Genomic DNA, 57,671 nt, shown 5'->3' on the forward strand with positions numbered 1-57,671 from the left:
GCATTACTGACAACCTATTATTTTTTCAAAAAAAATATAAATAGTACTAATATTTTGTTAAAAAAAAATTATATTGCGGTCTATTTAAAATCAAACCAAAAATAAAACACAACTTATTATGAAAAAAATCGCATTATTATTAATCCTCTTAAACGTCTCGTTTGTATTTGCGCAAAAGCAAATATCAGGTGTAGTTAAAGACAATTCTGGGAATTCGTTACCAGGAGTTAACATCGTAGAAAAAGGAACAAAGAATGGAGTTTCTACTGACAGTGATGGTTCTTACAAAATTAAAGTAAATGAAGGAGCTACATTAGTTTTTAGTTATATTGGATTCAACAAAGTAGAAAGAGCAGCAACAGAGACTGTAATCAATGTAGTTTTATCTGAAGAAGGTGGACAAGCATTAGATGAAATTGTAATTGTAGGATCTAGAACTGCACCTAGAACTAATACGACATCAGCATTGCCTATTGATGTATTATCATCAAAAGACTTAGCTGCTACAGGTCAAGCTACTTTTGATAAGGCTTTGCAATATAAAATCCCATCATTTAATACGGTACAAACGCCAGTAAATGATGCGACTTCTTTACTAGACCCTTACGAAATTAGAAACATGGGACCTAGTAGAACTTTGATTCTTATTAACGGGAAACGTAAAAACATGAGTTCATTAGTGTACACGCAAACCTCTCCTGGACGTGGAGAAACAGGTGCAGACATCTCAGCAATACCTACTGATGCAATTGAAAGAGTTGAAATTCTTCGTGACGGTGCATCTGCACAATACGGATCTGATGCGATTGCTGGTGTAATGAACATCATCTTGAAAAAAAATACTAACGGAGGATCTGTAACTTTACGTACTGGAATAACTGGAAAAGGTGATGGAGAAATGTATGGTATTAGCGTAAATAATGGAACAACCGTAGGTGAGAAAGGATTTTTGAACTACACAGTAGATTTCTCTAAAACAGCATTAGCCAACAGACCGGGTATTTTGAGTGCTGAGGACGAAGCTAGTTACTGGGGTGTACCTTTAGCAACTACGCAAGCATTCTTAAAATTAAAACCAGATGGCGGAAACGTTAATGGTGCACCAGAAACTGCTGCAGCTAAGTTCGAAATCAATGGAGGATCACAATTAAGTGACAATACTGAAATGTATTACAATGCCGCTTATATTTTCAAAAAAGTAAATTCTTTTGCAAATTACAGAGCACCATATTGGAGAAAAGCAGCTGATTTCCCATACTTACCATCATTATTTGGTAATGGAACTGCAGCTTCATATGTTGGATATGCTCCAACATTTATTGGAGATTTAAATGACTACAACGCTACTTTAGGATTTAAATCAAGTAAAAATGGTTGGACATCTGATGCATCGGTAACTATTGGTGGTAACTCACAAATTTACACAGTAACAAATTCTCATAATAGATCTAAATTTAAAGATTTAAACCCTGAGCAATTAGCAGCTGTTGGTGGATTAGGAAGCCGTTCACTTAACGATTTCGTATATACTGATGCAAGTCAAACGAGATATACAGGACAAAATAACTTCAAACCAGGTGGAACTAGTTTCAATCATATCGTAGGGAATTTAGATATCACAAAAGAGGTTTCTGATAATGTTTCTGTTGGTTTTGGTTCAGAAATTAGAACTGAAAATTTTGAGATCTTAGCTGGAGATTTTCAATCATATGCTGGTGTAGGAGCAGATTCATTTCAAGGAAACACACCTGGTAATTCTGGGAAATTTAATAGATATAACATTGGTTTCTACGGAGATATTAGTGCTAACATCGTTAAAGGATGGTTAGTAAACGGAACGGCAAGACACGAGAACTATAGTGACTTTGGTGCTGCAAATGTTTGGAAATTGAGCACAAGTGTTAACGCTATCGAAGATAATAAATTAACTTTTAGAGGATCTGTTTCAACAGGATTTAGAGCACCTTCTTTACACCAAATTTATACTGAAAAATCTCAATCAACATTTCAAGGGGGAGCTATTGCTATAACTGGAATCGTAAATAATGTATCTACAACTGCTAGAGAATATGGTGTACCAAAATTAACACCTGAAAAATCAACAAATGTATCTTTTGGTTTTGGAGCAAGGCCAATTAAAAACTTAAACCTAACAGTAGATTATTACAATATTAAAGTAAAAGACAGAATCGTTTTAGGTAACCTAGTGGATTTTGGTACTGGCGGAAATGCATTTTTTGTTAACGGTATTAACTCAATTACTTCTGGTATTGACTATGTAATCGAATATAGAAACCTAATGATTGGAGAAGGTAAATTAGGATTTAATTTGTCTGGTAACTATACAATCCAAAACAAAATAGATGGAGCAGTTAATAACCCTGCAAGTGTTAAAGCCTTAACAGGAGCATTAGCTGGTCAAACCGTATTTAATGCTACACAAGACGCGTTAATGTTTACATCTAGACCAAAATTTAAAAATATTATTGGAGTTAACTATGAAATAGACAATTTTGGTATTTCTTTGAACAATACTACTTTTGGTAAAACTAAATTTAAACAAGCAGATTTTAGTAATCCAGGATTGTTTACTACATTTAAAACAGCTCAAGTTACCGATTTAGGAGTTACTTGGACCGCTTCAAAAGAAATAACAATCTCTTTTAACATGAACAACATTTTTAATGTTGTTCCTAAGTTCACTATTAAATCAGATGGTTCTGCATCAGCAAATGCTATAGTTAACAACCCAGCTTTATTAAAGAACGAATATAACAACATTACGTTCAATGGACGTTACCCAATTACAAGTTATGATGGATCACAATTCAGTCAATTAGGAAGACTTTTCAGTTTATCAATGAACTATAAATTCTAATTTTCAAATATAAATTCATAAAGGACTATCGAAAGATGGTCCTTTTTTTTTGGCAAAAACTCTTACCTACGTACCACATCATAATTAAAACTTATTCGAAATTGTTTCGAAAGAATCATTTTCTTTTTTGATTTTCAAAACATACTATTAACGATTAATAAATTTTCATAAAGGAAAATAGTAGCTAGTGTAAATTATACAATTTATCCTGGAAATTCCATAACAACTTATCTCTGTTGTCATTGTAATTTTACCTCATATTAATATTATAAATAAATAATTATGAAAACGATACTTATTGGTGCTATTGCACTATTATTTTCAGTGAATAGTCAAGCGCAAATCAAAAATGTAAAATCCGAGGTAAAAACAACGGTTACAACAATAAAAGATTCAAAAGGAGAAAAACAATTGGTTAAAACTCAAGAGGTAAAAGAAACTCAAAATATTGAATTGAAAGATGCTGAGTCTAATGCTTTGAATAAAGAAATAAAACAAACTCCTGTACAGGTTACAGCCATTACTGCGGTAACAGCAAATGGAGTTACAAATATTGTAGACGTAGACAGATCTGCTTATTACAACTACAACGGACAAAAATACCAAGTTAGTCTAGCAGAAACAGGTTATAACATGTACCTGCCTAATAAGGAAAAGGCGGCTGTATTAAGAAAAACTTCAAATAATAATTATATTTACAGTACTAAAAGCAAAACCTCTTTTGGATACTTTAATGCTGATGGAAACTTAGTTTTAGAATCTTATGATCCAGCAACAGATAAAATTACATCTGAAATTTTTGAAATGATCAAAGAATAACAAAAATAGTATTGCATAAAAAAACCTGAGATATCTCAGGTTTTTTTTATTTAAAATCAATACTTATTCGTTGTGTAAAAATGCTTGCCTGTTTAGCAATGTTTCATCACTTTCTACATGCGCATCATCTGGAATACAACAATCTACTGGGCATACTGCAGCACATTGCGGTTCGTCATGAAATCCTTTACACTCCGTACATTTACCAGGAACGATATAATACACTTCGTCAGAGATTGGTGTTTGTGCCTCGTCAGAATCTATTTCAGTACCGTCTGGCAAAATTACTTTGCCTTTCAGTTTTGTTCCGTCCTTGTATCTCCAATCATCAGCTCCTTCATATATTGCAGTATTTGGGCACTCAGGTTCACAAGCTCCACAATTGATACATTCGTCTGTTATAATAATTGCCATCTTTTTAATTTAGGAATTAAGTAAATAAGATTTTCGAGTATAAGAATCTATGATCTTTCGTCTTTTAATCTTTTTACTATACTTTTTATAGCTTATTTTTGTGCAAAATTACAATCAAAACTATTCATAAGCAAACATTATGACATTAGAAACAAAAAAAAATGTTTTTGTTGAATTAGGGAAATTTTTAAGCCAATTTTCTGAAAACAATACTATAAAAAGCCCAAATGTTTTGCACAACGAAACATTTTTTGATGCTTTTCAAGAACTTATTATCCTGTCTCAATCACACAATGGCTGGTACACTCCTGAAAATGTATATTTTTCAATACAATCTTGGTCAAACGCATTAACAGCAGAAAACCTTGATCAATGGCTTTCTGCCTACACTCTAGAGAATCAAAATCCAAAAAATATTGCATTAGTACTTGCAGGAAACATTCCTCTAGTTGGGTTTCATGATTTTTTATCGGTTGTAATAACTGGGAACAATGTGATTGTAAAAACATCATCAAACGACCAACATTTACTGCCTTTTTTAGCTAAATATTTGATTGCAGTCGCTCCTCCATTAGCGAATACTATTCGTTTTGTAGAGGGTAAATTAGAAAACTTTGATGCAGTTATCGCCACAGGCAGTAACAATACAGCTAGGTATTTCGAATATTATTTTAAAGACAAACCGTCTATTATTAGAAAGAGTAGAAATTCAGTAGCGGTTTTGACTGGTACTGAAAATAAGGAGGAACTAACTGCTTTGGGAGAAGATATTTTTAGGTATTTTGGTTTAGGATGTCGTAATGTATCTAAACTTTTTGTACCAAAGGGATATAATTTCGACGCCTTTTTTGAAGCCATTTTTGAATATCAAGATGTCATTCATTATGAAAAATACGCCAATAATTACGATTACAACAAAGCGGTTTTCTTGATGAGTAATTTCAAGTTGCTTGACAATGGCTTTTTGACTATAAAAGAAGATCAAAGCCATGCCTCACCTATTTCTAGTGTTTTTTATGAATATTACGAAGACTTACCTGCACTACAAACAAAGTTAGATTCTGAAAATGAACTACTTCAATGTATCGTTTCTGGTGGTTGCATTGAAAATAGTATTTCGTTTGGACAAACTCAAAATCCGCAATTATGGGATTATGCAGATAACATAGATACAATTTCATTTTTACTAAATATAGCCTAAAATAGGGGGCAATTATTCTTGATTAATTAGCTACTTTTAAGCTCCTATTGTCGAAATTTGCATTTTAATTTTTTTTGGAAATAACTACACACATGAAAAAACACAACTACAGCGCAGGACCTTGCATTTTACCCCAAGAAGTTTTTGAAAAATCAGCACAAGCGATATTAAATTTCAATGATTCTGGATTATCTCTTCTAGAAATGTCTCACAGAAGCAAAGATTTTGTGGCCGTTATGGATGAGGCTAGATCACTTGTTCTAGAATTATTAGGCCTTGAAGGCAAAGGCTACCAAGCATTATTTCTTGCAGGTGGTGCTAGTCTAGAATTTTTGATGGTTCCGTACAACTTGATGAAAGAAAATGGAAAAGCCGCTTACCTGGACACAGGAACATGGGCTGCCGCTGCGATAAAAGAGGCACAACTTTTTGGAGAAACTAGCATCATTGGTTCCTCAAAAGAACAAAATTACAATCATATTCCAAAAGGATACAGTATTCCAGAAGATGCTGATTATTTCCACTGCACGAGTAATAATACAATCTTTGGGACCCAAATGAAAGAGTTTCCAGAAACTAGCATACCACTTGTATGCGACATGAGTTCGGATATTTTTTCAAGAGTATTGGATTTTTCAAAATTTGACTTGATTTATGCTGGAGCTCAAAAAAACATGGGACCTGCAGGAACCACATTGATTGTTGTAAAAGAAGAAATTCTAGATAAAACTGGTAGAACTATTCCTAGTATGCTGGATTATACCAAACATATTAAAGCAGAAAGTATGTACAACACACCTCCTGTTTTCCCTGTTTATGCTTCTTTATTGACTTTACAATGGTTGAAAAACTTGGGTGGAATTGCAGCCATTGAAAAAATAAACAATGCTAAAGCGGCTTTATTGTATGCCGAAATTGATAGAAATCCATTATTTAAAGGAGCTGCTGCGGTTGAAGATCGTTCTAATATGAATGCTACGTTCTTGTTGAATGATGAAGCACATGCCGCAACCTTTGACGCTTTGTGGAAAGCTGCAGGAATTTCAGGATTACCAGGTCATCGTTCAGCAGGTGGTTACAGAGCTTCTATGTACAATGCATTACCATTAGAGAGCGTTCAAGTACTGGTGGATGTAATGCAGGCTTTGGAAAAGGCAATTTAAAAATTAAAATATTGAATGATTTAAAGATTTAAAGATTTAAAAAATCAATTTTTAATCAATCACTACAATAAACAATATAGATTGAATCTTTAAATTTTTCAATCCTTAAAAATAAAATAAAAATGAAAGTATTAGCCAACGATGGAATTTCAAAAAGTGGAATTCAAGCTTTAGAAAAAGGTGGTTTTGAAGTTATAACAACAAAAGTAGCACAGGAACAAGTGGCCAATTTTGTTAATGAAAACAATGTAAGTGTCGTTTTAGTAAGAAGCGCTACTAAGGTTCGTAAAGACATTATTGATGCGTGTCCTGGCTTGAAAATTATAGGTCGTGGAGGCGTAGGAATGGATAATATTGATGTGGATTATGCTAAAAGCAAAGGAATTGTAGTAATCAATACGCCTGCTTCATCATCAGAATCTGTGGCAGAGTTGGTTTTTGCACATTTATTTTCGGGTGTTCGTTTTTTGCACGACTCGAATAGAAACATGCCCCTTGAGGGCGATACCAACTTTGACGGGCTTAAAAAAGCATACGCAAATGGTATTGAACTTAGAGGCAAAACGCTAGGAATTGTGGGCATTGGCCGTATCGGTCAGGCTACGGCAAAAATGGCGCTTGGACTAGGAATGAAAGTTATTGCTGCAGATAGTTTTATTCCTCAAGTAGATGTAACAGTATCTTTTTTTGACGGACAATCTATTACCACAACTATTGTTTCACAATCTTTAGAATCAGTTTTTAAAGAGGCTGATTTTATTACGCTACATGTACCTGCACAAAACGGTTACATTATTAGTGATAAAGAAATTGCTAGCATGAAAGATGGTGTGGGAATTGTAAATTGTGCCCGTGGTGGTGTAATTGACGAGGTTGCTTTACTTAAAGGACTGGATAGCGGAAAAATATTGTTTGCAGGATTGGACGTTTTTGAGAGTGAACCAACTCCAGAAATGGCTGTTTTAATGCACCACAAAATCTCACTGACACCGCATATAGGTGCAGCTACAGGTGAGGCTCAAGATAGAATAGGAACTGAACTAGCCCAACAAATTATTAGTATTTTGGGATAAGGTTTAATGTGATGAAATGATTAAAAGGGATTTATTTTAAGCAATAAATCCCTTTTTTTTATTAGATTTGATATCTAAACAAAACAAAAACCTATGTTAGAACAATTAACACAATTAGCACAACAGTTTGGAGTCGAGTCGGTTGTTAAAAACAATGCCATTCCAAACGAACAAAATGAGGCAGTTATTGAAGAAGCTAGTAGTTCCATTTTTTCTGGTTTACAGAAAATTGCTTCAGAAGGCGGTGTAGAACAATTGGCTTCTTTGTTTCAAGGAGATAATGCTCAAAACGCTTCAAATCCTGTAGTTCAAAAGCTTACTGAACAACTTACTGGAAGTCTTGGAGAAAAATTTGGTATCAATGCAGATGCAGCATCAGGTGTTGCAGGAAGTTTGATTCCTCAAATCCTTGGCTCATTGGTAAACAAAGCAAAGGATCCTAATGATAGTAGTTTTCAAATCTCTGATATTATTGCAGCTATATCTGGAGGCGGAGCTCAAGGATCTGGAATTATGGATGCCATTTCAAAATATGGGGGACAATTTGGTTTAGATCAAAATGCTGATGGAAAAGTAGACATTAGCGATGCAATGGCAGCCGTATCTGGAAAAGGTGGTGGTCTAGGCGGAATTCTTGGCAAACTATTTGGAAAATAAAAAACATTAAAAATCACCTCTTTAGGTGATTTTTTTTTTGTTAAATGATTTTAAAAAAGAGAATATAGTTGTAAATTTAAAGTAAAATTTCGATTATGAAACGCTATCTATCTGTTTTAGGAATTCTTGTTATTATAGTTTACGGCTGCGCTACCACATCTCAAGTAAAAAAAGTAAAAGATAATACTACTGCCGCAGCAACTGATACCGTACGTATCGCAAATGATGAGCTCGAGTACGAGGTAATTATAATAGAACCTGGCTTTAATTCTTGGCTCAATGCTACAGCTTTGCCTAGAAATTATTACTCTCAGGCTTTCTTAGAAACTAAAAATAGGTTTTATATAACCGAGTGGAACAACCGTGTTTTGCTACCACAGCGTTTTAACCCCAATTTATATGAAATGACGATAAATTATGACCCCACTATTAATTATGGGTATGAAGTAAATTATTTGATATACAACTACATGATTTTTTTCCAAAACACGTACAAACAAAAACTTTTTGGTTTTGTACCCCTGAGATAATCTCACTATATTTGTATTCATTATAAATAAAAATGAACAAACTCAAACAACGTTGGGGAATTGAAACAAATTTCCAATTCATAATAATTCTAATTGTTTTTGCTATTACGGGATCAGCATCAGCTTGGTTATCTAAACCGTTTTGTACTTGGCTTGGTATAACAAAAGATTCTTTGGGATATTGGATTATTCCTGTACGTTTGATTTTAATATTTCCTATATACCAAGTACTGCTAGTTTGTATTGGTTTTATATTTGGGCAATTCAAATTTTTTTGGGCATTTGAGAAAAAAATGCTGAAAAGATTAGGACTCGGATTTCTTTTTAAATCATAAGTAGTACCATAAAAAAATGCCTCGTTAAGAGGCATTTTTATTTTTTATTAAATACGTGTATATCCACGTTAAGGTAAATGTGGGTATAAAATCAGTAAACGGAATAATTTCTTCAAGAAAAGTTATCACTCCTCCTACTTTACCAATTGTACCCTTGTACATCCAAGTCATTAAAAAACCTGCTAAAGGTGCCCAAACTACATCTGAAAATTCTCCCAAAAGAGGAATGGTAAAAGAAAGCATCCCAATAGCATCAAACAATATTCCCAACAAAAGATTTCTTGTTTTGTTATTTGCTTCATCATTAGCAACAGGTTGTATCATAAGTATTCAATTTATATTTATTGAACAATATACAAATCTAATGCCAATTATTTTTTAAGCTTTCCTTGATACATTTTCTTCAACTTATCAATTTTTGGAGTAATTACATAACTACAATACCCTTGCGTTTTGTTTTGGTTGTAGTAATTTTGATGGTAGTCTTCAGCAACATAAAATTTTGTGGCAGCTGATATTTTAGTCACAATTGGTTTACCAAAAGTATTTTCTTGTGTCATCAAGGCAATGTAATCCTGTGACAACTGTTTTTGATTATCATTGTGATAAAAAATTTCACTACGGTATTGCGTCCCTACATCAGCACCTTGACGGTTAAGCGTTGTAGGATCATGCGTGGCAAAAAATATCTCTAATAACTCTCCAAAACTTATTTTCTTTGGGTCAAAAGTTATTTCAATAGCCTCTGCATGTCCCGTTTCTCCCGTAGAAATGTCATTATAAGTAGGATTTACAGTGTTTCCACCAATGTAGCCTGAAACTACTTTACTCACTCCGTCAAGCTGTAAAAATACTGCCTCGGTACACCAAAAACAACCTCCTGCAAATGTTGCAATTTCTAAATCTCCTTGTTTTTCCATATTTTTTGTTTCTAAACTTTTAGGTACAATTACGTTTTTTTCTTTGGCACAAAATGAAAAGGGCAAAAGGGCGATCAATAATCCAATTATTTTTTTCATATTTCAAATTTTATCCAAAGTTATTTATTATCAAACACCTTAGACATATTGTTAACTAAAGTTTATCGTTTGTCAAACTGAAAAATTAATGACTTCCAATTCATAATCCTTAAAATCTTTGTTTCTTTGTAAAAACAGAATAAAATGATAGAAGTCAAAAATATACATAAATACTACGATAAACTACATGTACTCAAAGGAGTAGATTTGCATATAAAAAAAGGAGAAATTGTATCTATTGTAGGATCATCGGGAGCAGGAAAAACAACACTCTTGCAAATTTTAGGCACCTTGGACAAACCCAATACTATACCCAACACAGATATTCAAAAAACAACTACCTCCTTATTCATCAATGGTCAAGACATTTTGACCATGAATGACAAAGTTTTATCTACTTTCAGAAATTTAAATTTAGGATTCATATTTCAGTTTCACCAACTACTTCCTGAATTTACCGCACTTGAAAATGTTTGCATTCCAGCCTTTATTGCCAACAAACCAAAAGGCGAAACAGAGCAAGAGGCAAAAAAATTATTAGACTATTTGGGCCTTTCACACCGCATAAATCATAAACCAAATGAACTTTCGGGTGGAGAGCAGCAACGCGTAGCCGTGGCACGAGCATTAATCAATAAACCAGCTGTTATTTTTGCAGATGAGCCTTCAGGAAACCTTGACACCACATCGGCAGAGAATTTACATCAGCTTTTCTTCAAACTAAGAGACGAATTCGGACAAACATTTGTGATCGTAACTCATAATGAAGAACTCGCCAATATGGCCGATAGAAAACTAGTCATGGTGGATGGTTTGATTAGTAATTAGGAGCTTTTTCCAGCTATCCACTGTATTCCCGATTATAAAAACTACGGCCAAAAAAGCCTTGTTTTTTAAAATCGGGAGATGCCGTTCCTATCTGGGCTATGAACAGCCGTTACAAACATACTCTTTCTTCTTATACCTTTCCTCCTTTATAATGACTACAACAGAATTAAAAGATTTTCTAGACGACAAAGTTTTACAATACAACACCTTAGATTTCATAGAAAGTGATCCCGTTCAAATTCCGCATCTTTATTCAGAAAAAGAAGATGTTGAAATTGCTGGTTTTCTTAGTGCTACCATTGCCTGGGGGAATCGTAAAATGATCATACAAAATTCGCATCGCATGCTGGACTTAATGGGCAATGCACCTTATGATTTTGTGATGTCACACAAACCAGCTGATTTAGAACGGTTAAATACATTTGTTCATCGTACTTTTAATGGTCAAGACTTCATTGGATTCATCCAATCTTTACAAAACATTTATTCCCATCACGGTGGACTAGAAACGGTTTTTGCCAAAAATCAAGAACCTCATTCGATGCAAAATAGCATTTCCGAATTTAAAAAAATCTTTTTTTCCATCCCTCATCTCGCTCGAACTCAAAAACACGTTTCAGATCCTTTGAACAATTCGGCAGCAAAAAGAATCAACATGTATTTAAGGTGGATGGTTCGAAATGATAAAACTGGCGTTGATCTGGGTATCTGGAAAAACATCTCAACGGCTTCCCTATCTTGCCCGCTTGATGTACACTCTGGTAATGTGGCTAGAAAACTGGGGTTGCTTACTCGAAAACAAAATGATGGAAAAGCTCTAGCAGAATTAGACGCTAAACTTCGCGAATTTGATGCACAAGATCCTGTAAAGTATGATTTTGCCTTGTTTGGATTAGGAGTTTTTGAGGGTTTTTAAAACGTTTACCAAAACGCATGTATACCTTCACCGGTAACAAAAAGACTGTAAATTAGCACATTTGCTTGATTACTTTCAAAAAGACTATCTTTGCAAAAAATTAAAGCAAATGACTACTTTTGAGCAATTCAATCTTCCTAAATCCGTACAGAAAGCGATCGATGATTTAGGATTTACAACACCTACCCCTATTCAAGCAAAAACGTTCTCAGTAATCATGTCTGGTAGAGATATGATGGGAATTGCGCAAACGGGAACTGGTAAAACATTTGCTTACCTACTTCCTTTACTCAAATTATACAAATTTACACCTGGACATACTCCTAAAATAGTAATCCTAGTCCCTACGCGCGAACTTGTAGTGCAAGTGGTGGAAGAGGTTGAGAAATTAACAAAATACATGTCGGTTCGTACTATTGGTATTTTTGGTGGTGTAAACATCAATACACAAAAAACTACCGTTTACCAAGGTTGCGACATATTAGTTGGAACACCCGGCCGAATAATGGACTTAACATTGGATAACGTAATCCGATTTGAGGAAATGCAAAAACTCGTAATTGATGAGTTTGATGAAATGCTAAATCTAGGTTTTAGAACGCAACTGACCGCCATTTTGGCAATGATGCCAAAAAAACGTCAGAACATTCTTTTTTCAGCAACCATGACTGATGAAGTAGATGCTATTTTGAATGATTTCTTTGATTATCCAGAAGAAGTTACACTATCTGCGTCAGGAACTCCTTTAGAAAACATTACACAAATCACGTACAACGTTCCTAATTTCAACACGAAAGTTAATTTATTAAAACACTTATTATCTACCACACCAGATATGAGTCGCGTTCTTGTTTTTGTGAACAACAAGAAAATATCCGATTTACTACACGATCGCATAGAAGAAGATTTTGATGGACAGTTTGGTGTCATTCACTCTAATAAATCACAAAATTATCGTTTGAGCACCATGGCCTCTTTTCAAGAAGGAAACTTAAGAGGTTTGATTACAACAGATATTATGGCTAGAGGTTTAGATATCTCAAATATAACACATGTGGTCAATTTTGAAATACCCGAATTACCAGAATTGTACATGCACCGTATAGGTAGAACTGGTCGTGCAGATGCTACAGGTACTGCAATCAGTTTAATTGCTCCACGCGAAGAGGAGTTCAAAATTGAGATAGAACTCCTGATGGATATGGAGCTTACTATTGAAGAATTCCCAGAAACAGTTGAAGTATCCTCAAAATTAATTGAGCCTGAGAAAGAAAGACAACCCATCAAGTTTTTGATGAAAAAACAAAAACTAGCCGGTGATGGTGCTTTTCAGGAAAAAAGCAAGAAAAATAAAAAGGTAAATCTTGGAGGACCTGGAATTACTAAGAAAAAAACACACGGATCTGTTAATAGAAACATGTTGAAGACCAGAGATAAAAAACGAAAAGATAAAAAATAAATTACTTAAAAAGGGCTGCTACAACAGCCCTTTTTAGTATGATACATTTACTTATTATCTGTAAAAACAAGACAAACAGGCGCACACAATTCTATTTTTTTACCTGTATTGGTTAGCGTTCCCGTTTTTTTATTTCTTTTAAAAATAATTACATCATTTGAATATTGATGTGCAACTAATAAAAAAGCACCTGTAGGATCAATTACAAAATTACGTGGTCCTTTTCCTAATGTTGAAACGTGCTCCACTAATTGGAGTGTCCCATTAGCATTGGCTTTAAAAATTGAAATGGTATTTGCATCGCCACGATTAGTAGCGTATAAAAACTTTCCATCAGGAGAAAAATGAATATCTGCAGCTGTAAAATCTCCTTTAAAACCTGCTGCTAAAATAGTCGTTTCATCTCTTTTAACTAGTTTACCCTCTTTATAACCGTACACTGTAATCATGCCACTAAGCTCTTGCAGAACGTAAACAAATTTGCCGTTTTTACTGAAGGTTAAATGCCGCGGTCCACTTCCTGCCGTTACGGAGATACTATCTTTTAGTTGCAGTACATCCGTTTTTGCCATTGGATCGTAACAATAGGAATAAATCTTGTCATTTCCCATGTCATTCGCCAAAACAAATTTTTTATCCGGTGAAAAAGAGACCATGTGCACGTGAGGCGCCTCTTGGCGTTTGGGATTCAAACCTTTTCCGTAGTGTTGAATGACTTGTTTGGCTTCTTGGAGCGAACCGTCACTATTTTTTTCTAAAACACTGATCGAACCTCCTGAATAATTTGCTACAATGACGTTTTTGTCATCGTTAATAATATAACAAGGATCAGCACCCATAGCACTTTGCTTATTTAAAAACTGAATAGCGCCGCTAGAAGCATTGTAATTAAATGCACTAATTGTACTTTCTTTTCCAAACTCATTCACAGAATACACAAAATTATTTTGACTGGATACGGTTAAAAAACTTGGATTAACTGTCTTATCTGTGGCGTTTTTGTAACTAAAATCTCCATTTGAAGTATCAAATTCATAAACATAAATGCCTTTACTGTCGCAATTTTGAGTGTATGTCCCAATTAATAAATTGAATTTCTTATTCTGCGCTTTGACCGTAACACTAAAAACAAGGAGTATCAAGAAAACTAAAGATTTTTTCATTGTGTAAAAATTTGCAATAAGGCTAAAATAAAGATTAAATGCACGCAAATGTAAAATTATTTATTATTCAAAATTTACCAAACGTGCTGATAAACTGTCAACAAATTTGTATTTTTGATTCCATTATCAACAATGAAATCCATTGGAGTTTTAACACATTCTAGTCAATACCATCACAGTATGCATTTTAAGCACCCTGAAGTTTTATATTTTTTATTCCTTTTAATCATACCTATATTGGTTCATCTTTTTCAGTTGCGAAGGTTTAAAACTGAATTCTTTACTAATGTTCGGTTTTTAAAGGCACTCACCATTCAAACTAGAAAAAGCTCTAAAATAAAAAAATGGCTTCTTTTAACCTGCAGATTGTTACTATTGACATGTATTATTATTGCTTTTGCTCAACCTTTTTTTTCCTCAAAAGACAGTAAAAATAAAAACAATGAACTGTTTATTATTTTAGATAATTCCTATAGCATGCAGGCTAAAGGAAAGAAAGGCGAACTATTAAAAAGAGCTGTTCAAGAACTGCTTGAGGAAACTCCAGAAAATATTACATTTTCATTATTAACAAATTCCGAAAACTTTTGGAACACCGATATAAAATCAGTTCGAAGTAATTTGCAAAATTTAAAATACAGCTCTGAAGCATTCAATCTAGATAATATTTTAGCAAAGGTAAAAGCTCATAAATCGCCGTATAACAAAGATGTTGTGGTCCTTACAGACGGATTATCAATAACCGAAAAACAGGTAAAATCTAGCGATCAAAATATCAATCCTTTATTCATAATTTCTGAAGCGGAACAAAAAAACAATGCATCTGTAGATAGCGTATACATTAGTAAAACGGTCGAAAATTTTTATGAAATCACAGTGCAAGTCACTGGCTATGGCGATAAATTTCCTAGTGTACCCATTTCCATTTTTGATAATAATAAATTAATTGCAAAAACTACTGTAGACCTAGATAGCAAGAAAAAAAACATCACTTTTACCATCCCGAAAAAATCATTTCATGGATATATATCTATTCAAGATAATGGTCTTGCTTATGACAACATCCTTTATTTTAGCATTTCAAAAAATAAAAAAGCAAATGTAATTAGTGTAGGAGATCCATTAAAAAGTAATTTCTTAACCCGAATTTACACTCCTGATGAATTTGTGTATAAAAACTATTCTTTAAGCACACTGGATTACAACAGTATAGATCAGCAAGATGCTATTGTTTTAAATGAATTGAATGAAATACCTCAAGCCTTAGCAACTACTTTAAAATCGTTTGTGTCAAAGGGCGGAAACGTTGTTGTAATTCCGTCGCCAGAAAGTTCAATTGAAACTTACAACACATTTTTCAAAAACTTTGGTTCACTATCATACAGTCCATTAGAAGAAACCGAAAAGCAAATTACTAAAATCAACTTTAATCATCCCATTTTCAATAATGTTTTCGAGTCGAAAATAACCAATTTTCAATATCCGAAGACCAAAATATCCTATCCTTTAAGTAGCACGAGCCCCGCAGCATTATCTTATGAAGACCAGAGTCCATTTCTCACATCCTTAACAAACTCGGTAGCTACAGTAGCCGTATTTGCAGCACCTTTAAATCTTGAAAATTCTAATTTTCAGCAATCGCCGTTGATTGTACCTACTTTTTATAAAATGGTGGTTAACAACCAAAATAACGGAGTTATTGCATATACCATAGGAAGTAATTTATCTCACATTACAGATGCAGCTTTACAAAAAGACGCTATTGTAACCATTAAAGGAACCGAAGAGCAATTTATTCCCATTCAACAAATCTTGAGCACTAAGGTTAAAATGACTTTTAATGATTACCCAAAACAAGCTGGAAATTTTAGTGTTTTCTCCAAAAAAGAATGGATCGAAAATCTCAGTTTCAACTACGCAAGATCAGAGAGTGATTTAATTAGAAACAATGATAACGTACTAGCTGATTTGAACCAAGAATCATCTATTACATCATTCTTTAATGCTTTACAAACAAACCGAACCGATAACCAAATTTGGAAATGGTTTGTTATATTTGCACTACTATTTCTACTCTTAGAAATGGCAATTCTCAAATTTGTCAAATCATAAAAAAAGTTCCTTAAATATGAAGTTAATTATCCGAGATGCAAAAATTATTGACCCAAAAAGTTCATTTCATAACACCATTTCAGATCTTTTAATTGTAGATGGATACATTCAAGAAATAGGAACTAATCTTGAAAATCCAGATCAAGTTCAAGAAATTAAACTAGATAATTTACATCTCTCCCAAGGCTGGTTTGACAGTAGCGTATCTCTTGGAGAACCCGGTTTTGAGGATCGAGAAACCATACTTAACGGACTGCAAGTAGCGGCAAAAAGTGGATTTACAAGCATTGCTTTACAACCTAACTCCTATCCTGTAATTGACAATCAATCCCAAATACATTTTGTAAAAAGCAAAGCAAATCAAACTGCTACTCAACTCTATCCTATAGGCGCTATGACAAAAGAAAGCGCAGGAAAAGATATTGCCGAATTATATGATATGAAAAATGCAGGCGCAATAGCCTTTGGTGATTATAATAAAAGTACCGAAAATGCCAATTTACTAAAAATTGCATTGCAATACGTTCAAGACTTTGATGGATTGATAATTGCTTTTTCACAGGATGAACATATTAAAGGTAATGGAGTTGCAAATGAAGGAATTATATCAACTCAACTTGGGTTAAAAGGAATTCCAAATTTAGCCGAAGAAATTCACACTGCTAGAAATTTATATTTACTAGAGTACACAGGAGGAAAATTACACCTACCTACTTTATCTACTGAAAAATCTATAGCATTAGTTAAAGTCGCTAAATCAAAAGGCCTTCAGGTCAGTTGTAGTGTTGCTGTACACCACCTAGCACTCACTGACGAAAAACTACAAGAATTTGACACTCGATTTAAAGTTTCACCTCCATTACGAACCGAAAGTGACCGTCAAGCTTTGCTCAATGGAGTCCTTGATGGAACAATAGATATGATTACTACTGATCATAATCCGATAGATATTGAACATAAAAAAATGGAATTTGATGGAGCAAAAAATGGTACTATCGGCCTTGAAAGTTGTTTTGGTGCCCTAATGACCGTTTTACCACTTGAAGTAGTTATTGAGAAATTAACTTCTGGTAAAAAAACCTTTGGTATACCCGAAGAAATTATTGCAAATGGTTCTAAGGCTAACCTCACACTTTTCAATCCTGATTTTAAAAGTGTTTTTAGCAAATCATCTATTTTATCAAAATCAAAAAATTCAGCTTTTCTGGGAACTGAACTGAATGGAAAAGTCTACGGAATTATCAATCAAGACCAATTAATTTTAGCTTAAAAAAATGAATTCAAACCAAACCGAATCTGGTAAGACAGCCGCAATTACTAGCTACATTTTAGGAATTGGTGTTTTTATAGCCATGTCCATGAATTCCGAAGATAAAAATGAATTTGCATCATTTCATATCAGGCAAGGATTAGGAATCACACTAACTTTTATTTCACTCGGTTCGATCATCAGTAACTTTGATAGTTTAATGATCTCAGCACCCATGTGGATCTTTACATTTGTATTGTGGTCATACGGAATTACAAGCGCAATAAAAGGAGAAACAAGACCGGTACCTCTACTAGGTAAATATTATCAAAAATGGCTTTCTAATATATCTTAAACACAATGGCATTATCACTTGAATACAAAATAAGAGAACCCAAAATAATTTTAGACGAAAATCCACTTTTGTTACTCCTACATGGTTATGGAAGTAATGAAGCTGATTTATTTTCATTTGCCGATGAACTTCCTGAGCAGTATTATGTGATTTCAGCCAGAGCTCCATACGACATGCAATACGGAAGCTACGCTTGGTACGCTATCAACTTTGATGCTGATGAGAATAAATTTTCAGATCACGATCAAGCTAGAATATCTAGAGATGTTATTGTTCAATTTATAGACGAATTAACCGCAACTTATCCCATTGATGCGCAAAATATTGCCTTAATTGGCTTTAGCCAAGGAGCTATTTTAAGCTATGCTGTTGCCTTATCCTACCCCGAAAAAGTACAGAAAATCGTTGCCATGAGCGGGTATTTTAATGCAGAGATTATTAAAGACGGTTATCAAAAAAACAATTTTGATACTTTGAAAATATTTGCATCACATGGAACCGTTGATCAAGTAATACCTGTAGATTGGGCAAGAAAAACACCATCAGTAATGGAAACTTTAGACATTAACACTACCTACAAAGAATATCCTGTGGGACATGGTGTAGCACCACAAAACTTTTATGATTTCAAGAATTGGTTACTTGAAAATTAAATAAAAAAGTCGCAGTTAAATTTAATTTCAACTGCGACTTTTTTATTATTTCTGATATATGAATGATTGATTTACTTCAAATGAAATACTTTCATCATCATTCACAAAGTATTTCAGCAAAACTTCTCCCCACATTTCTCCATCGCTATAATCAGCAATAATCCATCGGTGATTTAAAATTTTCACTTTGTTAATAATAAACTTATTTGCCCCTATTTGATCTTGACCTGTATAAGGATTCCCTTTTGGGTTGGCATTAAAATCCAAAAGTTTTTCAGTGACAAATGGAATTAATTTTTCATATTGAATCATTTTATCATTCGACCCAGATTCAAAATAATTTTGTGCATTTTCATTTTTTTCTAATGAAAAGTAATTAGCACTTTGCAACTCATTTGACAATAATGCAATGCTATCTCTCAATTTTTTAGTGGTTTTATCGTAACGCTTTTGTTCAAATGCAACCTCTTTGCTCAAGAACATGTACGTAAAAATAGTAGATAAAACTGCGAGAATAGTCAAATACAATAAGAATGATTTTTTCATTTTTAGTTTAATTAAATTATAATTTCCAAATTGTCATAAGCAAGATACACGTTCTCAGGAAGTTGTTTTTCTACCTCTTCATGAAAGCCTAATACATGACTAATATGTGTGAGATATGCTTTTTCTGGTTGCACCAAATTTATGAAATCTAAAGCTTCTTTCAAATTGAAATGTGTATCATGCGGCTCTTCCCGTAAGGCATTGATCACTAAAACCTTTAAATTTTTCAATTTTAAAATCTCCTCGTTACTGATTGTTTTCACATCTGTTAAGTACGCAAAATCATCCATTCGATATCCAAAAACCTGCAAACTACCATGAAGTACATCAATAGGAACAATTCTTTTTTCACCCAGTACAAAGGGCTGATTATTGATGACCTCTATTGTTTTCACAGAAGGTGCTCCTGGGTATTTATTGATGGTTTCAAAAACATACGCAAAACGCTCCTTAAGATTATCAATCACTCGTGTATGAGCATAAATAGGAATCTCTCCTTGTTTAAAATTAAAAGGCCTAATATCATCCAGTCCTGAGGTATGATCTGCATGCTCGTGAGTAAACAAAATAGCATCTACTTTTTGACAATTAGACACTAGCATTTGCTGCCTAAAGTCCGGACCACAATCAATAACGAAAGAATAGTCATCCCACGATATCCAAACTGATACTCGCAACCTTTTGTCTTTAAAATCAGTACTCTTACACACGGGATGATTACTCCCTATAACAGGTATGCCTTGAGAGGTGCCCGTTCCTAAAAAATATACTTTCAATTCAATAGATTTTATTTGCAAAAATAGGGTTAATTATCTTTCTTTAATAACCTATTTCATTAACTTTGTAACATATTAGGAATTAAAAAAAATGGATACAGAGATAAAATTAAAAGGTGATAAAATCATCGAACAAATCCCATCAATAAAAGACAAAGCGCTTCGAATAAATTTGAACGAAAATATTTATGGGACCTTTGCTGAAATTGGAGCTGGACAGGAAACTGTAAGACATTTTTTTAGATCTGGTGGTTCTTCTGGAACAATTGCAAAAGCCATGTCTGCTTATGATAAAGACTTTAGTGATGCCGTTTACGGAGTAGAATCGGATGGTAGATACGTTACAGAGAGTAGGTTAAAAAAAATGCTTTCGCATGAAGTAAACCTTATAGAACAAAGATTGAGCCGCGAAAAACATCCTAATAAAATGTTTTTTAGTTATGCAAACACAGTTGCCACAATAGATTTTGCTAAACAATTTAAAGGCCACGGATGGGTAGGAATAAGCTACCAAATTGAACCTGATGAAGATTACAATGAAATTATACTTCACATTCGTTTTAAAGAAACAGATGTAAGATTACAACAAGAAACCTTAGGAATTTTAGGTGTAAACTTAATTTACGGAGCTTTTTATAAATATAATGATCCTAAAAGACTACTTCGCTATTTATATGATCACTTAGATAAAGACCAACTTGAAATTGATACCATAAATTTCTCTGGACCTCGATTTGCAGATGTAGACAACAGATTGATGAGTTTGCAACTCGTGAAAAATGGCATGACTGATGCCGTGATGTTTAACCCTGATGGTAAAAATATTCTTCCAGCAGCCATTTTATACAAAAAAAACATACTTGCTTTTAGAGGAAGTTTTCGACCTGTAACTAAAGTAAATATGGACATGTATGAAAAGTCTTTAAAAATGTTTTTAAATGAAAACAAAGTAGATAAAGACAATACACTCGTTGTTTTTGAAATCACATTATCTAATTTACGTTCTGATGGGGAGATCAACGAAAGGGATTTCATGGATCGTGCTGAGCTTTTATGTTCACTAGGGCAAACAGTTATGATCTCTAATTTTCAAGAATATTATAAAGTTGTAGAATACTTTGCTAATTATACTAAGGCTCGAATGGGTCTAGCATTAGGTGTAAATAACTTAATCGATATTTTTGACGAAAAATACTATCGCCATTTAAGCGGAGGAATTCTTGAAGCTTTTGGGAAATTATTCTATCGCGATATGAAAGTTTTCTTGTATCCAATGATAGGTGAAAACGGTGAAATTATCAACTCTGACAACTTGAAAGTACATCCACGAATGAAAGAACTCTACAAATTCTTTAAATTCAATGGAAAAGTAGTTGATATTGATGATTATGATCCTACAATCTTAAATGTGTTTTCTCGAGAAGTACTCAATATGATCAACCACGGTAAACCAGGATGGGAAAGTATGTTGCCGTCAGGTATTGCTGAAATCATTAAAGAGCATCAACTGTTTGGTTATGCCCCTCAAAAAGTCTTAAACGAAAGCAATTAACTTTTAGCTATAAATGAAAAATCCAGTACACAAGAATACAATCTTGAATACTGGATTTTTTTATTGATGAATTTTTTGTAAATCCTAAATTGAATTATTTTAAGATTTGTGCGGCATGTACTTTGGTTTTCACATCAGATATAACCTCATCAATAAAACCTTCTTCGTTGATAACAAAAGTAGTTCTGTGGATACCATCGTATTCTTTACCCATAAACTTTTTTGGTCCCCAAACACCAAAAGCCTGAATAACTGATTTATCTTCATCAGCAAGCAAAGGAAAAGGAAATTCATATTTGTCTTTAAACTTGGCTTGAGCCTTTGCACTATCAGCACTCACTCCTAATAATGCGTAATTATTAGCCTGGAAGCGTTCAAAATTATCTCTTAAATCACAAGCTTCAGCTGTACATCCAGGAGTACTTGCTTTTGGATAGAAAAAAACAACTAGTTTTTTACCTGCATAATCTGCTAATTGATGTTTTTTACCGTCTTGATCTAAACCTATAAAATCTGGAGCTTTATCTCCTTTAGTTAATGTTGTCATTGTAATAATATTTAATAGTGAAATGGCTTGTTAGTTGCATTTGAAATTAGAATTGATTTTCTTTACAAATCAAATTTAGGAATAATGACCAAACAGGAACGCGTAACTTTTGTTATAAATACGTTAAAAGAATTGTACCCTACAATTCCCATACCGCTAGATCATAAAGATCCTTATACCTTATTGATAGCTGTGTTATTATCTGCTCAATGCACTGATGTGCGGGTCAATCAAATAACCCCAATACTTTTTGCAAAAGCAGATAATCCGTATGATATGGTAAAAATGACTGTAGAAGAAATAAAAGAAATCATTAGACCCTGCGGCTTATCGCCAGTGAAATCCAAAGGAATTCACGGATTATCACAAATCCTAATTGAAAAACATAACGGCGAAGTTCCGCAAAGTTTTGAATTTCTAGAAGAACTTCCTGCTGTGGGCCATAAAACGGCTAGTGTGGTCATGTCTCAAGCTTTTGGAGTACCCGCATTTCCTGTTGATACGCACATTCATAGGTTAATGTACCGCTGGAATTTAACGAATGGTAAGAATGTTGTTCAAACAGAAAAAGATGCTAAGCGTATTTTTCCAGAAGATATATGGAACGACCTGCACCTTCAAATTATTTGGTACGGAAGAGAATATTCACCAGCGAGAGGTTGGGATTTAGAAAAAGATATTATCACCAAAACTATTGGTAGAAAAAAGGTAATCAACGAATATCAAAAAAAAGTAAAACCACAATAAATTAGTGGTTTTACTTTTTAAAACTTAAATTAAAATTTTAATTAGATACTATTTCATAACATCTATTGTCTATTTTTATTACTGTTAGTGCTTTTGAATAGCTCAATAAAAAGGAAACGATTTCCTTTTTTGGTTTCATTAAAGGTAAGGCACTTGCCCTTTTTGAGTATAATTTTGCCATAAATCCTACGCTTTTATTTTAAATTATAACGTAAGAATTAAAGGTATAGTATTAAGTAGTTAAAACAATTTGATGTTTATCAATAACTTTTCTCAAATTGAGTAACGCATAACGCATTCTTCCAAGAGCAGTATTGATACTCACACCTGTTATCTCAGATATTTCCTTGAAACTCATGTCTTGATACATGCGCATGATTAAAACTTCTTTTTGATCAGCAGGAAGCTCTTCAATAATTTTCTTAATATCTATTTGAACTTGATCTGCAATAATTTTATTTTCAATAGAAAGTGAGTCATCAGACATGATTGAAAAAATAGAAAACTCTTCGGTTTCTCTATACAAAGGCATTTTTTTTGATTTTCTAAAATGGTCTACAATCAAATTGTGAGCAATTCGCATGACCCATGGCAAAAACTTACCCTCCTCATTATAGGAATTAGACTTTAAAGTATTAATTACTTTAATAAAGGTATCTTGAAAAATATCATTAGTGATGTCTCTATCGGGTATTTTAGAGTAAATAAAACCGTAGATTTTAGACTCGTGTCTTTTAATTAACTTTGCTAATGCATCCTCGTTTCCAGACACATATTCTTTTACTAATAACGCATCGTTGAGTTGTATATTAACCATAATAGTACTTTTTTAATTTAATAAATTGGGGTATGATTTCTCAAAAAAGTATTTTTATGGAATAGGCTTTGGATTTCGTGGTTATTATTAGTTCAAATTTAACAAAATATTACTTTGAAATGCAAATAAATAAATAAAAATTACATTCACAGTTTTAGAATGTGATAAAATTGTCATAGGAAATTCAAACTATCAATAAAAAACACTAAAAAGATACAATAAACGTGCTCTTTTTAGTGTTTAGAATTGGAAATCAATCTTCACTTTATTGATACACTTTGATGTAATCAATATAAAATTTTTGAGGAAAAATAGTATCATCCACTTCTGGACCACCAAAATTGCCTCCTATGGCCATGTTTATAATAAAATAAAATGGCTGGTTGTATGGCCAAATTGCTTGGTTTTTTAATTCAGGCTGAAAGGTATACACTAACTTAGCATCTACAAAAAATTCTATTTTATCTGGTGTCCACTCTATGGCATACAGGTGAAAACCCTCCTCAATAGACTCGATTTTTGTTTTTTTAGTGTTTATGGTATTTCCATGACTGTCCTGAGTGTGTAGTGATGTAAAAACCATATTGGGCTCTTTACCCACATATTCAAGGATATCAATTTCTCCACACATGGGCCACCCAACTTGATCAATATTAGAACCCAACATCCAAAAAGCAGGCCAAATCCCCTGCCCTACGGGAAGTTTTGCTCTTGCTTCAAATCTACCGTATTGAAATTCTTTTTTCCCTTTGGTAGTAATTCTAGTAGATGTGTATTTATTGTCTGCTTCTTTTTTTGCAGTAATTACCAAGCAACTTTTTTCAATTTTATGATTATCAGCAGTATATAACTGTCTTTCATTATTGCCCCATCCACAATTTGGGCAACCATCACCCAACTCAACATTCCAAGTTTTTTCATTTAATGATTTTCCATTAAAATGTTCTTCCCAAACTAATTTGCGAGTACCCACTTGTGCGAATGAACAATTGAAAATTAGGAAACAAACCAATATATTTTTCATAAATACTTAGTTTTTAAATTTAAAATCTTTTTCGAACTGCGTTACAGAACTACCTCCAACAAAGACTTTAAAGTCTCCTGCTTCGGCTTCCCACTTTCTATTAGCGGTAAAAAATTCAATCATTTTTTCATCAATCGTAAACATTACTTTCTTAGTTTCATTAGGTTGTAACTCTATTAATTCAAAACCTTTAAGTTCTTTTACAGGGCGAGTAACGCTGGCGATCAAATCTCTAATATACAACTGAACTACCTCTTTACCTATTACATTACTTGTGTTTTTAACATTGACCGATACTTGAATAGATCCACCTTTTGCGAAAGCATTAGAAGACAATTCAAAACCTAAATATTCAAATTTAGAATAACTTAAACCATGTCCGAATGGGAATTGAGGCGTGTTTTTCTCGTCAATATAATGAGACCAAAAAACACTTTCTGGTTCATTCATTATAGGTCTTCCCGTATTTTTATAATTGTAATACAAAGGTAGCTGCCCCACGTTGCGCGGGAAAGACATTGGTAGTTTTCCACTTGGATTGTAGTCTCCATATAGTACTTGCGCTATAGCGTTACCACTTTGTGTGCCTAACTGCCATCCCTCTAAAATTGCAGGGATTTTTTCTGCAGCCCACGGAATAGCTAGAGGCCTACCATTGTTTAAAACTAAAACAATATTAGGATTCACTTTATACACTGCCTCTAGTAATTCTTGCTGTACACCTGGTAAATCTATCTCGGTTCTGCTTCTACCTTCTCCAGATTGCAAACCGTGTTCTCCTAAAACCATTACCACAACATCTGCTTGTTTTGCATTTGCAATAGCTTCATCAAAACCTGTTTTATCTGTGTAGTTGATTTTAGTTTCCCAAATAAATTGAGTCCGTCCCACTGAAACATCAGCACCTTTTGAATACGTAAGCTGATTTCCAGAGTATTTTTGCAATCCTTCTAAAACAGAAACCGCCGTATTGTCTTCGGCTGCAATTCGCCAGCTTCCTAATGGACTTGTTTTATCATTTGCCAAAGCACCAATTAACGCTATTTTTTGACCCGATTTTTTTAGTGGTAAAATATTATTGTCATTTTTTAAAAGCACAATTGATTTTTTTGCCATGTCTAAAACACCTTCATGAAACTCGGGTTTACCTACTGCGGATTGCTCTCTTTGTTCATCACAATATCTATAGGGATTGTCAAAAAGGCCCAATTCAAATTTCACTTTCAATATACGTCTTGCAGCATCATCAATAAAGCTTTCTTTTACTTTACCCTCTTTAACCAATGCCACTAAATGGTCTACATAAGCGCTTGATTCCATATCCATATCTGATCCTGCATTGATGGCAATCTCGGCAGCATGTTTGCTATCTTTGGCATATCCGTGAGCTATCATTTCGTTTATAGAACCCCAATCTGAAACTACAAAACCATCAAAATTCCACTCTTTCTTTAAAATATCCCTCTGTAAATACGCATTACCAGTAGCAGGTATGCCATTCAATTCATTGAAGGAATTCATAAAAGTACGCACGCCAGCATCAACAGCAGCTTTAAAAGGAGGAAAAATGGTGTTTTGCAACGTATTTTCGCTTACATCTACGGTATTATAATCTCTTCCTGATTCAGCAAAACCATAACCAGCAAAATGTTTGGCACAAGCCAAAATAGTATTGGTCGCAGCCAAATCATCTCCTTGAAAACCTTGTACGCGAGCCACCGCAATTTTACTTCCAAGGTACGGATCTTCGCCAGCTCCTTCCATAACACGACCCCAGCGTGCATCACGAGCCACATCAACCATGGGAGCAAAAGTCCAATTTAATCCCTCTGCCGAAGCTTCTTCGGCAGCAATAGCCGCTGATTTTTGTATGGCTTGTAAATCCCAACTTGCGGCTTCGGCAAGTGGAATAGGACTAATTGTTTTATACCCGTGAATTACATCGAAACCAAATATCAAAGGAATCTTTAGTCGGGTTTGTTCCACAGCTATTTTTTGCAAAGCACGCACATCCTTTACCCCTTTTACGTTAAGCATAGAACCTACTAAACCTTTTTTTAAGTCCTCGTATTTTTTTGCGGCTTGACCCTCTTTTGGGGTAGGCCCTGTAATGTCCCAAAAACCATTGTATTGATTGAGTTGTCCAACTTTTTCCTCTAAAGTCATCAATTGAAGAACCGAATCAACCTTTCTATCTAATGCGTTTTTTTGCACCAAAGGAGTTGATGGTTGTGTGATTTTTTTACTACAAGCAACTACAATAAATAGGCTGCTTATTATGAGTAGAAATGAATACTTCATTTGTGGTATGTTTATTAAAGCAAAAGGCAGGCAAAAAACCTACCTTTTACTATTATTGCTATTTCAAATATGCTTATTGATAGACTCTTACATAATCAATTTCCATTGAGGACTGACTAAAGGCTGGGTCAATTGCTCCTCCAAAAGTACCTCCCATTGCAACATTTAAAATCAAAAAGAAATCTTTGTTAAATGGCAACGCACTTGTATTTGCAACAGTGTGAAACAAAACATCATCAACATATATTTTTACTGACTCTGGGCTCCAGATGGTTTTGTAAATATGAAATTCAGAAGCAGCATTAGCTATTGTAGTTGAACTTCCATTACCATTACCTCCTGAATTTCCGGGATAATGTAAGGTGCCATATATAGTAGTAGGTTGACTGCCTTTGAATTCCATGATATCAATTTCTCCGCAAGCAGGCCAAGCATTAGTGGCATAATTCTCGCCTAGCATCCATATTGCTGGCCAAGTACCCGCCCCAGTTGTCAATTTAGCTCTCACCTCAACCCTTCCATAGGTAAATTCAAATTTGTTTTCAGACTTCAATCGAGCAGAAGTATAACCTGAACCTACTTTTTTAGCAGTAATTTTTAAGTTCCCACCGGCTACAACTACATTATCACTAGCACTTGTATAAGACTGAGATTCATTATTACCCCAACCTCCTGCACCTAAGTCATAACCCCATTTAGTAGGATCTGGTGCTCCGTCAGTATTGAATTCATCGCTAAATTTCAATACATTGTAATTTGCAGATGGTGGTGTAACTGCTCCAGCTGGAGGTGTTGTGGTAAAGGTATGATACCATGCTAAAAATGGATTACCTGCTTGAATTACTCTTACTCTCATTCTGTTATCCGTTAAAGAAAGTATTTCATAAGAACTTGAACCAACAAAATACCCCATAAAACCTCCATCAGCAATATTTAAAACAGTTCCCCTAGTTTGAGTGGCAGCTCCTGGATTTTTAGAAACAAAAGATTCTGATTTACTCAATGAAACCAATTTTGAACCTGTAGTAACCAAGTCAAAACATGCATCTTCATTAACGCCCTTGAGAGCAGCGTTATAATACGTTTGTCCTTTGTTATCCAATTCAAATTTCATTTGTTGTCCCACTAACGAGAAGGTCATTACACTTTTATACAAACAAGTTGCAGCTTTTTCATTGGCAGCAGCCCTATAAAAAGAGGGGTAATAATTTTGTGTTCCAAAGGTAGGATCAGACCAAGCCACATTAGGACCTACACCCAAATGTTCTGGTTCACTTTGTGCCCAATACCATTTTTTACTAGATCCGCCAGTTAAAAATTGAACTGCTGCTTCATCTTTAAAGTTACTAAACACAGTAACCTCTATTGTTGTGCTAGAAGTCACTCCTCCGGCACCCGATGCTATGATGGTTACAGTATATGTATTGGTACCAGGCGTAGCGAATGGATATTCAAGAATTCCGCTTGGTTGATTTTTGCTTGTGCCATCACTAAAAACGTATTTGTATGAAATTGCGTTTTCGGCGGTACTTACAAATTTTACTTTTCCTGATCCATCTCCATTGGGAAATGCGGCTGATTTTCCAATAATTTCAGCAGTCACTTTTAGATTTGAGGGAGCTTCAATGGCTCCAAATCCTAGATTATCCTCCTGACAATTCACCATTAAAAGCAGGATAAAAACAGAAACTATTTTGATTAGTATTTTTTTCATTTTATTATTTTTTAATTTTTGGTGTATGTTTACTTTTCAACCTATGTTATCCTTATAAAGGTTAATTGTGAAAATATACGTTGTCTACATAAACAGTTGTATTACCCGAAGGTGCTCCGACATAAATTAATTGTGCAATATGTGCTCTTGTAGTTAAACCTGTAAATTGACTCAATGGAATATCAAGACTCACCCACGATCCTTGGGCTGGAGAATTTACTGTTATTTCATGTTCAACATCATCGCCTCCACTAAAAGCTCCATCCGCACCAAAATCAACTAATTTAATCTTGAATTGTGTAAAATCAGAAGACCAAACATCAGTATGAAAGTGAGTCATAGCCGTTGCATTTATAGGAGTTGAAGTAGCCTCAATACCCACAAAATTTAGGGCGCTATATTTTTTAGTTGCATTTCCGCTTATACTCAAATCCGTTAATGTTGCACTAGACCAAGAAGTTCTCCAAGTATCGACAGCTACATTTGTATATGCATCACTAAACATTGAAATCACATTTGCAGCTGAAACAGTTGGTGCAGGGGCAGCTGTTACAGATGCTGCTTTGTTGTAAAAGAAAACATTGTCTACATAAACCGTATTACTTCCTGCTGGAGCTCCTACTAAAATTAATTGCGCAATGTGCGAACGTGTAGTTAATCCTGTAAAATCACTTAAAGGAATGTCTAAACTGACCCATTCCTCTTTTTTAGGGTTAGCAATGGTTATTTCGTGTTCTCTATCATCACCACCGTCAAAAGTTCCGTTTGCACCAAAGTCAACTAGTTTTACTTTGAATTCGGTTACATCAGATGACCAAATATCTAAATGAAAAAATGTCATAGCCGATGCGTTTATAGGAGAAGAAGTAGCCTCTATACCAACAAAATTTAATGCGCTGTATTTTTTTGTTTTATTACCACTGATATCAATATCCTCTAAAGTTGCTTGTGACCAAGAAGTTCTCCAAGTGTCAACCGCAACATTAGTGTAGCTATCGCTAAACATAGATATAACATTAGCAGAAGGAATTGTAGGCACTGGAGCAGCAAATAAATTTGTAACCGTGACTGGAGTTATTTTTTGAGTAGTTGCTGCACCACCGCTCAATGCTACAACACGTACATTGTAAGTTCCAGGGGTTTTGTAGGTGTGCGTAATTACTTGACCTTGCATGAAATCTACAGGAACTTCGTTAGGGACATCACCAAAATAAACTTGAAAAAAAGTCTCTAATTCTGCTTCTGCAGAAACATTTACGCTTAAATTACTACCAATAGCAACAGTAGTCACTAAGTTTTTAGGTGCTAAAAAAGAAACTGTTACGTCTTGAATGGTTTCGGTTTTTTTACCGTTGAGAGTTATCCCAATGATTTTTGCTTTAAAAACTCCTTCGCGATATTTATGCGTGAACGTTTCACCAGGATTCAAAAAAACAGATTTCGTTGTGGCATCTCCAAAGAAGATTTCAAATTGAGTTACTCCTTCACCTTTTGGCAAAAAAGTAACATTCCCTGAGTTATCTTGTGTAATGGTTGTGAGTGCCGACACGTTTTTTGGCGCACCTATAGTTTCTAGATCTACATCATTATTTTCCTCCGTACACCCAAAAGAAAGGGTCAGAATGAAAATACTTAGAATTAATTGTAACTTTTTCATATCTAAATTATGTTAGTTTTTTAATACCCTTGATTTTGTTTCCAATTCCCATTAGAAAACTGAATTTCCTCGATAGGGACAGGAAATAATTCGTGTTTGTTAGCTGTAAATCCTGGGATTTCTTGTGCAGCTTTACCAGTACGAACTAAATCAAAGAAACGATGTCCTTCTCCTACTAATTCTACCCTTCTTTCTGCCAAAATAAAGTCAGTTAATGCCGCTCCCGATGTTGAAATATCATGATTTAAGTCCCCAAAAGCACGTCTGCGAACTAAATTTAGGTATCCTCTTGCTTTTACATCGTCTATTCCACCACGGTTGAAAGCCTCTGCTGCCATTAATAATACATCAGCATATCGAATAGCGCGGTAGTTGTTAGGATTTGTCAAGTTTAAATCACCTTGAGCAGTTGTGCTTCTTTTTCTAGGAATGTACTTTCTGTTAAAAAACCCAGTATGCTCGTATCCTTTTCCAAAAGTTGCTCCTGTGCTAGTAGCCCAAGCCTCAATATCTAGGATGGCTACTGCTTTACGATTGTCACCAGCCTCAAAAGCGTTTACAATTTTTTGCGTAGGCACATTAAAACTAAATCCAGATGAAAACAAAGTACCACTATAACTGCGTGGTCCACTAAAACCTACCGCTACATTCCCTTCACTACATTGGAGACATCCAAAACCGGCACCTTCAACATCAGTATATTGTACCTCAAAAACAGATTCTGCTCCATTTTCGCCTTCATTTTCAAAAATTGAATTATAATTTGAAACTAATGAATACGTCCCTGACGTTATCAACTTATCAAAAGTTGTAGCAGCTGGTGCAAATTTGTTTTGGTACAAATAGGCTTTTCCTAACAAAGCAAGAGCTGCTCCACGAGTTGCTCTCCCTTTTTGAGTTGTTGTTACAGGTAAATTTTCGGAGGCAAAAATTAGATCGGCTTCTATAGATGCATAAACTTCTGATTTTGAAGAACGAGGGATTTTTTTCTCATCTCCTGGAACAAATCTTGCGTCTCCTTTCATCGGGATACCACCAAACCATTTTACTAATTCAAAATGATAGTAAGCTCTTAGAAATCGAGTTTCGGCAATAATTTGGTTTTTGCCTTGAAAATCTGTTTTATTTTTAAATTCTAAGATATAGTTGGCTCTTTGCACTCCAGCAAACATCCAATCCCAGAGATTTTTTAAATTGCTATTCACAGGAGTGTGAATCATATCATCAATTTGCTGAAAACCTGGAGTGTCTGATTGACTTTCGCCACCAGCCAATGTATTATCTGAAGCAATTTCTCCTAAAAGTGAATTAAGATACGTGGTTTGCAACAAATCATAAGCAGCAATCAAGGCATTATCATAGTCCTCTTTTGAGTTGAAATAATTTTCAGAATCAATAGAATATTCCACCGGTCTATCCACAAATTCATCACTACATGAAATGATAGTCATGGCTATAGCTGCTATCATTACGGTTCTAAAAAGATATTTTTTCATTTTAATTCAGATTAAAAATTAATGTTCAAACCTAACAAGTAAGTTCTTGGAATAGGGTAAAAACCATTGTCAATACCTCCACCCAATGGAGCTCCACTTGATGCTCCGGGATCAAAACCTTTGTATTTTGTAAAGGTGTATAAGTTATTTACACCTGCATACAACCTAACTTTTGAAAGACCTGCTTTTTCTATAAAATTAGTGTCAATAGCATATCCTAATTGAATGTTTTGAATTCTTGCATACGAAGCATCTTCAACAAAAAAACTTGAAAAGTTTGAATTTCCTGTTGCTCCTGTAGTAACTCTAGGAGTGCTATTTGTACTTCCTTCACCTGTCCAACGTTCTAATACATAATTAAATCTGTTAACATCTGTTAGATTTCGTTCATAATTTCGAACCATATCATTGCCTACAGAGGCAAAAGTATACATGGCAAAATCAAAGTTTTTGTAGTTCATTTGAACATTGAAACCCATTGTAGCTGCTGGAATTGGATCACCAATATTAGTTCTATCACTGGCATTTAAAACACCATCACCATTTACATCAACAAATCTTAAATCACCTGGACTTGCCTCTGCTCCTAATGATAATTGAGATGGATGCGCACTTACTTCGGCTTGATTCTGAAAAATTCCATCTGTTTTATAGCCGTAGAAATAACCAATTGGTCTACCTACTTCCATTCTTGATGGTGGTTGTTGACCAACTCCAAAGGATCCACCCTCAAGATACCCAATACCATTGTTCACCTCTAGCACTTCGTTTTTCAAGAAAGTAACATTGTATCCTACACTTAATGAAAATGAATCTGAAAATTTATTTTTATAATCTAAAGCTAGCTCTAAACCGGTATTTCTAACCGTACCAGCATTAATTGTAGGTGCATTAGATCCTGGTGCAGCAGCACCATTAATTCCAGAAACAGGAATAAATGGAATTAACAAATCAGCTCTTGTATCAATAAAATAATCTGCAACAAATGATATTTTGTTTTGAAGAAATCTTAAATCCAATCCTACATCAAACTTGCGGGCTTCTTCCCATTTTAAATTAGAATTTGGAATTTGACCTACAGCAAAACCATTTACTAACACATCATTAAAAACGTAAGTAGCCTCTCCATTTAATTGAGAAATATATCCATTGTTAGGGATTTGATCGTTTCCTAAAGTTCCGTAACTTCCTCTAAATTTCATGAAATTAACAAACTTATCTTGACCAAAGAAACTCTCATCAGATACTACCCAACCAGCTGTAAATGAAGGGAAGTATCCCACTTTGTTTCCTGGTCCAAATTTTGTAGAAGCATCACGACGAATCATTGCCGAGAAAAGATACCTCCCTTTATAATCATACTGACCTCTTGCAAAATAAGAAAGTCTACGTTCATCATAATTATACGAACTGTTTGTTACAACCGTTGCTATTCCTCTAGTTAAAGCAATATCAGCAAATTCCCATGAATTATAAGGAACATCAAAACCGGTAGCAAACAAACCATTACCGTACTCTTTAAAAATGGTATTCCCTATAGTTGCTGTGATATTATGAGCATCGGCAATTTTTTTAGTATAGGTACCGTAAATATCAAATGAATAATTATTGTCGTTTATGGCACCTTGAGTTACAGAACTTCTTTGTACATCAAAAACTTTTCCTCCATAACTGATTTGTTTAGAAAATGTTTTAGACTCGCTATTAGACGTATTAAATCCTAGTGAACTAGTAATTACAAAATCTTTAAATAGTTTGTAATCTAACCCAAAATTTCCATTTAACTTCTTGAAGTTATAATCGTTATAGGTATTTGCAATTTGAGCTAAAGGATTTATTATTTCGTTACCAAGACCCGTACCTGCAAGAGTAAAATCACCATTAGCATCATACGGTTTTAGTGTAGACGGCATATTCAACGCATTAAATAACACCGAACCTAAACCACCTTCATTAAGTGTATTTCTGGTAAAATAAGTATAAATTACATTGGTTTTTAATTTCAATCTATCAGTAACATCAGCACCAAGTGCAATTCTTGCAGTGTTTCTTAAAAAGCCTGATTTTTTTTCTCCAATGATCCCCTCTTGATCAATGTGAGACCCACTCACTGCATAAGTTATTTTATCAGATCCTCCAGAGAAAGAAATATCATGATTGATTATTGGAACTGAAGTACTAAAAATTTCATTCTGCCAGTCTGTTCCTTTACCCAATCCAGAAACATTTGGAAAAGGAATTGCGTTACCACCATTAGCATAACTTTCATTTAGTAATAATGCATATTCAGTGGCATTAAGAGTCGGTAATTTTCTTGAAGTTTCTTGAAAGCCAGTATAGGCATTGTAACTAATTTTAGATTTGGTATTCTTTTTACCTGATTTGGTTGTAATCAAGATAATACCATTGGCACCAATAGTACCATAAATGGCAGCTTGAGCATCTTTTAATACCGTAATCGTTTCTATATCATTAGGATTTAGTAAGCCTAACTCCCCTACATAACCATCTATAATAGTAGTAGGTCTATTTTCTCCATTCGTAGCAATACCTCTAATTCTTATATCTAAAGCTGCTCCAGGTGCTCCAGATGTGGAGGTTACATTTACTCCAGACACCGTTCCTTGCAATGCTTGTTCTACTCTAACTGGTTTTAATACCTCAAGTGTTTTGCTATCTACAACAGAAACTGCTCCTGTTACTTCTCGCTTTTTTTGTGATCCGTAACCAATGACAACAATTTCGTCTAATGTATTTGCATCTTCTTTTAAAACAATAGAAAGGTTTTGCGTGGCTTGTGTAACTTTATATTCTACACTTTTAAAACCTACGAAAGAGAATATTAAAACGGAATTAGGCGAAACACCTTTTACATAAAAACGACCATCAAAATCTGTTGTGGTTCCTGATGAAGAATTTTTTACTTGAATATTTACCCCTGGTATTGGTAAACCAGAACTTGCCTCTTTGACAACACCTCCTACATCATACCCTTGAGAAAAACCCAAAGTAGTTATGAATAGAAAAAAGATTAATAGATAGTTTGACTTCATAATTTATGTTTTTTGTGAATTATAAAATTAACACCTAAAGACTGCTAATTTGTAAATTAGAACCACAACAAAAAACATACAAAGCAAAAAAAAAGTAGTATTACTGATGATTTCTCAATTTATCACCTAATTTGCTGTGAAATCTAAATCTTAATAAAATCTTAAATCCCCAAAAAAAATCAACGACAACGTTAATGTTGTGGTAATGTATAGTTTTTTTGACCCAAAAAGTTGCAACCTATACAGCTAAAATGTACTCTACAAGTCCTTGCTCATGAGATAATTCCATTTTTTTACGCAAACGGTATCGTTTTATCTCTACACTTCGTACCGATATGTTCAATAAAGGCGCAACTTCTTTTGAGGATAGATTAAGTCTTAAATAAGCGCATAATCTTAAATCATTTGGAGTTAATGTAGGATGCGCCGCCTTCATTTTTTTCAAGAAATCTTTATCGGTACTATCAAATGCCTCTTTAAAAATACTCCAACTATCTCCTTGATTGATGTTTTTATTTATGGTAGAAATTACAGATTTTATACTTTTATTGCCATCCTCAGTTGTTTTTTTCAAATCTTCTTTGATAAAAGCCAACAACTCATTTTTACTATTCAAACTCATGGTAGATGCAGCCAATTCTTTATTTTTTGAATCAACCACTTGAGAAAGTTGTTCGTTTTTTATTCGCATAACCTCTTGCTCGTTCTCCAACTCTTTTATTTCTAGCAAAAGATTGTTTTCCTCTATTAATTTTTTTTCTAATTGCTCATAATAGCGTTTGTAAGCCTTGTGTATAAATCTTGCTGCTAAGACCAGCACAATTAAATAAATCAAAAGTGCAACATGAGTAAAATACCAAGGTTTGTTTATTCTAAACGAATAGGATATGGTACTATCTAAAGTGGAATTAGCATATTTTGCTCTAACTTTTAAGGTATAATTCCCAGGAGGTAGATTCTTAAAATTAACGGATGACTTTGCACTCCATTCACTCCACTCCTCTTGAAACCCTTCCAGTAAGTACTGAAACTCTACATTTATATATTTATTGAACTCTGGTACAGCATAAAAAACTGTAATGTTATTTTCATCATGATCAAAACTACCCTCACTTAGAATACTTTGGTTTTGAAACGATTCGTTTTGTTTATTTGTAGTTATTGCTGATAATGAAACGTTGTAATTCTTTAATCCTAGTTCATTTAAATTTAAAATATAATATCCATCCGTAGTTCCTATTAAATAATTGGAGTGAGAAATTTGAGTTATATTTTCATATCCCAACATAGAGTTTGTCAAAGCTGCTGGTATGGGAATTAAATTTTGAACAAGCTGATTACTAAATTTACTAAGAGAAAAATAATGAATGTAATTTTTTGAAAACAACCAAATCTTATTAGAATTGTCAACAATTAATTTTCCAGATGTGTATTCATCTTTTTCAAAAACAGTACTCAATACTTTGTCTTTTACAAACTGTTTAGATTTTTGATTCAGTTTAAAAATACCTGCTTTATTAGCATAATAAATTTCATTATTAAAGGTAGTTAAGCTTGCATTTTTCCCTTTTTGAGGTGTTTTGTAAGTCTGTACTCGTTGTACTTTCAATAGATCTTTATCAAGTTCCAGTCTATAAATTCCTTTGTATTCATGACTTACGTATACATCTGAATTTTTTGAAATCTCAAAGTACTTAGACGAATAATCAAAACCTGTGATTTTATTTCTAAAAATCCATTGATTATTTCTTTTTTCTAAAACTGAAATACCGAAATAATTGCCCTGTAATAGTACTGTTTTATTATTCTTTACCTTTTCAAATTTCCAAGTTCCAGAGGCCGAGAAAATATTCTTAGCCATCCCATTCTCAACAATAAATGTCCCTGAATCATGACCACAAAAAAGCGTACCATCATGTTCAAATAAAGACCATACTTGACCTTTAGTACCACTCACAAAACGAAATTCCTCCTGTACAGAATCCTTTTTAAAAAACAACCCTTGATTTGTTCCTACATATAAATTACCGTTACATTTTAAAGAGGTATAAACGGTGCCCAATATTCCTGTATCATCACTATAATTTTGTATGGGTGAACGCAAATTGATACAATTGATACCATTGTCAAGTCCCAACCATACATTTTGATCAACATCTTCATAGAGCGATAAAACAGTATTATTACTCAATCCTTTATTTTGAGTGATATGAAATTTCAATTTACCTGCTGAATCAAGTATAAAAACACCATTTGAAATAGTTCCTAAGGCAAAACTTCCGTCACTTAACCTCTGACTGCAATACACATTTCCTGTTGCAAATTCATCGTCTACATCTGTTTTTATTTTTTTTAAACGTTTATCAATAAGTTTAAAAAAACCATTTTGTTGCGTTTGTAAAAGGAGTCCATCATCGTCAGCAAAAATATTTACCAACTTATTTTGCAATACAATTTGATCATTGGTTACAAGACGATACGTACCACTTTCTATTTCAAAAAGACCTTCATTTGCTATTTGAAAATAAATTGCATCTTTAGTACGAAAAGATTTAGTAATGTTATTTTTTGGACTAATTATGTTAAAAGTATCGGTCTTAGTATCATAAATATACATTCTATTTAAAGACTGAAAAACAACCCATTGTTCAAAATCTAAAACATTCCAAAACTGTTCATCATCAAGAATTTTGTTTTTTATTTTTTTACTTAAGGAATAGTATTTAAGTTTCCCGTTGGATATTCGTTTCCAAAAACCAAATTCCATGTAGGCACCAGAATAAATTTTATTCCCTATAACTTTTACAGATCGTATAATGGTTTCGTTTGGAGACGGGTTCAGTTCCCAGTTAGCACCATTAAATTCTAGTAGTCCTTCATTATTTGCTAGATAAATAAATTGCTTTTTATCCTGTGAAATCATCCAGTTTTGATTTCCTGCGCCATACGTTGCAGAACTATATTTTACAATAGGCGGGAGTTCTTGTGAAAAGGCACAAAAACAGCATAAAAAAAGAATAAGGTATAACTTTGTTTTCAATGGTAGCGTTCGTTTGTTTTGTCAAAAATAAATCTAAAAATAGTACTTATTTATCGGATGGAAAACATAAATACCATACAAGGCCAAAATTGACTTTTAATCCTCAGTTTTAATCATTATTTGTGAGTTGTTCATCCTAAAATCTCTGTTCAAAATTGATTACTTTTGTAAAAATTATCATTTTTATGCAAGTTGACCTTTCTAAACTAGACCCAAAGAAAAATATCATTATAAAAGGAGCGCAAGTACACAATTTAAAAAACGTGGATGTTGCTATACCTAGAAATAAACTAGTGGTTATTACAGGTCTTTCAGGATCTGGAAAATCAAGCTTAGCATTTGATACTTTATACGCCGAGGGACAGCGTAGGTATGTAGAAAGCTTATCCTCTTATGCCCGTCAATTTCTTGGCAGACTCGATAAACCAAAGGTAGAATATATTAAAGGTATTGCTCCAGCTATTGCCATTGAACAAAAGGTAAATACTACAAATGCACGTTCAACTGTGGGTACTTCTACAGAAATTTATGATTATATAAAATTACTTTTTGCCAGAATAGGACGCACTTATTCCCCAGTTTCTGGTGTTGAAGTCAAAAAAAATACAGTAACTGATGTTGTAAATGCGGTCAAAAAGCTAGAACAAAACAGCAAATGGTTGTTATTAGCTCCCATTCATTTAGAACCCGGACGCAAACTACAAGACAAACTTAATGTTCTTTTGCAACAAGGTTTTGCTAGAATATTGGTAAATAATGAAATGGTTAGGCTAGATTCTGTTCCTGAAGCTATAAACGATAAAGAAATTTATTTAATAGTGGATCGTATTGTGGTTAACCAAGATCCCGAAGTTGAAGAAGAATTTTACAACCGCCTTGCCGATGCAGTTCAAACTGCTTTTTTTGAAGGGAAAGGTGTTTGCTACTTACAAGAATTAAACACCCATATCAAACTTACTTTTTCAAATAATTTTGAACTGGATGGCATCACTTTTTTAGAACCAAATGTTCATTTATTTAGTTTCAATAATCCTTATGGCGCCTGCCCAGTGTGCGAAGGCTACGGAAACATTATTGGAATAGATGCTGAGCTTGTAGTACCCAACACCACTTTATCTATTTTTGAAAATGCTATTTTTCCATGGCGTGGTGATAGTATGAGTTGGTATCGTGACGAGTTAGTTAACAAAGCTTACAAATTTGATTTTCCCATTCACAAACCTTTTTATCAACTTACTGAAGAACAAAAAGAAGTGATTTGGACAGGAAATGGCTATTTTCAAGGCTTGAATGATTTTTTTAAAGAGCTTGAAGAAAAAAACTATAAAATCCAAAATAGAGTAATGCTTTCTCGCTATCGAGGCAAGACAAAGTGTACCGCATGTAAAGGAAAAAGGTTGCGTGTAGAAGCTTCCTATGTTAAGATTAATCAAAAAACAGTTTCTGATTTGGTTGATTTACCAATAAAACACTTGGTTACTTTTTTCAAAAACTTAGAATTAAATTCTTATGAAAAACAAATAGCCAATAGATTGCTAATTGAAATCAACAACAGGTTATCTTTTTTAACCGAGGTAGGTCTTGATTACTTAACACTCAATAGAAATTCAGCAACACTGTCCGGTGGTGAATCACAACGTATTAACTTAGCTACTTCACTTGGTAGTAGCTTGGTAGGATCTATGTATATCTTGGATGAGCCAAGCATTGGTTTACACCCAAAAGATACTGAAAGATTAATAAAGGTTCTGCTTTCTTTACGCGACTTAGGTAATACTGTAATTGTTGTAGAGCATGACGAGGATATTATGAAAGCGGCTGATATGATCATTGACATTGGCCCAGAAGCTGGTAGTTTTGGTGGAAATTTAGTGGCTCAAGGAACATTTGACGAGATATTAAAATCTACTTCACTTACTGCAAAATATCTGAATGGTGATTTAGAAATTTCGGTACCAAAAAAACGCCGACAGTTTAAGAACTTCATAGAAATTAAAGGAGCTCGCGAAAACAACTTACAAAATATTGATGTAACATTCCCGCTAGATGTATTAACGGTCATTACAGGTGTTTCAGGTAGTGGAAAAAGTACACTGGTAAAGAAAATTCTTTTTCCAGCTATGCAAAAAAAGCTAGAAAATATTGGTGAGAAAGCGGGACAATTCTTAGAAATATCAGGTTCGTTTTCGCAAATAAAACATATCGAATATGTAGATCAAAACCCCATAGGTAGAAGCTCACGTTCAAATCCGGTAACGTATATTAAGGCATATGACGACATTCGTGATTTGTATGCCAAAGAAAAACTTTCAAAAGTTAGAGGATACCAAGCCAAACATTTTTCATTTAATGTTGATGGTGGGCGCTGCGAAACCTGCAAAGGAGAAGGATCTATCAACGTAGAGATGGTATTCATGGCTGATGTGCAATTGCCCTGTGAAACCTGCCATGGAAAACGATTTAAAAAAGAAGTTTTAGAGGTAGCGTTTGAAGGGAAAAATATTCATGAAATTCTAACCTTGACTATAGATGATGCAATTGCTTTTTTTACAGCTCAGAAACAAACAAAAATAACTCAAAAACTACAACCTCTTCAAGATGTAGGTTTGGGTTATGTACAACTAGGACAATCATCCTCTACCCTTTCTGGCGGAGAAGCACAGCGTATAAAACTGGCTTCATTTTTAGTAAAAGGAGCCACAAAAGACAAAGCCTTATTTGTTTTTGATGAACCCACAACCGGTTTACATTTTCATGATATTAAGAAACTATTGGCGTCTTTTGATGCTTTAATAGAAAAAGGACACTCCATTATTGTAATTGAACACAATCTAGACTTAATAAAATGTGCCGACTGGTTAATTGATCTTGGTCCCGAAGGAGGAGAAAATGGAGGGAAATTATTAGCGGTTGGTACTCCAGAGCAGGTTGTGAAAAATAAAGAATCTATTACTGGAACCTATTTAAAAGCAGTTCTAAAGTAATAAAAAAGCCGATATACTTGAAAAAGTATATCGGCTTTTAATATTTGTTCTATGTTATTTAGAATCGGTATCCTAAGCTAATTCCGCTTCTTACACCACCCCATGGACCACTCACATTAATCTTAGCACCACGAGCATTCACCTCTGTTTTTATATCCGATAATGGAAGTTCAATATTATCTAGTTCTTTTTTCAACTCTTGTTGTTCAAAAGTAGTTAAGTTTCTATCAGTTATTCCCACAAAATCACCTTTTGAAGTACCATAATGAGGACCTACGATCCACCAATCAAGTATGATATGTTTGCCTAAATTAAACTGAGCACCTAATTGTAACCCAAAAGAATTAGCCGAAAGCTTACCACCCATAGCTAGATTTTGCTCTGTTACACCTGCAACGTCACTGCTAAAAGTAAAATTTACATTGTTAATATCATACTGTACATTTCTATAAAAAGGAGCTACATAAAATCCTTTTCCATACCCTTTTCCTAAGTAAAATCTAATCTCTGGAGTAAAAGCTTTGTAACCCAATTCTGCATTTTCAAAAATACCTTGAGTATCTGTATTATCAGCTGTTAAATCATTTAGTTGTGTTCTAAATGGCACAGCTCCTTTTGGAATAAAACTATACCCTACAACAAGTCCAATGCGCTTAGTAAGACTTCTTTCGTATTGCAACTGATAGTTCCCAAAAATTAAACTGGTTAAACTGATTTTAAAGTTGTTCTTTTTTGGAGAATCTACATCATCACTGATAGTGATACGTTCTTTACTATCAATTTCTCCAGGAGATTGTGCAACAGCAATACTAATGTTAAACAGCACAGCTGCAAGGATAAGTAATTTACATTTCATAATGAGTCTATTAAATATTTGAATATTGATTTCAAAAATAAGAAAAATTATCCCATGTAGCATTTTTCCTCAAATGGATTTCCATCCTCATCTATAGCTATTAGAATTTTTTTAGCTTTTGATGAAACTTGCGTAATGTAAATCCATACAAAAGACCATAACCCTAAAGTTGCACAAAAAATTGCAAAATTATAGATGTGGTTTACTTTCTTTTTCTTTTTCAATAATACCGCATAAGGAAGTTTATCATTGCGTTCCACGACTACAAATCCTTCTTTAGTTTTTCCTTTCAAAAGAGTTGAAAATTTAACCAAGTTAGCATTTATGCTTTCTGCTTGTGACTTTGTATGTACCATTTAAATGAGTCCTTTTGTACTTTATATTATTTTATAATGCACCACAAAATTACCATCTTAATCACACACCAACAATACCCACTTTTAGTGATATTTTAATTATTTTTAATGAAAAATTCAAACTAGAAATCCAAGAGAATTTAATAACAAGAAATAGACTAATATACCTTTAAAATTAGGGTTTACAGTTGCGATAATTCTTTACAAAAACTTTATTTTTTTGAGAACCAAATTTATAGCATCATTGATCTCATTTGATACAACAAATTTATAATTAACATAAACATACAATACTGTAATCAAGATTGATTTCAGTAAAATATTTAAAATAGGATTAAAAGGAAAATCCCAAAAATAAAACATAAGAAACAATAAAAATGTAATTGCTAGTGAATGTAAAGTTTGCTTTGTAAAAGGATATAAGTGCAATCTTTTGACAACAAAAAGCAACTTAGCTATACTGTACAATGTTATAGAAACCAATGTGGCAAATGCAGAACCCATAATACCGTAAAGAGGAATAAAAATAGCATTTAAACCAATGGCTACCACTACTAAAAATACACCTAAAAATAAAACGGCACGATAGTATTTTGTATTAAAAATAATTGCATTATTGTTCCCCAGAATCAAATCAAAGTACTTAGAAATTCCAATCATAAAAACCACTAATATTCCACCACTATATTCTTTCGGAACAATTTCATACAACTGATTAATATTAACAAAAATACCTAGCATTACAAAACCACCAACAACTTGCAGATTTATAGATGTTTTTTTATACAATACATTCAACTCCGTGAGTTTGTTATCGTGCATTAATTTTGCAGTAATAGGATAAACAATTTGATGCATGGCTCGACTAGGAACGGATATCACTAACGCTATAAAGGTTGCAATAGAGTAATACGCAATATTATCAATAACCATGTATTGGTTAAGCATAATTTTATCTCCATCCAAAAGTAAATTGGCAACACTACCTGATAAAATGATATAAAAAGTATACTCTAAAATGTCTTTAACGTTTTTAGGTACTGCGATTTGAAAACTAGGCATCTTGATATAAAAAGCATAAGCCATAGTGACTACAAGTGCCAAAAAGTAAATCCCAGCTGTAATATATATAAAATCAACAATGGTAATCCACTTATAATAGACTCCTACTAATGCTAGTAATGACAACAATCTAAGTCCAACCTCTTTAATAAAATTACCAAAAACGGAGTGCATATGCACTCGTGCCCAAGCATAAAATATTTCGAAATAAGCCATTGACAACCCAATAAAGGGTATCAACCAAATAAAATCTTTTACAATTGGATTTTTCTTAGAAACAAAAAACAAAATGTCATCAAAAAATAAAAACCCAATAAAGATTAAGGGAATCGATAATAATAGCGGAAACAAAACCGTAAAGGATAAAAACTGAGCTTTTTCCTCATCTGTTTTGTATTGAGAATAAAACTTGACTAATGTATTTTGCATCCCTATTGCAAACAAAGGCATAATCACATTGGCAACAGATAAAATATAATTAGCTAGAGCGTAATACGTAGCACCCAAAAAAATAGGATATAAATAAAGTGTATTCACTGCTCCAATTCCAAAACCGGCGTAGGTAATTATGGTATTCTTTAATGATTGATTTAATACTATTCCCATTATTTTATGATTGTAAAACACAAACAGGTTTTACTTTATTATATTTTGTTAAGCAATTGAACCAAATCTTTCGTGAGGTTTTTTCTAGAATAGTTTTGTAAACCAACTCCATTGGATTGCAACCTTCCTTCTAAAAATTGATCATAAAAGTCCAAAATTACTCTTTTAAGTTTCATTTTCTCAGAATAGTCAAAAAATACACCTGTGTTGGTATTGGTAATAATTTCAGCAAAATCAGAATCTTGAGGCCCAATTGCTATAATAGGCCTATTAGAAACCATGTATTCAAAAAGTTTCCCCGGGATAATGCTTTTAGTATCTTCAGAGTTGATTTCGATTAGCAACAAAACCTGTGACCGTCTTTGATGCGCAATAGCTTCTGCATGTGAAACATAACCCAGATTATTCAAATATTCATTTAACCCGAATTGAGAAATAGTTTCTAAAACTTCTTGACTGACCGCGCCTATTAGTTTTATTTCTAAATTCAATTTAAAACTAGGGATTTCCTCTACCAGTTCCAGCAGCACTTCCCATAACATCTTTGGATTTCTCTCAGAAAGAAAAGAACCAATGTGTGCTAAGCTAAATTTGACATCTAAAGTTTGTTTTTCAATTTGCTCTGTATCATAACCATTGGTAATTACCGAAATTGGTTTATTTGTAATCGCTTGAAATTCCGTTTTAGTAGTTTTACTCGTTACAATAACCGTATCAGCAGTATTCAAAACCTGATGCTCTAAAGCTTTATGTTTCTTGGCGGCAAAACTTGATAAACGTAAGGATTTATGATAGCCTATTGTAGTCCACGGATCTCTAAAATCAGCAAACCATTTTAGTTTTAATTTTTGTTTTAATTCTAATCCAATAAGATGCAAACTGTGTGGCGGACCCGAAGTTATAATGGTATCAATATCATTTTCTAAAATGTATTTTTCTAAAAATGATACTGATGGTTTTACCCAAAAAACGCGAGCATCAGGAATAAAAAGATTTCCTCTAATCCAAAGAAAAGTTTTATCTAAAAAAGATTGCTTTTTTTGATTGGGAATAATTCCCGAATTCATTTTTTGAGTTTTATTCTTGGATAAAAAAGAGGCCAATTGATAAGGCTCAAAAATCCTATGATTGACAATAATTGCTTGATCTGACACCTCACTTACAAGGTTTTGATCCACAATAGGATAGGTAGGATTCTCCGGAATATAAACAATAGGCTGAACGCCAAAATCTGGCAAATACTTTACGAACTTAAGCCAACGCTGTACTCCTGGCCCTCCCGCTGGTGGCCAATAATAGGTAATTATTAAAATTTTATTATTTTTCAATTTATTCCTGTTGAATTAAAATATTCCTGACAACTACTCCGAAAATATAAAACAACATTAATTAATCAACGTTCTTCAGGTTCTTCTTTTTTTCGTAATAAATTCCCCCAATCAGCAGTAACAATATTCCAACTGCACTTATCAGCGTAATCGTACTACCCGTTTTTACAACTTGAGGCTCAAACTTAAATTCGATTTTATGTTTTCCTGCCGGTATTGGCAATCCTCTTAAAAGATAATCAACTCTCAAATGATCCACTTTTTTATCGTCAATGTAAGCATTCCACCCATTGCCATAATAAGCCTCAGAGAACACAGCGAAGCCTTCATTCTTATTGGTAGCAGTATAGTTGATGTAATTTGGTTTATACGTAACTACAGCTATTGTAGCCGCGCTATCTTTGGCGAAAGCCGTATTTTTAACTTGAAACTCCTTTGTATTAATGACAACCGTATTTTTAGAATCTAATTTATCCAAAGCTTTCATTTCGGCATCGGGAGTATTTACTTGTTTCACCTGACTCACAAACCAAGCATTTCCATTGGCATCAGGGTTAGCAACCGGAAATTCTTTACCTTCTTTATCTTTCTGTATCAAATACTTCACATTAAGCATGTTCAGCACTTCGATATTGTTTTTTACAATTTGATAATCTAGTAATTGCTGCATCCTTCTTGGTCTCACAGCACTGTAACCACCAATAGATTTATGAAAATAAGAAGCTCTAGCACCCATAATATCTCCTATCTCAAATACTCTATAATTTGAAGTATCTTTTAAAATTTCCGCATCTGATGGAGATTCTTGGAAAGGAGCTTCTACTTGAAACTTGCTCACAAAATCTTTACCTGAAACATAATTTTTAGCAACAAAAAACAAGTCAGAAACCATTAATAAACCTACAATTATGATAGCAGTATTTTGTGCAAATCTCTCCTTTAAAGACAGCCACAAAACTCCAGCTACCAATATTATAAAGAAAGCAGAGCGAAGCAAATCTGCACTAAACAAACTCATTCTATCTTCCTTTAAAGCGCTTACAAAATCAGGTCCGTAACTTTCTCGAAAATACGCATCGTTACCACCCGAAAAACTAAACATGCTTTTACTTAAAAACAAAATAAGAAGTATGCCAAGTGAAAGAATTGTTGTTTCATACAACGATTTCCACTGCGTTTTTTTATCCGATTTGAAATATGATTGTAATCCCATTATTGCAAGTACTGGGAAGCACATTTCTAAAACTACCTGAATAGAGGACACTGCTCTAAACTTATCATACAACGGAATAAATTCAATAAAAAAATCAGTTAATAAAGGGAAATTTTTTCCCCAAGAAAGCAGTAAGGAAACAAATGCACCTGCTAAGAAAACGTATTTAATTTTTCTTTGATCTAAAAACAAAGCCATCACTGCCAAAAAGAAAACTACAATTCCTATGTAAGCCGGTGCTGCCACGATGGGTTGATCTCCCCAATAAGTAGGCATCCCTGAGACAAAATCAGTTGCTTGATCCTCTGGAACTCCTTGTCCTATCATGAACTCAAACATGTGACTATCTTTACCTACTTTTTCATTATTTGAACCTCCAAAAAGACGAGGAGCAATAAGGTTAAAGCTTTCCATTACGCCATAACTATATTCGGTAATATAATCTTTAGACATGGATGAAGTAGTCTGGTTTTTAGTCCCATCAGGGTTAAAAGTAAGCTCACTTTTCCCTCTGATACTGAAATTAGTATATTCAGAAGTAGCCAACAAGTTCGTTGCATTGGCACCAAGCGCAAAAATACCAGCAACTGCTAGAGCTCCAAAAGAATATAGTAACGCCTTATATTCTTTATCCTTTATGTGTTTGTATATAAAATACCCCGAAAGTATTAAAAGGAAAATCAAGAGATAATACGTCATTTGAAAGTGATTCGCATTGATCTCTAATGCTGTCGCAAAAAGTGTGATCAATCCACCCAGCACGTATTTTTTTTGGAAAACCAAAATAAATCCTGCCACAACAAGTGGCATGTACCCAATTGCATGCGCTTTTGCATTATGCCCTACTCCCAAAATAACAATCAAATAAGTGGAAAATCCAAAAGCCAAGGCTCCGAAGAAGGCCTTTAGAGGATCTATTTTCAGCACTAATAATAATGCATAAAATCCTAAAAAGTAAAGAAATAAATAGTCCGCAGGACGTGGTAAAAATCGCAAAGCATCATCAAGAACACCAATATAATCATGCGAATATTTGGCTCCTAATTGATACGTAGGCATACCACCAAAGGCTGAATTAGTCCAATAAGGTTCTACATCATTTGTGGCTCTAAAATCGTTTTGTTCTTTGGCCATGCCTGTATATTGAACAATATCCGATTGGAAAATTTGCTTGCCTTGCAAAACTGGATAAAAGTAAATCAAGGAAACAAGAACAAAACCAAAAATGGCAAGAGCGTGTGGGTAAAACTTATTAATTATTTTCAATTTATAATGTATTGGATTTAATAAATGTATTGATGTGGTTCAAGCAAAACGGTTTAATCTATTTCTTCATAGTCCACGTAATCCCCTACTTTTTTAGTCTCGCGTGGTTTTTTTACGTTTTCTGTGCTATAAATTATTTCATCTTGTTGCTGCTGTTGCTGTGTATTGTTCCAAGATTTTTGCTGATATTGCTGTTGTTGCATGTTTTGACCTGCTTTTTCTACTACTTTTTTTATAATTAATGGCAAAAAAAGTTTTGCTAAAAATTTGAATATGTAGTAAAATGCAATGATAAATAAAATTGTATTTAAAACACTTTTAAAAGAAGCTGTTTGCATAAGGGTAATTTTTTCCAAAAATAATAAATTCAGAACTATATTTGGGGACAAAATTAAGATATCATTCTTAATTAAATGATAAATTATAGTACTTTTGAAAAGCTATGTTAGACAAAAACAAAAAAAACAATCATGCGAAAATTCAAATCATTCCTTGTAGCGGCTCTTTTTGCAATTCCAAGTATTCAATATGCACAGTATACCGATGAAATAAACTCTAATAGACCCGGAGAAACCATGTCTGCATTTGCCGTGGGAAAATCAGTGATTCAGGTTGAAACAGGGGTTTACGGAATCAATCAAAAACACAATTTATTGGGGTATGAAGCAAATGGTTTTGGCCTTGACGCCACATTGCGCTGGGGTTTGTTTCTGGAACGTTTAGAGTTGATAGCTGATATTCAATATCAAAATGAAACGTATACTTCTTTGTTCAGCAAAACGGCCATTGCTGATTTTAAACAACTTGTATTAGGAGCTAAATATTTAATTTACGACCCTAATAAAAATTATAAGAAAAAAGTAAACCTATATAGCTGGAAAGCAAACAAGGCGTTTCACTGGCGTCAATTAATCCCTGCTGTTTCAGGTTTTGTAGGTGTAAATTATTCGGCAGAGAATAATCCGTATGCGTTTTCAAACAGAAACCCAACCGAAAGTAGATACCCTGCTCAATTCTCGCCAAAAGCAATGTTGATTACGCAAAACAATCTTGGTGACGGAAGATGGGTTTTAGTTTCAAACATCATTGCTGATTATATAGGTACTGAATTTCCTAGTTATAGCTATGCCGTTACCTTAACACGTGGTTTTAATAATAAATGGTCTGGTTTTGTAGAAAATCAAGGCATAAAAAGCGACTTATATGCAGATGCCATTGTGAGAGGTGGAGCAGCTTATTTACTCAACAAAAATATGCAAATAGACGCTTCAATAGGTACAAGTTTAAAAGAGACTCCATCCGCTTTATTTGGTGGAATCGGTTTTTCATGGCGATATGATGGCAAATACAAAGAAGTTCGCATTGATGTAGAACCTGATAAAAAAGAAGCTAAAGCAAAAAAAGTAGCTAAAAAAATTAAAAAAGGATAATAAAAACATTCTAAAACACAACATGATTACAATACACGAAGCCGTATCAAAAAAAGAATTAACAGCGTTCATTAAATTTCCTTTTTCCCTTTACAAAAATAATCCCTACTGGGTTCCGCCGCTTATTGCGGATGAGCTCGAAACATTTGATAAAACAAAAAATCCAGCTTTTGAAAATGCAGAAGCCTATTTTTATGTAGCCAAAAAAAACAATGAAATCGTTGGCCGAATTACAGCAATCATAAATTGGAGCGAAGTAAAAAACCAACAGAAATTAAAAGTCCGTTTTGGTTGGTTTGATGTAATTGATGACATTGAGGTAACAAAAGCTCTGTTAGAAAAAGTCTACGAACTTGGCAAAAAAAACAATCTAGATCACGCAGAAGGACCTATGGGATTTTCAAATCTTGACAAAGTCGGGGTCATGACAGAAGGTTTTAATGAAATTGGCACCATGATCACCTGGTACAACCATCCTTATTACGCAAACCATTTTAGAGAACTGGGATTTAAAGTTGAGAAAGAATATTTAGAGAGTAAATTCCCTTTTGAAAATGTAAAACTTGAGTTTTTTGAAAAGGCAAATGATTTGGTTAAAAAAAGATATCAATTGAGTCCATTGAACTTTAAAACCACAAAAGAAGTAATGCCGCACGTGGATAAAATGTTTGATTTATTCAATAAATCCTACGCTTCCCTATCCTCATTTGTAGCTATTTCTGACACACAAAAAGAGTATTTTAAGAAAAAATACATCAGCTTCATCAATCCTGAATTTATAAAGTTTGTAGAAGACAAAGATCATAATATTGTCGCTTTTAGCATTGTAATGCCTGATTTTGCTGAGGCTTTACAAAAATCTAAAGGGAAGTTGTTTCCGTTTGGGTTCTTGCACATGCTAAAGGCTAGAAAACAAAGTAAAAATGTGATTTTTTATCTGATAGGTGTTCTCCCTGAATATCAAAATAAAGCTGTAACCGCCATTTTATTCAAGGAATGTTATGAAACCTTTAAAGAAAAAGGGATCTTAAACTGCTTTAGAACTCCTGAACTTGCGGATAATGTTGCCATTCAAAATCTGTGGAAACATTTTGACCCTCAAGTACACAAAAAGCGTTGTACTTTTAGAGCTGAATTGTAAACATTCAACCATAAAAAAACCATCTGCTTAAAAGTAACAGATGGTTTTTATAATTTTAGAATAAGATTTTAAGCGTCTAAATCAACTGTTGTTCTGCTTGCTATTTCTTTATAAGTACCATTTTCTAGTTTTTCACGAATAGCTTCAAATGCTGTCAATGTTTCATTAACATCATCAATAGTATGTGTAGTTGTAGGTATCATACGCAATAAAATAATTCCTTTTGGAATTACAGGATAGATTACAATACTCAAAAAGATACCATAATTTTCTCTTAGGTCATTTACCATCACCATTGCTTCAGGTACACTTCCTTCAAGATAAACTGGAGTAACACACGTATTAGTATCACCAATATTAAAGTTTCTCTCTTTTAATCCGTTTTGTAATGCGTTTACATTTTCCCAAAGTTTATCTTTCAATCCTGGGTTGTTACGCAACAATTCCAATCTTTTTAAAGAACCAATAGTTTGAATCATTGGCAATGCTTTGGCAAACATTTGAGAACGTAAATTGTATTTTAAATAATCAATAATATCTTTATCAGCTGCTACAAAAGCACCAATATTAGCCATCGATTTTGCAAATGTAGAGAAGTAAACATCAATACCATCTTGACAACCTTGCTCCTCACCTGCTCCAGCTCCTGTTTTACCTAAGGTTCCAAAACCGTGTGCATCATCAACTAGCAAACGGAAATTGTACTTTTCTTTTAAAGCAACAATTTCTTTCAATTTACCTTGTTGTCCTCGCATACCAAAAACACCTTCGGTAATAAACAAAATCCCACCACCTGTTTCAGTAGCCATTTTAGTTGCACGTTGCAGGTTTTTCTCCATACTTTCAAGATCATTGTGCTTGTAAGTATATCTTTTTCCACTGTGTAAACGTACTCCATCTATAATACATGCATGTGCGTCTACGTCATATACAATAATGTCGTTACGTGTCACTAAAGCATCAATAGTGGACATAATTCCTTGGTATCCAAAATTCAATAAGTAAGCTGATTCTTTCATAACAAAAGCGGCTAACTCATTCTCTAACTGCTCATGATATTTAGTGTGACCACTCATCATTCTAGCTCCCATAGGATATGCGGCTCCATACTGTGCAGCGGCATCTGTATCAGCCTGACGAACTTCAGGATGATTGGCTAGACCTAAATAGTCATTCAAACTCCAATTCAAAATATTTTTACCTCCAAACTGCATTCTTGGTCCCAACTCACCTTCTAATTTTGGAAAAACAAAATACCCTTCAGCTTGTGAAGCCCATTTCCCTAAAGGACCTTTATTGTTTTGAATTCTTTCGAATAAATCTTTTACCATAATATGTAAAGTAATAATTTTAATTTTAAGAAGTTGCAAAAATAATTATTTAAATTTTATAAAGGACTTGAAAGTAAATTTATTTTTCAAGCAATCTAATCCTACGAAAATTCAGATATTCAAACCCTAAAATTTAAACAAAGTGACACAAAAACTCCAAGAATCCCTTTTTACAGTGCAGTTTTAAGCAAATCAAATGCTAAACATACTAAGTATAACACAATAAACTTTGTATATTTGACTTACTAAAATAAATTTAAATTTATGTCTAACAATACAAAGGAATTAAAACTAGCAGTACTTATTGATGCTGACAACGTTCCCTACAGTAATGTAAAAGGAATGATGGAAGAGATTGCTAAGTTTGGTACGCCTACTACAAAACGCATCTATGCTGATTGGACTAAACCAAATGCTAGCGGTTGGAAAAGTGTATTATTAGAACATGCCATTACTCCTATACAACAATACAGTTATACGGTAGGCAAAAATTCCTCAGATTCAGCCATGATTATCGATGCCATGGATTTACTCTATTCCGATAAAGTAGATGGCTTTTGCATTGTATCCAGCGACTCTGATTTTACAAGACTTGCTATTCGATTGCGAGAATCAGGCATGAAGGTCATAGGAATTGGCGAACAAAAAACACCCAATTCATTCATTGTAGCCTGTGATCGATTTGTATACATTGAAGTCTTGGACGGAGCAATCAAAAAGAAAGAACCAAAAAGAACAGCAACAGATCCTAAAAAACCATCTCCTAAAAGCTTAAATAAAGTAGACCTTCAAACTATAGAATTAATTGAATCTACTATTGAAGATATTGGTGATGATAGCGGATGGGCTTTTCTAGGTGATGTTGGAAATTTAATTGTAAAAAAGAAACCCGAGTTTGATCCAAGGAATTATGGTTTTTCTAAACTAACTCCGATGTTGAAATCCTTAACAGATATTCTTGAAATAGATGAGCGCGACTCAGATAAAAAAGGAATCAAACACGTTTATGTACGTTTACGTTTTAGTTAAAATCTCTTCTACTTTTGGTTTCCAAAATTAAAAACATTTTTAACAAGAACTTATCCATTTTGAATGCAATCCCTTTTCAAATTGAAATTTAATATATGAGAACAAAATTTTTCCTTTTTGCCTTCCTTTCTTTGATAGTAAGCGTGATCATAAACATCTATTTTCAAAAAGCGTACTTCCTTAGTTTCATTTTATTCTTAATACTAATTGTTGGAGTTTACAACAGCGTACAAACCAAGCATACCATATTAAGAAACTTCCCCGTTTTAGGATACTTTAGGTATTTATTTGAAAGTATAGCTCCAGAAATACAACAATATTTCATAGAAAGAAATACAGATGGCAAGCCTTTTTCAAGAAATGAAAGGTCATTAGTCTACCAAAGAGCAAAAAACTTAAGCGCTACAACGGCTTTTGGAACACAATTACATCTTAACCAACCCGATTACGAAGGCATCAAGCACTCCATATTTCCTGTAAAAGTGAATGAAGAACTACCCAGGGTACTTGTAGGAGGTCCAGATTGCAAACAACCATACTCAGCGTCATTACTCAATATATCCGCGATGAGTTTTGGTTCTTTGAGCGAGAACGCAATTATCGCTCTAAATAATGGCGCAAAGAAAGGCGAATTTTACCACAACACAGGCGAAGGAGGTTTGACTGAATTCCATCTTCAAGGCGGAGCAATTGTTTGGCAAATAGGAACTGGATATTTTGGCTGTAGAGATAAGCATGGAGCATTTGATGTTCAAAAATTTACAGAAAAAGCAAATCTCCCATCTGTAAAAATGATAGAAATCAAACTATCACAAGGAGCTAAACCTGGTCATGGAGGTGTACTTCCTGCAAGTAAAAACACTCCTTTAATAGCAAAGATACGCGGCGTAGAACCGCATACTACTATTCTATCACCACCGAGCCACTCTGCTTTTCATGATGCTAGTGGTTTGATACAATTCATACAAACACTTAGAACGGCATCAAATGGAAAACCCATTGGCTTTAAACTGTGCATTGGAATAACCGAAGAATTTGAAGCTATTTGTCAAGAAATGATAGCACAAAATTGTTTTCCAGACTTTATAACGGTTGATGGTGCAGAAGGGGGAACCGGTGCTGCACCACTAGAATTTTCTGACGGAGTAGGCATGCCATTAGAACCAGCACTTATTTTTGTAAATAGAACATTAAGCCAGTTCAACATAAAAGATAAAATAAAAATTATCTCTAGCGGTAAAATAATAACTGGTCATGCCATTTTAAGAGCCATTGCCATGGGAGCAGACATTTGCAATACAGCTAGAGGATTTATGTTCTCACTAGGATGTATTCAAGCCTTGAAATGCAACAATAATACTTGTCCAACAGGAGTAGCCACTCAGGATAAAATGCTTATGAAAGGATTAGTGGTAACCGACAAGTCTGAAAGGGTTTATCATTTTCACCACAATACGTTACATGCCGCCAACGAACTTTTGGCAGCGTCAGGAAAATCAAGTTTTCAAGATGTTGACAGTAGTATTTTTATGCGTGGTGATGAGTTTACCAAATTATCTGATTTGTATTTCCCGGATAATTTGACTCGAGTTTTTAATTAAAAAAGTACATTTAAAATTCTTAACTAAAACCATGAAAATAGTTTTCGCTTCTAACAACAAAAATAAAATCATAGAACTTCAAAGCATGCTTCCAGATAGCGTAACAATATTGAGCCTTGAAAGCATAGGATGCCATGAAGAAATTCCAGAAACAGCATCAACAATTGAAGGGAATGCCATTTTAAAAGCAAATTATGTAACTCAAAAATACTGCTACGACTGTTTTGCAGATGATACGGGTCTTGAGGTACTAGCACTAGATGGTGCTCCAGGAGTTTACAGTGCCAGATATGCCGGTGAGCAACGTAATCCTGAAGACAATATGAACCTCTTATTAAAAAATTTAACAGATAAAGAAACTAGAGCAGCACAATTTAAAACCGTAATCGCTTTAAATTTAAACGGCGAACAACATTTATTTACTGGTATTGCCAAAGGAGAAATTACGTTAGAAAAAATTGGTAATCAAGGTTTTGGTTACGATCCTATATTCCAACCAGAGGGATATACCGAAACTTTTGCTCAACTACCATTAGAACTAAAAAATGAAATTAGCCATAGAGGTAAGGCAACAAAACAACTATTAGCACATCTAAAAAACAAAAGTTAACCAAAAACAATAAAAATTTACTTGAAAAACATAGTTGCAAAGCTATATTTTTTGTATCAAAAATAGTCCTAAATTGAACAACAAATCATAACTTTCTGATAATCAAATTATAATAAATCATTAAATCTTGAAATAGCATTAGTTTATATGAATAATTTAGAGTAATTTTGCACCCTATTTTAAAAATACATATGAACAAATTTGAACAATTAGGATTGAGTGAATCGTTACTGAAGGCGGTTTTAGATCTAGGATTTGAAAATCCGAGCGAAGTACAGGAGAAAGCGATTCCCCTATTATTGGAAAAAGATACAGATATGGTTGCGTTGGCTCAGACAGGGACAGGGAAAACGGCAGCTTTTGGTTTTCCAGTTATCCAAAAAATTGATGCTAACAACAGAAACACACAAGCATTAATTTTATCTCCAACACGCGAGTTGTGTTTGCAGATTACCAACGAACTTAAAAACTACTCTAAATACGAAAAAGGTATTAATGTAGTAGCCGTTTACGGAGGAGCTAGCATCACAGAACAAGCGAGAGACATAAAGAGAGGGGCACAAATTATTGTAGCAACTCCAGGAAGAATGCAAGATATGATTAATAGAGGTCTAGTAAACATTACTGGAATTAACTATTGTATTCTTGACGAAGCTGACGAAATGTTGAATATGGGTTTCTACGAAGATATCGTAAACATCCTTTCAACTACACCAGACGACAAAAACACATGGTTGTTTTCTGCAACAATGCCTGCTGAAGTAGCACGTATTGGAAAACAATTCATGACTGATCCTATTGAAATTACAGTTGGAGCTAAAAACTCAGGTTCTGCTACCGTTTCTCACGAATTTTACCTGGTAAATGCACGTGACCGTTACGAAGCTTTGAAACGTTTGGCAGATTCAAACCCAGATATTTTCTCTGTAGTTTTTTGTCGTACCAAAAGAGATACACAAGCTGTAGCCGAAAAATTAATTGAAGACGGATACAGTGCTGCTGCATTACACGGTGATTTATCACAAGCACAGCGTGATGGAGTTATGAAATCTTTCCGTGGTCGTCAAATACAAATGCTTGTTGCTACTGATGTAGCTGCTCGTGGTATTGATGTGGATAACATTACTCACGTAGTAAACTACCAATTACCTGATGAAATTGAAACATACAACCACCGTTCTGGTCGTACTGGTCGTGCTGGTCGTTTAGGAACTTCGATTGTAATTGTTACTAAAAGCGAATTGCGTAAAATTTCATCTATTGAAAGAATCATCAAGCAAAAATTTGAAGAAAAATCAATTCCATCTGGAATCGAAATTTGCGAGATTCAATTACTGCACTTAGCCAACAAAATTAAAGATACAGAGGTTGATCACGAAATTGATACATACCTTCCTGCAATTAATAGCGTTCTTGAAGATTTATCGAAAGAAGAATTAATCAAGAAAATGGTATCGGTAGAATTTAACCGTTTTATCAATTATTACAAGAAAAACAGAGACATTTCAACTCAATCAGGTGAAAGACGTGAAAGAAGTGATGATAGAGATGGTGCTCCAAGAGAAAACAATAATGGCGGAGCAACTCGTTATTTTGTAAACATTGGTTCTAGAGACAACTTTGATTGGATGTCACTTAAAGATTACTTGAAAGAGACATTAGACTTAGGTCGTGATGACGTTTTCAAAGTAGACGTAAAAGAAGGTTTCTCTTTCTTTAATACTGATCCTGAGCATACTGATAAAGTAATGGAAATATTGAATAACGTTCAATTAGAAGGACGCAGAATCAATGTTGAGATTTCTAAAAATGACGGTGGCGGAAGACGTGACCACAACGGAAGAAGTTCTGGTGGTAGCTTTGGTGGCGGAAGAAGTTCAGCTCCTAGAAGAGAAGGAAGTTTTGCTCCAAGAAGAGAAGGTTCTGGCGGATTTAGAAGCGATAGAAGTTCAGCACCAAGAGAAGGTGGTTTTAGAAGCGATAGAGGAGCAGCTCCAAGAAGAGAAGGTGGTTTTTCATCTGACCGACCTAGAACTGAAGGATCATCTGATAGAGCACCTAGACGTTCTGAAAGCTTTGGTGATGCACCAAGACCAAGAAGACCAAGAAGAGACTAAGTTTAGTTAATATTCTTATAATTATACTGGAACTACAAAATATTTAATCCTGATTTATTACTTTTAAAGTCTTAAATTAGAGTATGAAATATTTTGTAGTTTTTTTATTTACTGTATTCTCAATTACAGCACAATCTCAAGTCAAAGAACCTTCTCAAAAAGTAGATGGAATTATTCTTAGTAATACAACTAAACAACCATTATCAAGTGTAAACATTATCAACATCAACAAAGTGCGAGGTGCCACAACTGATGAAAGCGGACATTTTGAGATTGACGTACAAGTCAATGATACCTTACACATTACAAGTCTAGGTTTTCAGTCTTTGCGAGTACGCGTCACAAATGACTGGATCAAAAATAAAAGCACCAAAATTCAACTTACAGAGAAAGCCATTGCGCTAGAAGAGGTTATCATAAGACCTTTTAATTTGACGGGGTATCTTGAGGTAGATACCAAAATAATTCCCGTAAAAGAAAATTACCGTTATAGCATTTCTGGTCTTACCCAAGGTTATGAAGCTGGTCAATACTCTCCAAATGCTTTTGGAAAAGTTCTGGGTTCCATATTCAATCCAGCTGATATGCTCTATAATTTTTTTGGTAAAAATCCAAAAGAGTTGAAGAAGTTAAAAGAAATGAAAAAG

The 57,671-nt window shown here is 33.9% G+C and carries 48 protein-coding genes (1 of these 48 running past the window's edge); 25 read left to right on the forward strand and 23 right to left on the reverse strand.

The window, feature by feature from the left end; all coding sequences use genetic code 11:
- The first annotated feature begins 118 nt into the window (after positions 1–118).
- Both DNC80_RS06790 and DNC80_RS06795 read left to right on the forward strand, forming a co-directional pair.
- Positions 119–2,878: a TonB-dependent receptor gene (locus DNC80_RS06790; RefSeq protein ID WP_182650350.1), complete on the forward strand. Its 2,760-nt coding sequence runs from the start codon at positions 119–121 to the stop codon at positions 2,876–2,878.
- Between the two features lie 282 nt (positions 2,879–3,160).
- Positions 3,161–3,697 carry a hypothetical protein gene (locus tag DNC80_RS06795; RefSeq protein WP_144892413.1) on the forward strand — a complete coding sequence of 179 codons (537 nt, stop codon included), beginning with the start codon at positions 3,161–3,163 and terminating at the stop codon, positions 3,695–3,697.
- 63 nt (positions 3,698–3,760) lie between these two features.
- On the opposite strand, the gene DNC80_RS06800 is transcribed toward DNC80_RS06795, so the two are convergent.
- Complete coding sequence (locus DNC80_RS06800) at positions 3,761–4,111, reverse strand: 4Fe-4S dicluster domain-containing protein (protein ID WP_086453198.1); 351 nt, start codon at positions 4,109–4,111, stop codon at positions 3,761–3,763.
- 139 nt (positions 4,112–4,250) lie between these two features.
- Between DNC80_RS06800 and DNC80_RS06805 the strand changes: the two genes are divergently transcribed.
- The 6 genes from DNC80_RS06805 (at position 4,251) to DNC80_RS06830 (ending at position 9,070) form a co-directional block, all read left to right on the forward strand.
- On the forward strand, positions 4,251–5,312 hold the full coding sequence (locus DNC80_RS06805) for an acyl-CoA reductase (protein ID WP_182650352.1): 1,062 nt from the start codon (positions 4,251–4,253) through the stop codon (positions 5,310–5,312).
- Between the two features lie 92 nt (positions 5,313–5,404).
- Positions 5,405–6,475: a 3-phosphoserine/phosphohydroxythreonine transaminase gene (gene serC / locus DNC80_RS06810; RefSeq protein WP_182650354.1), complete on the forward strand. Its 1,071-nt coding sequence runs from the start codon at positions 5,405–5,407 to the stop codon at positions 6,473–6,475.
- 122 nt (positions 6,476–6,597) lie between these two features.
- Positions 6,598–7,548 (forward strand): D-2-hydroxyacid dehydrogenase, encoded by a 951-nt coding sequence (locus DNC80_RS06815; RefSeq protein ID WP_182650356.1) that lies wholly within the window; start codon positions 6,598–6,600, stop codon positions 7,546–7,548.
- A gap of 93 nt (positions 7,549–7,641) precedes the next feature.
- Positions 7,642–8,205 carry a DUF937 domain-containing protein gene (locus tag DNC80_RS06820; RefSeq protein WP_182650358.1) on the forward strand — a complete coding sequence of 188 codons (564 nt, stop codon included), beginning with the start codon at positions 7,642–7,644 and terminating at the stop codon, positions 8,203–8,205.
- 95 nt (positions 8,206–8,300) lie between these two features.
- Positions 8,301–8,735: a DUF6146 family protein gene (locus DNC80_RS06825; RefSeq protein WP_182650360.1), complete on the forward strand. Its 435-nt coding sequence runs from the start codon at positions 8,301–8,303 to the stop codon at positions 8,733–8,735.
- A 32-nt stretch (positions 8,736–8,767) separates the two neighbouring features.
- Complete coding sequence (locus DNC80_RS06830) at positions 8,768–9,070, forward strand: DUF6787 family protein (RefSeq protein ID WP_086453193.1); 303 nt, start codon at positions 8,768–8,770, stop codon at positions 9,068–9,070.
- Between the two features lie 24 nt (positions 9,071–9,094).
- Here the strand turns inward: DNC80_RS06830 and DNC80_RS06835 are convergent, their stop codons facing one another.
- Positions 9,095–9,394, reverse strand: coding sequence for a hypothetical protein (locus DNC80_RS06835; RefSeq protein WP_182650362.1), 300 nt, complete (start codon positions 9,392–9,394; stop codon positions 9,095–9,097).
- A 47-nt stretch (positions 9,395–9,441) separates the two neighbouring features.
- The gene (gene msrA, locus DNC80_RS06840; protein WP_182650364.1) at positions 9,442–10,089 is read right to left on the reverse strand and encodes a peptide-methionine (S)-S-oxide reductase MsrA; all 648 of its coding nucleotides are present in this window, start codon (positions 10,087–10,089) and stop codon (positions 9,442–9,444) included.
- Between the two features lie 144 nt (positions 10,090–10,233).
- Between msrA and DNC80_RS06845 the strand changes: the two genes are divergently transcribed.
- The 3 genes from DNC80_RS06845 to DNC80_RS06855 all read left to right on the forward strand — a co-directional run bounded on the left by DNC80_RS06845 (position 10,234) and on the right by DNC80_RS06855 (position 13,292).
- A complete protein-coding gene (locus DNC80_RS06845; RefSeq protein ID WP_144892433.1) occupies positions 10,234–10,917 on the forward strand; it encodes an ABC transporter ATP-binding protein in 684 nt (227 codons plus the stop codon).
- A gap of 151 nt (positions 10,918–11,068) precedes the next feature.
- Positions 11,069–11,833, forward strand: a complete 765-nt coding sequence (locus DNC80_RS06850) for a TIGR02757 family protein (protein WP_182650366.1) — start codon at positions 11,069–11,071, stop codon at positions 11,831–11,833.
- A gap of 109 nt (positions 11,834–11,942) precedes the next feature.
- Positions 11,943–13,292, forward strand: a complete 1,350-nt coding sequence (locus DNC80_RS06855; protein WP_182650368.1) for a DEAD/DEAH box helicase — start codon at positions 11,943–11,945, stop codon at positions 13,290–13,292.
- A gap of 47 nt (positions 13,293–13,339) precedes the next feature.
- Here DNC80_RS06855 and DNC80_RS06860 read toward each other — a convergent pair whose 3' ends face one another.
- Complete coding sequence (locus DNC80_RS06860; RefSeq protein ID WP_182650370.1) at positions 13,340–14,455, reverse strand: lactonase family protein; 1,116 nt, start codon at positions 14,453–14,455, stop codon at positions 13,340–13,342.
- A 180-nt stretch (positions 14,456–14,635) separates the two neighbouring features.
- On the opposite strand from DNC80_RS06860, the gene DNC80_RS06865 reads away from it, so the two are divergent.
- Genes DNC80_RS06865 through DNC80_RS06880 form a run of 4 tightly spaced genes read left to right on the forward strand, consistent with a single transcriptional unit; the run spans position 14,636 to position 18,824 of the window.
- Positions 14,636–16,567, forward strand: coding sequence for a BatA and WFA domain-containing protein (locus tag DNC80_RS06865; RefSeq protein ID WP_182650424.1), 1,932 nt, complete (start codon positions 14,636–14,638; stop codon positions 16,565–16,567).
- A gap of 16 nt (positions 16,568–16,583) precedes the next feature.
- Positions 16,584–17,837: a dihydroorotase family protein gene (locus tag DNC80_RS06870; RefSeq protein WP_182650372.1), complete on the forward strand. Its 1,254-nt coding sequence runs from the start codon at positions 16,584–16,586 to the stop codon at positions 17,835–17,837.
- Between the two features lie 4 nt (positions 17,838–17,841).
- Positions 17,842–18,171 (forward strand): DUF4870 domain-containing protein, encoded by a 330-nt coding sequence (locus DNC80_RS06875; protein WP_182650373.1) that lies wholly within the window; start codon positions 17,842–17,844, stop codon positions 18,169–18,171.
- Positions 18,172–18,176: 5 nt separating this feature from the next.
- Entirely contained in the window at positions 18,177–18,824 is a 648-nt protein-coding gene (locus DNC80_RS06880) for an alpha/beta hydrolase (RefSeq protein ID WP_182650375.1), read from the forward strand.
- Between the two features lie 45 nt (positions 18,825–18,869).
- Here the strand turns inward: DNC80_RS06880 and DNC80_RS06885 are convergent, their stop codons facing one another.
- Entirely contained in the window at positions 18,870–19,370 is a 501-nt protein-coding gene (locus DNC80_RS06885; RefSeq protein ID WP_158729037.1) for a hypothetical protein, read from the reverse strand.
- 11 nt (positions 19,371–19,381) lie between these two features.
- The gene (locus DNC80_RS06890) at positions 19,382–20,146 is read right to left on the reverse strand and encodes an MBL fold metallo-hydrolase (protein ID WP_182650377.1); all 765 of its coding nucleotides are present in this window, start codon (positions 20,144–20,146) and stop codon (positions 19,382–19,384) included.
- A gap of 91 nt (positions 20,147–20,237) precedes the next feature.
- Here DNC80_RS06890 and DNC80_RS06895 point away from each other — a divergent pair, with 91 nt between their 5' ends.
- Positions 20,238–21,698 (forward strand): TonB-dependent receptor, encoded by a 1,461-nt coding sequence (locus tag DNC80_RS06895; RefSeq protein ID WP_144892448.1) that lies wholly within the window; start codon positions 20,238–20,240, stop codon positions 21,696–21,698.
- A 94-nt stretch (positions 21,699–21,792) separates the two neighbouring features.
- Here DNC80_RS06895 and bcp read toward each other — a convergent pair whose 3' ends face one another.
- Complete coding sequence (gene bcp / locus DNC80_RS06900) at positions 21,793–22,245, reverse strand: thioredoxin-dependent thiol peroxidase (protein ID WP_182650379.1); 453 nt, start codon at positions 22,243–22,245, stop codon at positions 21,793–21,795.
- An 84-nt stretch (positions 22,246–22,329) separates the two neighbouring features.
- On the opposite strand from bcp, the gene nth reads away from it, so the two are divergent.
- A complete protein-coding gene (nth, locus tag DNC80_RS06905; protein WP_182650380.1) occupies positions 22,330–22,992 on the forward strand; it encodes an endonuclease III in 663 nt (220 codons plus the stop codon).
- A 232-nt stretch (positions 22,993–23,224) separates the two neighbouring features.
- Here nth and DNC80_RS06910 read toward each other — a convergent pair whose 3' ends face one another.
- The 8 genes from DNC80_RS06910 to DNC80_RS06945 all read right to left on the reverse strand — a co-directional run bounded on the left by DNC80_RS06910 (position 23,225) and on the right by DNC80_RS06945 (position 38,094).
- Entirely contained in the window at positions 23,225–23,809 is a 585-nt protein-coding gene (locus DNC80_RS06910; RefSeq protein WP_144892454.1) for an RNA polymerase sigma factor, read from the reverse strand.
- 265 nt (positions 23,810–24,074) lie between these two features.
- On the reverse strand, positions 24,075–24,833 hold the full coding sequence (locus DNC80_RS06915) for a family 16 glycosylhydrolase (protein WP_182650382.1): 759 nt from the start codon (positions 24,831–24,833) through the stop codon (positions 24,075–24,077).
- Between the two features lie 6 nt (positions 24,834–24,839).
- Positions 24,840–27,134, reverse strand: a complete 2,295-nt coding sequence (gene bglX / locus DNC80_RS06920) for a beta-glucosidase BglX (protein WP_182650384.1) — start codon at positions 27,132–27,134, stop codon at positions 24,840–24,842.
- Positions 27,135–27,207: 73 nt separating this feature from the next.
- The gene (locus DNC80_RS06925; protein WP_182650386.1) at positions 27,208–28,848 is read right to left on the reverse strand and encodes a family 16 glycosylhydrolase; all 1,641 of its coding nucleotides are present in this window, start codon (positions 28,846–28,848) and stop codon (positions 27,208–27,210) included.
- Positions 28,849–28,909: 61 nt separating this feature from the next.
- Positions 28,910–30,505, reverse strand: coding sequence for a PKD domain-containing protein (locus tag DNC80_RS06930; protein ID WP_182650388.1), 1,596 nt, complete (start codon positions 30,503–30,505; stop codon positions 28,910–28,912).
- Between the two features lie 20 nt (positions 30,506–30,525).
- Positions 30,526–32,001 carry a RagB/SusD family nutrient uptake outer membrane protein gene (locus DNC80_RS06935; RefSeq protein ID WP_182650390.1) on the reverse strand — a complete coding sequence of 492 codons (1,476 nt, stop codon included), beginning with the start codon at positions 31,999–32,001 and terminating at the stop codon, positions 30,526–30,528.
- Positions 32,002–32,012: 11 nt separating this feature from the next.
- A complete protein-coding gene (locus DNC80_RS06940) occupies positions 32,013–35,054 on the reverse strand; it encodes a TonB-dependent receptor (RefSeq protein WP_182650392.1) in 3,042 nt (1,013 codons plus the stop codon).
- Positions 35,055–35,292: 238 nt separating this feature from the next.
- Positions 35,293–38,094 carry a triple tyrosine motif-containing protein gene (locus DNC80_RS06945; RefSeq protein WP_255493186.1) on the reverse strand — a complete coding sequence of 934 codons (2,802 nt, stop codon included), beginning with the start codon at positions 38,092–38,094 and terminating at the stop codon, positions 35,293–35,295.
- A 185-nt stretch (positions 38,095–38,279) separates the two neighbouring features.
- On the opposite strand from DNC80_RS06945, the gene uvrA reads away from it, so the two are divergent.
- Positions 38,280–41,078, forward strand: coding sequence for an excinuclease ABC subunit UvrA (uvrA, locus tag DNC80_RS06950; protein ID WP_182650394.1), 2,799 nt, complete (start codon positions 38,280–38,282; stop codon positions 41,076–41,078).
- Between the two features lie 58 nt (positions 41,079–41,136).
- On the opposite strand, the gene DNC80_RS06955 is transcribed toward uvrA, so the two are convergent.
- The 6 genes from DNC80_RS06955 to DNC80_RS06980 all read right to left on the reverse strand — a co-directional run bounded on the left by DNC80_RS06955 (position 41,137) and on the right by DNC80_RS06980 (position 48,103).
- Entirely contained in the window at positions 41,137–41,934 is a 798-nt protein-coding gene (locus DNC80_RS06955) for a DUF3575 domain-containing protein (RefSeq protein ID WP_182650396.1), read from the reverse strand.
- A gap of 47 nt (positions 41,935–41,981) precedes the next feature.
- Positions 41,982–42,290 (reverse strand): hypothetical protein, encoded by a 309-nt coding sequence (locus DNC80_RS06960; protein ID WP_182650398.1) that lies wholly within the window; start codon positions 42,288–42,290, stop codon positions 41,982–41,984.
- Between the two features lie 201 nt (positions 42,291–42,491).
- Complete coding sequence (locus DNC80_RS06965) at positions 42,492–43,958, reverse strand: lipopolysaccharide biosynthesis protein (RefSeq protein ID WP_182650400.1); 1,467 nt, start codon at positions 43,956–43,958, stop codon at positions 42,492–42,494.
- Positions 43,959–43,996: 38 nt separating this feature from the next.
- Positions 43,997–45,286 (reverse strand): glycosyltransferase family 4 protein, encoded by a 1,290-nt coding sequence (locus DNC80_RS06970; protein WP_182650402.1) that lies wholly within the window; start codon positions 45,284–45,286, stop codon positions 43,997–43,999.
- A 61-nt stretch (positions 45,287–45,347) separates the two neighbouring features.
- On the reverse strand, positions 45,348–47,765 hold the full coding sequence (locus DNC80_RS06975; protein WP_182650404.1) for a YfhO family protein: 2,418 nt from the start codon (positions 47,763–47,765) through the stop codon (positions 45,348–45,350).
- 53 nt (positions 47,766–47,818) lie between these two features.
- Positions 47,819–48,103, reverse strand: coding sequence for a DUF4834 family protein (locus DNC80_RS06980; protein WP_086455067.1), 285 nt, complete (start codon positions 48,101–48,103; stop codon positions 47,819–47,821).
- A 132-nt stretch (positions 48,104–48,235) separates the two neighbouring features.
- Here DNC80_RS06980 and DNC80_RS06985 point away from each other — a divergent pair, with 132 nt between their 5' ends.
- Together DNC80_RS06985 and DNC80_RS06990 are read left to right on the forward strand one after the other, a co-directional pair.
- Positions 48,236–49,195: a transporter gene (locus DNC80_RS06985; protein ID WP_182650406.1), complete on the forward strand. Its 960-nt coding sequence runs from the start codon at positions 48,236–48,238 to the stop codon at positions 49,193–49,195.
- A gap of 22 nt (positions 49,196–49,217) precedes the next feature.
- Entirely contained in the window at positions 49,218–50,336 is a 1,119-nt protein-coding gene (locus tag DNC80_RS06990; RefSeq protein ID WP_182650410.1) for a GTP cyclohydrolase, read from the forward strand.
- Positions 50,337–50,404: 68 nt separating this feature from the next.
- Here the strand turns inward: DNC80_RS06990 and DNC80_RS06995 are convergent, their stop codons facing one another.
- Entirely contained in the window at positions 50,405–51,667 is a 1,263-nt protein-coding gene (locus DNC80_RS06995) for a pyridoxal phosphate-dependent aminotransferase family protein (protein ID WP_182650428.1), read from the reverse strand.
- 264 nt (positions 51,668–51,931) lie between these two features.
- Here DNC80_RS06995 and DNC80_RS07000 point away from each other — a divergent pair, with 264 nt between their 5' ends.
- Positions 51,932–52,696, forward strand: coding sequence for an NYN domain-containing protein (locus DNC80_RS07000; RefSeq protein ID WP_086454205.1), 765 nt, complete (start codon positions 51,932–51,934; stop codon positions 52,694–52,696).
- 50 nt (positions 52,697–52,746) lie between these two features.
- Here the strand turns inward: DNC80_RS07000 and DNC80_RS16115 are convergent, their stop codons facing one another.
- On the reverse strand, positions 52,747–52,863 hold the full coding sequence (locus tag DNC80_RS16115) for a hypothetical protein (protein WP_370628714.1): 117 nt from the start codon (positions 52,861–52,863) through the stop codon (positions 52,747–52,749).
- Here DNC80_RS16115 and DNC80_RS07005 point away from each other — a divergent pair.
- The 4 genes from DNC80_RS07005 to DNC80_RS07020 all read left to right on the forward strand — a co-directional run.
- A complete protein-coding gene (locus tag DNC80_RS07005) occupies positions 52,840–54,297 on the forward strand; it encodes an FMN-binding glutamate synthase family protein (protein ID WP_370628715.1) in 1,458 nt (485 codons plus the stop codon). The two genes, DNC80_RS16115 and DNC80_RS07005, sit on opposite strands and share 24 nt — an antisense overlap.
- Before the next feature lie 31 nt (positions 54,298–54,328).
- Positions 54,329–54,907, forward strand: a complete 579-nt coding sequence (locus tag DNC80_RS07010) for a non-canonical purine NTP diphosphatase (protein WP_182650413.1) — start codon at positions 54,329–54,331, stop codon at positions 54,905–54,907.
- Positions 54,908–55,098: 191 nt separating this feature from the next.
- Positions 55,099–57,024: a DEAD/DEAH box helicase gene (locus tag DNC80_RS07015; RefSeq protein ID WP_182650415.1), complete on the forward strand. Its 1,926-nt coding sequence runs from the start codon at positions 55,099–55,101 to the stop codon at positions 57,022–57,024.
- 83 nt (positions 57,025–57,107) lie between these two features.
- Positions 57,108–57,671, forward strand: the 5' portion of a protein-coding gene (locus tag DNC80_RS07020; protein ID WP_182650417.1) for a carboxypeptidase-like regulatory domain-containing protein. The gene runs 204 nt beyond the window's last position; the window shows 564 of its 768 coding nt (coding positions 1–564); it begins with the start codon at positions 57,108–57,110; its stop codon lies off the right edge, out of view.

Source organism: Flavobacterium sp. SOK18b, assembly GCF_014156605.1.
Classification (GTDB): domain Bacteria; phylum Bacteroidota; class Bacteroidia; order Flavobacteriales; family Flavobacteriaceae; genus Flavobacterium; species Flavobacterium tiangeerense.

Coding starts and splice junctions, on each gene's coding strand:
- DNC80_RS06790 (WP_182650350.1), top strand. CDS start 119: ATGAAAAAAATCGCATTATTATTAATCCTCTTAAACGTCTCGTTTGTA.
- DNC80_RS06795 (WP_144892413.1), top strand. CDS start 3,161: ATGAAAACGATACTTATTGGTGCTATTGCACTATTATTTTCAGTGAAT.
- DNC80_RS06800 (WP_086453198.1), bottom strand. CDS start 4,111: ATGGCAATTATTATAACAGACGAATGTATCAATTGTGGAGCTTGTGAA.
- DNC80_RS06805 (WP_182650352.1), top strand. CDS start 4,251: ATGACATTAGAAACAAAAAAAAATGTTTTTGTTGAATTAGGGAAATTT.
- serC (WP_182650354.1), top strand. CDS start 5,405: ATGAAAAAACACAACTACAGCGCAGGACCTTGCATTTTACCCCAAGAA.
- DNC80_RS06815 (WP_182650356.1), top strand. CDS start 6,598: ATGAAAGTATTAGCCAACGATGGAATTTCAAAAAGTGGAATTCAAGCT.
- DNC80_RS06820 (WP_182650358.1), top strand. CDS start 7,642: ATGTTAGAACAATTAACACAATTAGCACAACAGTTTGGAGTCGAGTCG.
- DNC80_RS06825 (WP_182650360.1), top strand. CDS start 8,301: ATGAAACGCTATCTATCTGTTTTAGGAATTCTTGTTATTATAGTTTAC.
- DNC80_RS06830 (WP_086453193.1), top strand. CDS start 8,768: ATGAACAAACTCAAACAACGTTGGGGAATTGAAACAAATTTCCAATTC.
- DNC80_RS06835 (WP_182650362.1), bottom strand. CDS start 9,394: ATGATACAACCTGTTGCTAATGATGAAGCAAATAACAAAACAAGAAAT.
- msrA (WP_182650364.1), bottom strand. CDS start 10,089: ATGAAAAAAATAATTGGATTATTGATCGCCCTTTTGCCCTTTTCATTT.
- DNC80_RS06845 (WP_144892433.1), top strand. CDS start 10,234: ATGATAGAAGTCAAAAATATACATAAATACTACGATAAACTACATGTA.
- DNC80_RS06850 (WP_182650366.1), top strand. CDS start 11,069: ATGACTACAACAGAATTAAAAGATTTTCTAGACGACAAAGTTTTACAA.
- DNC80_RS06855 (WP_182650368.1), top strand. CDS start 11,943: ATGACTACTTTTGAGCAATTCAATCTTCCTAAATCCGTACAGAAAGCG.
- DNC80_RS06860 (WP_182650370.1), bottom strand. CDS start 14,455: ATGAAAAAATCTTTAGTTTTCTTGATACTCCTTGTTTTTAGTGTTACG.
- DNC80_RS06865 (WP_182650424.1), top strand. CDS start 14,636: ATGCATTTTAAGCACCCTGAAGTTTTATATTTTTTATTCCTTTTAATC.
- DNC80_RS06870 (WP_182650372.1), top strand. CDS start 16,584: ATGAAGTTAATTATCCGAGATGCAAAAATTATTGACCCAAAAAGTTCA.
- DNC80_RS06875 (WP_182650373.1), top strand. CDS start 17,842: ATGAATTCAAACCAAACCGAATCTGGTAAGACAGCCGCAATTACTAGC.
- DNC80_RS06880 (WP_182650375.1), top strand. CDS start 18,177: ATGGCATTATCACTTGAATACAAAATAAGAGAACCCAAAATAATTTTA.
- DNC80_RS06885 (WP_158729037.1), bottom strand. CDS start 19,370: ATGAAAAAATCATTCTTATTGTATTTGACTATTCTCGCAGTTTTATCT.
- DNC80_RS06895 (WP_144892448.1), top strand. CDS start 20,238: ATGGATACAGAGATAAAATTAAAAGGTGATAAAATCATCGAACAAATC.
- bcp (WP_182650379.1), bottom strand. CDS start 22,245: ATGACAACATTAACTAAAGGAGATAAAGCTCCAGATTTTATAGGTTTA.
- nth (WP_182650380.1), top strand. CDS start 22,330: ATGACCAAACAGGAACGCGTAACTTTTGTTATAAATACGTTAAAAGAA.
- DNC80_RS06910 (WP_144892454.1), bottom strand. CDS start 23,809: ATGGTTAATATACAACTCAACGATGCGTTATTAGTAAAAGAATATGTG.
- DNC80_RS06915 (WP_182650382.1), bottom strand. CDS start 24,833: ATGAAAAATATATTGGTTTGTTTCCTAATTTTCAATTGTTCATTCGCA.
- bglX (WP_182650384.1), bottom strand. CDS start 27,134: ATGAAGTATTCATTTCTACTCATAATAAGCAGCCTATTTATTGTAGTT.
- DNC80_RS06925 (WP_182650386.1), bottom strand. CDS start 28,848: ATGAAAAAAATACTAATCAAAATAGTTTCTGTTTTTATCCTGCTTTTA.
- DNC80_RS06930 (WP_182650388.1), bottom strand. CDS start 30,505: ATGAAAAAGTTACAATTAATTCTAAGTATTTTCATTCTGACCCTTTCT.
- DNC80_RS06935 (WP_182650390.1), bottom strand. CDS start 32,001: ATGAAAAAATATCTTTTTAGAACCGTAATGATAGCAGCTATAGCCATG.
- DNC80_RS06940 (WP_182650392.1), bottom strand. CDS start 35,054: ATGAAGTCAAACTATCTATTAATCTTTTTTCTATTCATAACTACTTTG.
- uvrA (WP_182650394.1), top strand. CDS start 38,280: ATGCAAGTTGACCTTTCTAAACTAGACCCAAAGAAAAATATCATTATA.
- DNC80_RS06955 (WP_182650396.1), bottom strand. CDS start 41,934: ATGAAATGTAAATTACTTATCCTTGCAGCTGTGCTGTTTAACATTAGT.
- DNC80_RS06960 (WP_182650398.1), bottom strand. CDS start 42,290: ATGGTACATACAAAGTCACAAGCAGAAAGCATAAATGCTAACTTGGTT.
- DNC80_RS06965 (WP_182650400.1), bottom strand. CDS start 43,958: ATGGGAATAGTATTAAATCAATCATTAAAGAATACCATAATTACCTAC.
- DNC80_RS06980 (WP_086455067.1), bottom strand. CDS start 48,103: ATGCAAACAGCTTCTTTTAAAAGTGTTTTAAATACAATTTTATTTATC.
- DNC80_RS06985 (WP_182650406.1), top strand. CDS start 48,236: ATGCGAAAATTCAAATCATTCCTTGTAGCGGCTCTTTTTGCAATTCCA.
- DNC80_RS06990 (WP_182650410.1), top strand. CDS start 49,218: ATGATTACAATACACGAAGCCGTATCAAAAAAAGAATTAACAGCGTTC.
- DNC80_RS06995 (WP_182650428.1), bottom strand. CDS start 51,667: ATGGTAAAAGATTTATTCGAAAGAATTCAAAACAATAAAGGTCCTTTA.
- DNC80_RS07000 (WP_086454205.1), top strand. CDS start 51,932: ATGTCTAACAATACAAAGGAATTAAAACTAGCAGTACTTATTGATGCT.
- DNC80_RS07010 (WP_182650413.1), top strand. CDS start 54,329: ATGAAAATAGTTTTCGCTTCTAACAACAAAAATAAAATCATAGAACTT.
- DNC80_RS07015 (WP_182650415.1), top strand. CDS start 55,099: ATGAACAAATTTGAACAATTAGGATTGAGTGAATCGTTACTGAAGGCG.